53 protein-coding genes and 1 pseudogene (2 of these 54 only partly in view) are annotated in these 57,671 nt (G+C 37.4%); 35 read left to right on the top strand and 19 right to left on the bottom strand.

The genetic code is table 11. The annotated features are described in order from the left end of the window. The 4 genes from AC1PJ9_RS15015 to aroC form a co-directional block, all read left to right on the top strand. Positions 1 to 968, top strand: the 3' portion of a protein-coding gene (locus AC1PJ9_RS15015) for a vWA domain-containing protein (RefSeq protein WP_000498060.1). It extends 220 nt beyond the left edge of the window; 968 of the gene's 1,188 nt are visible here — the last part of the coding sequence; its start codon lies off the left edge, out of view; the stop codon is at positions 966 to 968. Positions 969 to 1,004: 36 nt separating this feature from the next. Beyond that, a complete protein-coding gene (gene trpB / locus AC1PJ9_RS15010; RefSeq protein ID WP_311071202.1) occupies positions 1,005 to 2,210 on the top strand; it encodes a tryptophan synthase subunit beta in 1,206 nt (401 codons plus the stop codon). Between the two features lie 237 nt (positions 2,211 to 2,447). Then, the gene (gene prmB / locus AC1PJ9_RS15005; protein ID WP_311087727.1) at positions 2,448 to 3,452 is read left to right on the top strand and encodes a 50S ribosomal protein L3 N(5)-glutamine methyltransferase; all 1,005 of its coding nucleotides are present in this window, start codon (positions 2,448 to 2,450) and stop codon (positions 3,450 to 3,452) included. Between the two features lie 12 nt (positions 3,453 to 3,464). Then, positions 3,465 to 4,556, top strand: a complete 1,092-nt coding sequence (gene aroC, locus AC1PJ9_RS15000; protein ID WP_311087726.1) for a chorismate synthase — start codon at positions 3,465 to 3,467, stop codon at positions 4,554 to 4,556. A gap of 99 nt (positions 4,557 to 4,655) precedes the next feature. Here aroC and AC1PJ9_RS14995 read toward each other — a convergent pair whose 3' ends face one another. Continuing rightward, positions 4,656 to 5,885, bottom strand: coding sequence for a GGDEF domain-containing protein (locus AC1PJ9_RS14995; RefSeq protein ID WP_004887345.1), 1,230 nt, complete (start codon positions 5,883 to 5,885; stop codon positions 4,656 to 4,658). A 320-nt stretch (positions 5,886 to 6,205) separates the two neighbouring features. Between AC1PJ9_RS14995 and AC1PJ9_RS14990 the strand changes: the two genes are divergently transcribed. Then, a complete protein-coding gene (locus AC1PJ9_RS14990; RefSeq protein WP_311087725.1) occupies positions 6,206 to 6,958 on the top strand; it encodes an iron-containing redox enzyme family protein in 753 nt (250 codons plus the stop codon). Between the two features lie 46 nt (positions 6,959 to 7,004). On the opposite strand, the gene AC1PJ9_RS14985 is transcribed toward AC1PJ9_RS14990, so the two are convergent. Continuing rightward, positions 7,005 to 8,144, bottom strand: a complete 1,140-nt coding sequence (locus AC1PJ9_RS14985; RefSeq protein ID WP_311087724.1) for an AfsR/SARP family transcriptional regulator — start codon at positions 8,142 to 8,144, stop codon at positions 7,005 to 7,007. Between the two features lie 157 nt (positions 8,145 to 8,301). Continuing rightward, positions 8,302 to 9,288, bottom strand: a complete 987-nt coding sequence (lipA, locus tag AC1PJ9_RS14980; RefSeq protein ID WP_311087723.1) for a lipoyl synthase — start codon at positions 9,286 to 9,288, stop codon at positions 8,302 to 8,304. Positions 9,289 to 9,649: 361 nt separating this feature from the next. On the opposite strand from lipA, the gene AC1PJ9_RS14975 reads away from it, so the two are divergent. The 6 genes from AC1PJ9_RS14975 to AC1PJ9_RS14950 are packed head-to-tail and all read left to right on the top strand — an operon-like array spanning position 9,650 to position 16,502. Then, complete coding sequence (locus AC1PJ9_RS14975) at positions 9,650 to 10,612, top strand: thiamine pyrophosphate-dependent dehydrogenase E1 component subunit alpha (protein WP_311087722.1); 963 nt, start codon at positions 9,650 to 9,652, stop codon at positions 10,610 to 10,612. A 13-nt stretch (positions 10,613 to 10,625) separates the two neighbouring features. Then, positions 10,626 to 11,645: an alpha-ketoacid dehydrogenase subunit beta gene (locus tag AC1PJ9_RS14970; protein WP_005047350.1), complete on the top strand. Its 1,020-nt coding sequence runs from the start codon at positions 10,626 to 10,628 to the stop codon at positions 11,643 to 11,645. 1 nt (position 11,646) lies between these two features. Further along, positions 11,647 to 13,188, top strand: a complete 1,542-nt coding sequence (locus AC1PJ9_RS14965) for a 2-oxo acid dehydrogenase subunit E2 (RefSeq protein WP_198078563.1) — start codon at positions 11,647 to 11,649, stop codon at positions 13,186 to 13,188. Between the two features lie 10 nt (positions 13,189 to 13,198). Beyond that, positions 13,199 to 14,602 carry a dihydrolipoyl dehydrogenase gene (gene lpdA / locus AC1PJ9_RS14960; protein ID WP_311087721.1) on the top strand — a complete coding sequence of 468 codons (1,404 nt, stop codon included), beginning with the start codon at positions 13,199 to 13,201 and terminating at the stop codon, positions 14,600 to 14,602. Positions 14,603 to 14,628: 26 nt separating this feature from the next. After that, entirely contained in the window at positions 14,629 to 15,414 is a 786-nt protein-coding gene (locus AC1PJ9_RS14955) for an acetoin reductase (RefSeq protein WP_151683057.1), read from the top strand. Between the two features lie 29 nt (positions 15,415 to 15,443). Beyond that, positions 15,444 to 16,502: a 2,3-butanediol dehydrogenase gene (locus AC1PJ9_RS14950; protein ID WP_311087720.1), complete on the top strand. Its 1,059-nt coding sequence runs from the start codon at positions 15,444 to 15,446 to the stop codon at positions 16,500 to 16,502. Between the two features lie 49 nt (positions 16,503 to 16,551). On the opposite strand, the gene AC1PJ9_RS14945 is transcribed toward AC1PJ9_RS14950, so the two are convergent. Then, positions 16,552 to 17,463 carry a bestrophin family protein gene (locus AC1PJ9_RS14945; RefSeq protein ID WP_005305012.1) on the bottom strand — a complete coding sequence of 304 codons (912 nt, stop codon included), beginning with the start codon at positions 17,461 to 17,463 and terminating at the stop codon, positions 16,552 to 16,554. 69 nt (positions 17,464 to 17,532) lie between these two features. Then, the gene (locus AC1PJ9_RS14940; RefSeq protein ID WP_151827893.1) at positions 17,533 to 18,804 is read right to left on the bottom strand and encodes a sigma-54 interaction domain-containing protein; all 1,272 of its coding nucleotides are present in this window, start codon (positions 18,802 to 18,804) and stop codon (positions 17,533 to 17,535) included. Between the two features lie 191 nt (positions 18,805 to 18,995). Between AC1PJ9_RS14940 and AC1PJ9_RS14935 the strand changes: the two genes are divergently transcribed. From AC1PJ9_RS14935 to AC1PJ9_RS14920, 4 genes are all read left to right on the top strand, one after another. Further along, complete coding sequence (locus AC1PJ9_RS14935) at positions 18,996 to 19,691, top strand: MBL fold metallo-hydrolase (RefSeq protein WP_151768264.1); 696 nt, start codon at positions 18,996 to 18,998, stop codon at positions 19,689 to 19,691. Positions 19,692 to 19,700: 9 nt separating this feature from the next. Continuing rightward, positions 19,701 to 21,356 carry a bifunctional protein tyrosine phosphatase family protein/NAD(P)/FAD-dependent oxidoreductase gene (locus tag AC1PJ9_RS14930; RefSeq protein WP_409070589.1) on the top strand — a complete coding sequence of 552 codons (1,656 nt, stop codon included), beginning with the start codon at positions 19,701 to 19,703 and terminating at the stop codon, positions 21,354 to 21,356. Positions 21,357 to 21,531: 175 nt separating this feature from the next. After that, on the top strand, positions 21,532 to 22,323 hold the full coding sequence (locus AC1PJ9_RS14925) for a sulfite exporter TauE/SafE family protein (protein ID WP_311087719.1): 792 nt from the start codon (positions 21,532 to 21,534) through the stop codon (positions 22,321 to 22,323). Between the two features lie 113 nt (positions 22,324 to 22,436). Then, positions 22,437 to 23,441: a homoserine dehydrogenase gene (locus AC1PJ9_RS14920; protein ID WP_311087718.1), complete on the top strand. Its 1,005-nt coding sequence runs from the start codon at positions 22,437 to 22,439 to the stop codon at positions 23,439 to 23,441. 32 nt (positions 23,442 to 23,473) lie between these two features. Here AC1PJ9_RS14920 and AC1PJ9_RS14915 read toward each other — a convergent pair whose 3' ends face one another. Continuing rightward, positions 23,474 to 24,391, bottom strand: a complete 918-nt coding sequence (locus AC1PJ9_RS14915; protein ID WP_311087717.1) for a DMT family transporter — start codon at positions 24,389 to 24,391, stop codon at positions 23,474 to 23,476. A 166-nt stretch (positions 24,392 to 24,557) separates the two neighbouring features. On the opposite strand from AC1PJ9_RS14915, the gene AC1PJ9_RS14910 reads away from it, so the two are divergent. Continuing rightward, positions 24,558 to 25,412 (top strand): helix-turn-helix domain-containing protein, encoded by an 855-nt coding sequence (locus AC1PJ9_RS14910; RefSeq protein WP_311087716.1) that lies wholly within the window; start codon positions 24,558 to 24,560, stop codon positions 25,410 to 25,412. Positions 25,413 to 25,430: 18 nt separating this feature from the next. Here AC1PJ9_RS14910 and chrA read toward each other — a convergent pair whose 3' ends face one another. Next, a complete protein-coding gene (gene chrA / locus AC1PJ9_RS14905) occupies positions 25,431 to 26,780 on the bottom strand; it encodes a chromate efflux transporter (RefSeq protein ID WP_311087715.1) in 1,350 nt (449 codons plus the stop codon). A gap of 241 nt (positions 26,781 to 27,021) precedes the next feature. On the opposite strand from chrA, the gene AC1PJ9_RS14900 reads away from it, so the two are divergent. The 8 genes from AC1PJ9_RS14900 to AC1PJ9_RS14865 are packed head-to-tail and all read left to right on the top strand — an operon-like array spanning position 27,022 to position 34,233. Then, positions 27,022 to 27,765, top strand: a complete 744-nt coding sequence (locus tag AC1PJ9_RS14900) for a GntR family transcriptional regulator (RefSeq protein WP_023274243.1) — start codon at positions 27,022 to 27,024, stop codon at positions 27,763 to 27,765. Positions 27,766 to 27,793: 28 nt separating this feature from the next. Continuing rightward, positions 27,794 to 29,527 carry a fumarate reductase/succinate dehydrogenase flavoprotein subunit gene (locus AC1PJ9_RS14895; protein ID WP_311087714.1) on the top strand — a complete coding sequence of 578 codons (1,734 nt, stop codon included), beginning with the start codon at positions 27,794 to 27,796 and terminating at the stop codon, positions 29,525 to 29,527. 20 nt (positions 29,528 to 29,547) lie between these two features. Next, entirely contained in the window at positions 29,548 to 29,793 is a 246-nt protein-coding gene (locus tag AC1PJ9_RS14890) for a 4Fe-4S dicluster domain-containing protein (protein ID WP_000864074.1), read from the top strand. 19 nt (positions 29,794 to 29,812) lie between these two features. Next, positions 29,813 to 31,243: an ABC transporter substrate-binding protein gene (locus tag AC1PJ9_RS14885; protein ID WP_311087713.1), complete on the top strand. Its 1,431-nt coding sequence runs from the start codon at positions 29,813 to 29,815 to the stop codon at positions 31,241 to 31,243. 34 nt (positions 31,244 to 31,277) lie between these two features. Continuing rightward, entirely contained in the window at positions 31,278 to 32,132 is an 855-nt protein-coding gene (locus tag AC1PJ9_RS14880) for an ABC transporter permease (protein ID WP_311087712.1), read from the top strand. Position 32,133: 1 nt separating this feature from the next. Continuing rightward, complete coding sequence (locus tag AC1PJ9_RS14875) at positions 32,134 to 32,973, top strand: ABC transporter ATP-binding protein (protein ID WP_311087711.1); 840 nt, start codon at positions 32,134 to 32,136, stop codon at positions 32,971 to 32,973. Beyond that, positions 32,970 to 33,968: a HEAT repeat domain-containing protein gene (locus AC1PJ9_RS14870; RefSeq protein WP_311087710.1), complete on the top strand. Its 999-nt coding sequence runs from the start codon at positions 32,970 to 32,972 to the stop codon at positions 33,966 to 33,968. Before AC1PJ9_RS14875 ends, AC1PJ9_RS14870 begins: the two co-directional genes overlap by 4 nt. Further along, positions 33,952 to 34,233 (top strand): DUF971 domain-containing protein, encoded by a 282-nt coding sequence (locus tag AC1PJ9_RS14865; RefSeq protein ID WP_282496782.1) that lies wholly within the window; start codon positions 33,952 to 33,954, stop codon positions 34,231 to 34,233. The genes AC1PJ9_RS14870 and AC1PJ9_RS14865 overlap by 17 nt, the downstream gene beginning before the upstream one ends. Positions 34,234 to 34,272: 39 nt before the next feature. On the opposite strand, the gene AC1PJ9_RS14860 is transcribed toward AC1PJ9_RS14865, so the two are convergent. Then, positions 34,273 to 35,559 carry an MFS transporter gene (locus AC1PJ9_RS14860; RefSeq protein WP_005305051.1) on the bottom strand — a complete coding sequence of 429 codons (1,287 nt, stop codon included), beginning with the start codon at positions 35,557 to 35,559 and terminating at the stop codon, positions 34,273 to 34,275. Between the two features lie 527 nt (positions 35,560 to 36,086). On the opposite strand from AC1PJ9_RS14860, the gene AC1PJ9_RS14855 reads away from it, so the two are divergent. After that, positions 36,087 to 38,291 (top strand): TonB-dependent siderophore receptor, encoded by a 2,205-nt coding sequence (locus tag AC1PJ9_RS14855; RefSeq protein WP_311087709.1) that lies wholly within the window; start codon positions 36,087 to 36,089, stop codon positions 38,289 to 38,291. 55 nt (positions 38,292 to 38,346) lie between these two features. Here AC1PJ9_RS14855 and AC1PJ9_RS14850 read toward each other — a convergent pair whose 3' ends face one another. Further along, entirely contained in the window at positions 38,347 to 39,765 is a 1,419-nt protein-coding gene (locus AC1PJ9_RS14850) for an aspartate ammonia-lyase (protein ID WP_019459095.1), read from the bottom strand. Between the two features lie 413 nt (positions 39,766 to 40,178). Between AC1PJ9_RS14850 and AC1PJ9_RS14845 the strand changes: the two genes are divergently transcribed. From AC1PJ9_RS14845 to AC1PJ9_RS14830, 4 genes are all read left to right on the top strand, one after another. Beyond that, a complete protein-coding gene (locus tag AC1PJ9_RS14845) occupies positions 40,179 to 40,364 on the top strand; it encodes a hypothetical protein (protein WP_004701766.1) in 186 nt (61 codons plus the stop codon). 87 nt (positions 40,365 to 40,451) lie between these two features. Further along, positions 40,452 to 40,673: a hypothetical protein gene (locus tag AC1PJ9_RS14840; RefSeq protein ID WP_077164232.1), complete on the top strand. Its 222-nt coding sequence runs from the start codon at positions 40,452 to 40,454 to the stop codon at positions 40,671 to 40,673. Positions 40,674 to 41,483: 810 nt separating this feature from the next. Next, positions 41,484 to 42,380 (top strand): LysR substrate-binding domain-containing protein, encoded by an 897-nt coding sequence (locus AC1PJ9_RS14835; RefSeq protein WP_311087708.1) that lies wholly within the window; start codon positions 41,484 to 41,486, stop codon positions 42,378 to 42,380. 237 nt (positions 42,381 to 42,617) lie between these two features. Continuing rightward, positions 42,618 to 43,514, top strand: coding sequence for a LysR family transcriptional regulator (locus tag AC1PJ9_RS14830; RefSeq protein ID WP_004887299.1), 897 nt, complete (start codon positions 42,618 to 42,620; stop codon positions 43,512 to 43,514). A 61-nt stretch (positions 43,515 to 43,575) separates the two neighbouring features. Here the strand turns inward: AC1PJ9_RS14830 and AC1PJ9_RS14825 are convergent, their stop codons facing one another. From AC1PJ9_RS14825 to AC1PJ9_RS14800, 6 genes are all read right to left on the bottom strand, one after another. Then, on the bottom strand, positions 43,576 to 44,748 hold the full coding sequence (locus AC1PJ9_RS14825; RefSeq protein WP_151792971.1) for a thiolase family protein: 1,173 nt from the start codon (positions 44,746 to 44,748) through the stop codon (positions 43,576 to 43,578). Between the two features lie 65 nt (positions 44,749 to 44,813). After that, entirely contained in the window at positions 44,814 to 46,223 is a 1,410-nt protein-coding gene (locus tag AC1PJ9_RS14820; RefSeq protein ID WP_311087707.1) for a short-chain fatty acid transporter, read from the bottom strand. A 115-nt stretch (positions 46,224 to 46,338) separates the two neighbouring features. Continuing rightward, a complete protein-coding gene (locus AC1PJ9_RS14815; RefSeq protein ID WP_311087706.1) occupies positions 46,339 to 46,980 on the bottom strand; it encodes a 3-oxoacid CoA-transferase subunit B in 642 nt (213 codons plus the stop codon). A 1-nt stretch (position 46,981) separates the two neighbouring features. Next, positions 46,982 to 47,686: a CoA transferase subunit A gene (locus tag AC1PJ9_RS14810; protein ID WP_019459101.1), complete on the bottom strand. Its 705-nt coding sequence runs from the start codon at positions 47,684 to 47,686 to the stop codon at positions 46,982 to 46,984. Between the two features lie 244 nt (positions 47,687 to 47,930). Then, entirely contained in the window at positions 47,931 to 48,812 is an 882-nt protein-coding gene (locus AC1PJ9_RS14805; RefSeq protein ID WP_049065395.1) for a LysR family transcriptional regulator, read from the bottom strand. 147 nt (positions 48,813 to 48,959) lie between these two features. Then, on the bottom strand, positions 48,960 to 49,346 hold the full coding sequence (locus tag AC1PJ9_RS14800) for a hypothetical protein (protein WP_311087705.1): 387 nt from the start codon (positions 49,344 to 49,346) through the stop codon (positions 48,960 to 48,962). A gap of 188 nt (positions 49,347 to 49,534) precedes the next feature. On the opposite strand from AC1PJ9_RS14800, the gene AC1PJ9_RS14795 reads away from it, so the two are divergent. Then, positions 49,535 to 50,362 carry an RsiV family protein gene (locus tag AC1PJ9_RS14795; protein WP_311087704.1) on the top strand — a complete coding sequence of 276 codons (828 nt, stop codon included), beginning with the start codon at positions 49,535 to 49,537 and terminating at the stop codon, positions 50,360 to 50,362. Positions 50,363 to 50,458: 96 nt separating this feature from the next. Continuing rightward, positions 50,459 to 50,875 (top strand): hypothetical protein, encoded by a 417-nt coding sequence (locus AC1PJ9_RS14790; protein ID WP_086496229.1) that lies wholly within the window; start codon positions 50,459 to 50,461, stop codon positions 50,873 to 50,875. 290 nt (positions 50,876 to 51,165) lie between these two features. On the opposite strand, the gene AC1PJ9_RS14785 is transcribed toward AC1PJ9_RS14790, so the two are convergent. Continuing rightward, entirely contained in the window at positions 51,166 to 52,329 is a 1,164-nt protein-coding gene (locus AC1PJ9_RS14785) for a multidrug effflux MFS transporter (protein WP_311088059.1), read from the bottom strand. A gap of 78 nt (positions 52,330 to 52,407) precedes the next feature. Here AC1PJ9_RS14785 and AC1PJ9_RS14780 point away from each other — a divergent pair. From AC1PJ9_RS14780 to AC1PJ9_RS14770, 3 genes and pseudogenes are all read left to right on the top strand, one after another. Beyond that, a pseudogene (locus AC1PJ9_RS14780) lies at positions 52,408 to 53,191 on the top strand (AraC family transcriptional regulator). 261 nt (positions 53,192 to 53,452) lie between these two features. Continuing rightward, positions 53,453 to 53,902, top strand: a complete 450-nt coding sequence (locus AC1PJ9_RS14775) for a DUF6097 family protein (RefSeq protein WP_311087703.1) — start codon at positions 53,453 to 53,455, stop codon at positions 53,900 to 53,902. A gap of 275 nt (positions 53,903 to 54,177) precedes the next feature. After that, positions 54,178 to 54,612 (top strand): VOC family protein, encoded by a 435-nt coding sequence (locus AC1PJ9_RS14770; protein WP_311087702.1) that lies wholly within the window; start codon positions 54,178 to 54,180, stop codon positions 54,610 to 54,612. Positions 54,613 to 54,652: 40 nt separating this feature from the next. Here the strand turns inward: AC1PJ9_RS14770 and AC1PJ9_RS14765 are convergent, their stop codons facing one another. Then, complete coding sequence (locus AC1PJ9_RS14765; RefSeq protein ID WP_013197966.1) at positions 54,653 to 54,916, bottom strand: hypothetical protein; 264 nt, start codon at positions 54,914 to 54,916, stop codon at positions 54,653 to 54,655. Positions 54,917 to 55,145: 229 nt separating this feature from the next. Between AC1PJ9_RS14765 and AC1PJ9_RS14760 the strand changes: the two genes are divergently transcribed. Beyond that, a complete protein-coding gene (locus AC1PJ9_RS14760; protein ID WP_311087701.1) occupies positions 55,146 to 55,589 on the top strand; it encodes a BLUF domain-containing protein in 444 nt (147 codons plus the stop codon). 136 nt (positions 55,590 to 55,725) lie between these two features. On the opposite strand, the gene bla is transcribed toward AC1PJ9_RS14760, so the two are convergent. Together bla and AC1PJ9_RS14750 are read right to left on the bottom strand one after the other, a co-directional pair. After that, the gene (gene bla, locus AC1PJ9_RS14755) at positions 55,726 to 56,580 is read right to left on the bottom strand and encodes a putative subclass B3 metallo-beta-lactamase (RefSeq protein ID WP_134261692.1); all 855 of its coding nucleotides are present in this window, start codon (positions 56,578 to 56,580) and stop codon (positions 55,726 to 55,728) included. 679 nt (positions 56,581 to 57,259) lie between these two features. After that, positions 57,260 to 57,671: the end of a phage integrase Arm DNA-binding domain-containing protein gene (locus tag AC1PJ9_RS14750; protein WP_311087700.1), read on the bottom strand. It continues 719 nt past the right edge of the window; only the last 412 of its 1,131 coding nucleotides appear in the window; its start codon lies off the right edge, out of view; the stop codon is at positions 57,260 to 57,262.

Below are 57,671 nucleotides of genomic sequence, written 5' to 3'. Positions count from 1 at the left end.
TTGATGAGTTGCTCAAGCAAGTCCATAAACTTCCAAAAGACTGGTTCGATTTAGAACTTCTCGAAAAGCATTTAACACCAGAGCAAAGAGCTGAACTTCAAAAAGCAGGTTCTTTAGAAGAACTGATGAAAATGCTAGAGGAACGCTTACGCGAGCAGCATAAAAAACACCAAGGTGGTAACCGTATGGTTGGCACAGGTGGAACTTCACCCTTTGGCGCTTTTGGTGACCATCCAGAAGGTGTCAGAATTGGTGGGCCGGGGCGTAAACGTTCGGCAGTTAAAGTCTGGGAACAGCGGAAATACCAAAATCTAGATGACGACCAAGTTCTTGGTACGCGCCAAATGCAAATTGCTTTACGACGGTTACGCAAATTTGCTCGCCAAGGTGCAGCTGAAGAGCTAGATGTTGATGGAACAATTCGGGAAACAGCCAAGCAAGGTATCTTGGATGTTCAAATGGTGCCAGAGCGTCGAAATCGTATCAAAGTACTCATGTTGTTCGATGTGGGCGGTTCGATGGATGCACACATTGCCCAATGTGAAAAGTTATTTAGCGCGGCTAAAACAGAATTTAAAACGCTTGAATACTTTTATTTTCATAACTGTCTTTATGACTATGTTTGGAAAGATAACTACCGAAGAACAGCAACCCGCATGAATACGTGGGACTTGTTCCATACTTATGGACGCGACTATCGTGTAATTGTGGTGGGAGATGCCAGTATGGCACCGTATGAGCTGAAATCGGTAGGTGGCTCGGTTGAATATATGAATGATGAAACAGGTGAGGTTTGGTTACGTCGCCTACGTCAACATTTTGATAAAACAGCATGGTTAAATCCTGAAACAGAAGGGTATTGGCATTACACTCAAACGATTGGTTGGATTAAAGAGATTTTTGAAAACCATATGTACCCAATGACCCTAAAAGGCATTGAGGATCTGACGCGTTACCTTTCTCGATAAACTTGATAACTTTAATAATTTAAAAAGAGGGATGATATGCAACATCAAATTAATGGTATTGCTTTGCCGAATGAACAAGGATTTTTTGGTGAGTATGGAGGTCAATTTATTCCTCCGCATTTAAAAGAAGCAATGGATGAAATTAATGTTGCTTATGAAGAAATTCGCCATACATCAGAATTTCAAAATGAATTATCAGACCTCTTTGCAAATTATGTAGGACGTCCAAGTCCTTTATTTCATGCAAAACGTCTTTCTGAGCAGTTAGGTGGCGCGCAAATTTATTTAAAGCGTGAAGACTTAAATCATACCGGTGCCCATAAAATCAATCACTGTTTAGGTGAGGCTCTACTTGCTAAGTATATGGGCAAAAAGAAAGTCATTGCCGAAACTGGAGCAGGTCAACATGGGGTGGCTTTAGCAACGGCTTGTGCTCTAGTGGGTATTCCATGTGAAATTCATATGGGGCAAGTTGATATTGAAAAAGAACATCCAAACGTGGTCAAAATGAAAATTTTGGGTGCTCATTTAGTTTCAGTCACTCGTGGTACAGCAACCTTAAAAGATGCTGTAGATAGTGCGTTTGAAGAATATTTAAAAGACCCTAAAAACTTTATTTATGCAATTGGTTCTGTGGTTGGTCCTCATCCATTTCCTAAAATGGTTCGAGATTTTCAATCAATTATTGGCAATGAAATTAAAGATCAGACACATCAGCGCTTTGGAAAAAATCCAGATTATGTGGTGGCATGTGTTGGTGGTGGTTCAAATGCGATTGGTGCCTTTACCGCATTTTTAAATGATTCAGATGTAAAACTGGTTGGGGTGGAACCCGCTGGACATGGGTTAGACACCAATATGCACTCAGCAACTCTAACATTAGGTAAACCAAGTCAAATTCATGGTATGGCATGTTACGTGCTTGAAAATGAAGCTGGTGAACCTTTACCGGTACATTCTATTGCTTCAGGATTGGACTATCCTGGTGTTGGTCCTCAGCATAGTTTCTTAAAAGATTTAGGCCGTGTGGAATATAGCACTGCAACTGACCAAGAATGTTTGGATGCTTTTATGACCTTATCTCGTGTAGAAGGAATTGTTCCTGCGCTTGAAAGCTCACACGCTGTGGCATGGGCAATTCGTGAAGCACCAAAACTACCGAAAGAAACCATGATTGTGGTGAATCTGTCGGGTCGTGGTGATAAAGATTCTGACTATGTTGCAGAAAAGCTTAAGCTTTAAGCCAACTAGAGTTGATAAGCGGTCAGTATTTAAAGGCCGCTTTTTTGTTTCAGAGACTACATATTGCGCTACTTATAAAGTTCATTATTTCTTAATTAAAACAAAGTATTCTGATTTTAAGCTGAGATTGTTAGAGATAGGTGTGTAAAACACTGCTTCACAAGGCAAAGCGTTGCGTTGCTTTGTCTCACTCAGTAGAATAGTCACTTTGCAAAATTTGCCTTTGGAGACGCCTAAGTGGAGCGACCGACGATTAGCCCTGAACATTTACAGGAAGCTGCTGAAAATTTATCTACAATTCGAGATTTTATTCGTTTTGGGGTATCAGCATTACGTCAACATGATGCACATTTAGGACAAGGTACTGAAGATTATTTTGCAGAAAGTTCTGCATTAGTTTTACAAACCTTATCTCTTGAATGGTCAGCAGACTCAGAGATTTTAGATGCTAAACTTTTACCAAGTGAAAAAGCAGAATTCTTAAGTTTGTTAGAAAGTCGTATTAATGACCGTATTCCGACTTCTTATTTATTAAATTTAGCTTACTTCTTTAATAAGCCATTTTATGTAGATGAACGTGTACTTATTCCGCGTTCACCAATCGCAGAGTTAATTGAGCAACGTTTTGCACCATATTGTTTAGATGAAAATGGTCAAATGCGTGAAGCACTCAACAACTTACCAGAAAATACCAAGCCTAAGACACCACAACGTATTTTAGACATGTGTACAGGTTCTGGCTGTATTGCGGTAGCTTTAGCTTATGCTTATCCAGATGCTGAAGTAGATGCAACAGACATCTCTAAAGAAGCTTTAGAAGTAGCATCGATTAATGTTGAACATCACAATAAGCAATATCAAGTTGCGTTACTTGAATCTGATTTATTCGCCAAGATTCCAGCTGAAAACCAGTACGATTTAATTGTAAGTAATCCTCCGTACGTTGATGCCGAAGATATGGCTGACTTACCAGAAGAGTTTTTGCATGAGCCTGAACTTGCATTGGCAGCAGGACAAGATGGTTTAGACTTAGTTCGTAAAATGTTAGCTCAAGCGGCAGATTATTTAACAGAAGATGGTTTAATTGTAATTGAAGTCGGTAACTCTGAATGGGCTATGCGTCAGAACTTCAATACTGTTGAGTTTAACTGGCTTACTTTCCAAAAAGGTGGTTCAGGTATTTTTGCTTTGACTGCTGAACAATGTCGCCGTTATAGAAAATTATTTGCAGAACAAGCTTAAGGAGTTGTACGTATGGCAGGGAACACTATTGGACAACTCTTTCGTGTAACCACATGCGGTGAATCGCATGGTGTTGGTTTAATGGCAATTGTTGATGGAGTGCCACCAGGCCTTGCATTAACAGCAGAAGATCTGCAAATAGATTTGGACCGCCGTAAGCCTGGTACATCGAAATTTGCTACCCAGCGTAAAGAACCTGATCAAGTTGAAATCATTTCAGGGATATTTGAGGGTAAAACCACAGGTACACCAATTGGTTTACTCATTCGTAATACTGACCAAAAATCGAAAGATTATGGGAATATTGCGCAAACCTTTAGACCGGGTCACGCGGATTATACTTATACACAAAAGTATGGTTTCCGTGATTATCGTGGTGGTGGCCGTTCAAGTGCTCGTGAAACTGCTATGCGTGTTGCAGCTGGTGCTATTGCGAAGAAATATTTAGCAGAAAAATTTGGTGTCTTGATTCGTGGTCATGTCACTCAAATTGGTAATGAAGTTGCCGAAAAACTGGATTGGAATGAAGTTCCGAATAATCCATTTTTCTGTGGTGATGTAGACGCTGTTTCACGTTTTGAGGCGTTGGTTACTTCTTTACGTGAACAAGGAACAAGCTGCGGCGCAAAGCTAGAAATTTTAGCTGAAAAAGTTCCTGTGGGTTGGGGCGAACCTGTTTTTGACCGTTTAGATGCTGACATTGCTCACGCGATGATGAGTATTAATGCGGTTAAAGGTGTTGAAATCGGTGATGGTTTTGCAGTTGCTGGACAGTTTGGTCATGAAACACGTGATGAATTGACTAGTCAGGGCTTCTTGGCGAATCATGCTGGTGGTATTTTGGGTGGTATCTCAAGTGGTCAAACCATTCGTGTCGCAATTGCACTAAAACCGACTGCAAGTATCACAACTCCGGGTAAAACGATTAATTTAAATCGTGAAGATACTGATGTGTTAACTAAAGGCCGTCATGACCCGTGCGTGGGCGTTCGAGCAACTCCAATTGCTGAAGCAATGTTAGCAATTGTTCTAATGGATCATTTTTTACGTCATCGTGCTCAAAACGCAGATGTTGTTCCACCATTTGCGCCAATTGAACCATAGATACTTGGTTGACGTAAAAAAGCCACATAACTCAAAGTATGTGGCTTTTTTTATTGTTATTGAGCGCAATTTTTTAATTAAATATAGACCCATTAATAATTAAGTTAAATCTACAATTTGTTCTTGATTTACAGCAATTTGATACTGATTACGGCCATTTGTTTTTGCTTGATAGAGTGCATGGTCTGCGCGGCTAACAAAGGCAGAAATTGAATCATTTAAACGTGGAATTGTGGTTGCCACACCCACACTAATGGTTACATATGGTGAAACGCTACTACATGGATGAACAATGGCAATTTTTTTAATTGCGTTCATTAATCTTTCGACTTGAATTTGAGCTTGTTGTGCATTGGTCATAGGGAAGAGAAGTAAAAATTCTTCACCACCATAACGGGCAACTAAATCTCCACTACGAGCAGCAATTGAAGAAATTGCAGTCGCAATATCTTTTAAGCACTGATCGCCTTTAAGATGTCCTAAGGTATCGTTATAGGGTTTAAAGAAGTCGATATCCACCATCATAATAGTAAGTGGTGTTTCATGACGCAGCGCACGGCGCCATTCATTGTCTAGTGTTTCATCGAGATAACGTCGGTTAGCAAGTCCAGTTAAAGCATCTTGCTGTGAAAGTAAAGACAACTGCTGCGCTTGTTGCATGAGTTCAATACGGTTGAGTTCAATCATACAGTTTTGTAAATAGTTTTCTCGGTGCTGACGGTCTGTAGCATAGGCAAGTGTCATTCCTAAGAAACTACTAAACGTATATGTGCGGTTCAAAAAGGTCCAATCTATGTCACCTTTCACATAAGTACTGACTAAAATACCAACCAAACCGCCGACCCATCCTGCAATGATTGCAGTATAAAAGCGCATACCTACCGCACCGTAGATAATCACAATCGCATACATCATTGCTGCATGAAAAAGTACATTATCTTGGCCATTTTCTAAAACGTTAATTAAAATAAAGGTGATAGCGACAGCGGAAGCAGAGCCAATTCCGACATAATAATCAAACCACTGATTTAATTTTTTAATAAACGATAAAATCCATGCAATTAAAACAATTATACCTACCCAAGAATAATAGCTTAACCAGGATAAAACTTGGTCGGTTGGTAAGACTTGGTATATACCAAAGCTTAAAAATAAATATAATATTAAAATAATAGGTGCTCTATAGCGAAACTCATAGGCCGCACCATTTTGATATTGAAAACGATAGATCGTTTCAAGTTGCTTTGGAAACCATACGAAATTTAATCCGCGTGTGGTTAATAAATCTATTTGTTCCTGTCCCAATATATTGGAACCTTGCAACTTCATAATTAATGCTCTCTATATTGGAAGTTGGCATAAAATGCGACTTGTTTTATTAAAGTTCCATCTAAAAATATTGGTTATATATTGTGTGGTTTATTCAAAATAATAATACAGATTTTTTAAAAAAGTAATGATTTTTATAGGCCCTTATTGTGATAAAAATCACGACATTTCAATGATTAGCGTCACAATTATCTAAAGACTCAAAACCTTTGAGAAAAAATTACTAATGGTCGATTAAAGATTGTATCTTTATCATTTTCGGATAGACTTATAGCCGTGAAGTACAGATGATTGCTGTCATATAAATAGGAAAATTAGCAATGACTGCTTTAAATCAATATGGAATGAGTTTAGAAATTACAGCGCATAATGAATGGTCTCAGCGGTTTTGGGATGATCTTTTACCGGTTAAGGAGCGGGTGAGTAAACATCCGTTTTTTACTGAAATGGCCAATGGGGGATTGAGCCTAGAGAGTTTCCGTTATGCTTTACTTAATTTCTATCCACTGGTTGCACATTTCCCGTCATATATGGCTGGTGCGTTAGCTAAGGCGACTGCTTTTGCTGAACCAGGTGTAACAGAAACACGAGATTGGTTAATTCAAAATATTAAAGTCGAAGAACGCCATTTACAGTGGTATCGTGATTGGGCGAAAGGTTTTGGGTTAACTGTAGACCAGCTTGATAGCGTGCGGCCCCCAGCTGCAATGAATGCGGTGAATCACTTTTTATGGAATATGAGTCATCGCGGTAATTTGGCTGAATGTTTAGCTGCGACCAATTTAGCTATTGAATGGGCCACAGGTGACTGGTCTATTCAGGTTTATAAAGGTATTCATGCTTATACAGACCATCCTGATGTCACGATTGATAAGCGTTCTTTAGCTTGGTTACGTGCACATGCTCATTATGATGATTTACATCCTTATGAAGCCATGGAGTTGATTAAACGTTTGTCGAATGACCGACCAGATTGGCAGCAAAAAGCATTTCATGCTGCTGAAGAAGGATTGCGTTATTACGAGCTGGCTTTAGATGATTGCTATAGAATACAGCTTAAAGCTTCTGCTTGATCTCATTTAAAAAGGGAGAATATTGTTAGATATTCTCCCTTTTATTTTATTCAAGTAATTTTAAAAGTTTTGCCCGATAAGGTGTTTCTTCGGGTAATAATTCAAGTAAGCGTTCAACGGCATCCACACGGTCAGGCACACGGCTGACTACACGTAACAGTTGGTCTATATCGTCAATTTGATAAATCACATGACTCAAACGAGCGTCAAAACAATCTCTCCATGCGCATAAAAAAGGACTTTCTGATTTAGCTAAGAAACTTCCTCTATAGAGTGTTAAAGTGGTTGCAGTAAAACCTAGGTTTAATGCCTGCTCAGCCATAAGAAAGTCACATTGAATTTCACAGTTAAGTCTATATGGTCGTGACTCGATCACATCGGGAATCAGGTTTCGAAGCTGTGAAAGCTCGGCTTTTAGTGTAGTGGTACTCACTGGGCGGTCGCCATATAAGGCATAGTGCAGTTCTTCTAGGTTTATACCTTCTGGGCACAAGGCAAGAATACATAAGATTTCGATTTGGCGCTGCGTGAGGGTTAAGCCATGTTGATTATATTGAACTTTAGGTGTGCCTAGCGCCTTAATATATAAAATGTTTTTTTTATGAAGTTGAATGGCTTGTTTTACAATATCGGCACAGCGTTCAACCGCTAAAATTCCAAGTGAATTATGCTTTTGATATTTAGTTGATAAGTTCATAATGCCATAAAACTGGCCTGTACTTGCATCGGTTATAGGGGCTGCATAACATACCCAGTCTCTAACGCTGTTCATCTGGTTTTCATGTGAATAAACACAGCTTGCTGAATGAGTATTAAGTGCAAGACCAATTGCATTTTGACCAACCGCTTGAGTGGACCATTGCCCACCTTCAACAAAGTGGACTTGTTCAGCAGATGAACGCATAGGTGTACTACTCCATGTCCAGAGTAAAGTACCATGAGGGTCAGTCACCCCAATTGCCATATCTGCATCTTCAGCAATGTGCATCAAATTTCTATGACACTCTTGGATTGAACGACCAAATAAGGAATGTTGCCATTCCTGATCAAGATCAAATATAGGAGCCGCATCTAGATCGAGTGACGGCTTTTTTCCTAAACAAGGCGTTTCAGAGATTGTTTCCGGTCTAAAGAAAGACGGAAGGTTGTCTGTAGAAGGCAATAATAATTGTTTTGACATATCCATATCGAAGTTCCTTTATCGTTGAAATGGCGTATCCGTGGCCGCTCAACAGGTTTAGCTTTCTTATTGTGACTATTTCCTCGTTATTTCATTTACCTTAAATAATTTTAAACGGTTTGACTATTATCCTATTGGGTAAGTTTTGTTATTTCGCCTCGCCCTATGACAAAACATCCTCTCTTGAAAATGGCTTTGGTGCAGGTTCACCGAAATATTGCCGATCGGCAAAATAGCTAGAACGGACCATTGGTGCACTCCAGATATTTTTAAAGCCTAAACGCATGCCATGCTGTGTGTATCTTTCAAATTCTTGTAAGTTCACAAACCGGTGAATAGGGGCATGTGATTTAGAGGGCTGTAAATATTGTCCAATAGTTACTAAATCTACATCGTGATCTTTTAAATCGTTGAGTAGAGCAATAACCTCAGCTTCAATTTCTCCTAACCCTACCATTAGGCCGCATTTAGTTTTAATATCTGGACAGTATTTTTTAAAACGTTTTAATAAATTTAACGAATGCTGATAGTCCGAACCGGGGCGCATCGCTTTATATAAACGCGGCACTGTCTCAATATTATGATTAAACACGTCGGGTGGTGATAAGCTTAAAGTCGAAAGAGCTGTCTCTAAACGGCCACGAAAGTCGGGTACCAAAATTTCAATCAAAGTTTCTGGACAGCGTTTTCTGATCTCTTCAATGCACTTTACAAAATGTGCAGCGCCGCCGTCGTGTAGATCATCACGGTCTACAGAGGTAATCACTACATATTTTAAGTTTAAGTTTGCTACTGTTTCGGCCAAATGTTTAGGTTCATCTTCGTCTAGGGGTTTTGGACGACCATGAGCGACATCACAAAAAGGGCAACGTCTGGTGCAGATATCACCCATAATCATAAACGTTGCTGTACCGCCACCAAAGCATTCCGGTAAATTTGGGCATGCCGCTTCTTCGCAAACGCTATGTAATTTTTGCTGGCGTAAAAGGTTTTTTATACGTTTAATTTCTTCAAAATCTTTAATTTTTGCTCTAATCCACTCAGGTTTAGTTGGCAACTCTTCTGTTGGTAAAACCTTAATTGGAATACGGGCGACTTTATCAGCTCCCCGTAATTTAATACCAGTTTCCACTTGTCTTTTAAAATCCATATTAATAATTCCATTTTATTTAAAACTTACTTAAACTCCTGCCTATTTAATTTAAAGACTAATTTAAATTTCCTTAATAAGTCACAATTAATTATAAACACAGGGTGTGGCGAGTATTATAAAATAACAAAGGTTGGTTAAAGGTTTGTTTTGCAAGCTAATGAAAATTATAAAATTTTTTTAAATTTATTTTGAGTTGTTAAGTTTTTGAAATTAATAATTTAATTGGAAATATTTTAAATAAAAACTTTTTAGTCTAATAGATCAATTATTGAATTTGAGTTTAAGTATTTATAGCGAATTAGCATTTTCGCTTGAAACTTGGTTGATTTTTAAAATCAAGATAATAAAGGAAAAGGATATGCAATTAACGGAAGAGCAATTACTCGCAGCATATAAAAGCATGCGTGATATTCGTGAATTTGAAGATCGACTTCACGAAGAAAATACCAATGGTGATATTCCCGGCTTTATTCACTTATATAGTGGTGAAGAGGCTGTAGCAGTCGGTATTTGTGAGAATTTAACAGATAAAGACTATATCACTTCAACCCATCGTGGCCATGGACACTGTATTGCAAAAGGCTGTGATATTCACGGTATGATGCTGGAAATTTTCGGTAAAGATGATGGGCTGTGCCGAGGAAAAGGCGGCTCTATGCATATTGCCGATTTAGACAAAGGCATGCTTGGCGCCAACGGGATTGTGGGTGGTGGACCTCCTTTGGCAATTGGTGCTGCGCTAACAGCTAAAACATTAAAGACAGGCGGTGTGGGGCTTTCTTTTACAGGTGATGGTGGTTCAAATCAGGGCCTTACCTTTGAAGCGATGAACATGGCTGTCGTACTTAAACTTCCTGTGATTTTTGTCTTTGAGAATAATGGGTTTGGTGAGGGTACAGGTCATGACTACGCGGTAGGAAGTAAAGACATTGCAGGGCGTGCGGCAGGTTTTGGTTTGCCAGCAGTTAAAGTCGATGGTACTGATTTCTTTGCTGTATATGAAGCGGCTCAAACTGCCATTGAACGTGCACGCCGTGGTGATGGGCCAAGTGTTATTGAAACGATTACTAACCGTTTTTATGGACATTTTGAAGGTGATCCAGGGCTCATTCGCTCAAAAGAGGAAGTCGATTTCGTTAAAGAAAATAAAGACCCTTTGAAAATTTTCCGAGAAAAAGTTAAAGGCAAAATTGATGAAGCTAAATTAGACGAGATTGATGCAGTGTCTAAGGCAAACGTTGATGATGCAGTTGCTAAAGCTCGTGCTGCGGCATATCCAAAACCAGAACAACTCCTTACCGACGTCTATGTCTCTTACTAAAGGAATAGTAAAGATGCCAAATAAAAGTTTTCGTAATGCAATTAAAGAAGCCATTGAATCAGAAATGCGCCGTGACCCAACTGTTTTTGTTGTTGGGGAAGATGTGCGCGGTGGACATGGCGGTAAAAATACCGAAGATAACCAGCTTGAAGGTTTCGGTGGTGTGCTGGGTGTAACTAAAGGTTTGTGGACAGAATTTGGTTCGGAACGTGTCATTGATACGCCAATCACCGAATCTGCAATTATTGGTATGGCGGCTGGTGCTGCTGCAACTGGTTTACGCCCTGTTGCCGATCTAATGTTTATGGATTTTTATGGCGTGTGTCATGACATGCTCTATAACCAAGCCGCTAAATTCCGTTACATGTTTGGTGGAAAAGCAAAAGCGCCAATGGTGGTGCGAGGTATGATTGGTGCAGGTTTTTCTGCAGCAGCTCAGCACTCTCAGTCACCCTATAACGTATTTGCCGCGGTTCCAGGCTTAAAAGTTGTAGTTCCATCAAGTCCATACGACGTGAAAGGACTTTTAATTCAAGCAATTCGAGATGACGATCCTGTCGTGTTCTGTGAGCACAAAATGCTCTATGACATTAAAGGAGATGTTCCTGATGAAGCCTATACCATTCCTTTTGGGGTAGCAAATTACACCCGTGAAGGTACAGACGTGACCATTATTGCTTTAGGTTTGATGGTACACCGCGCTAATGAAGTAGCAGATAAGCTAGCAAAAGATGGTATTTCGGTTGAAGTTGTAGACCCTCGAACAATTTCTCCTCTTGATGAAGAAGGAATTTTAGAGTCTGTGGCATCAACTGGGCGTGTTGTGATTGTGGATGAGTCAGCGGCACGCTGTGGTTTCGGTCATGATGTTGCTGCATTGGTTGCACAGAAAGGTTTCCATTATTTAAAAGCACCTGTTGAACTCGTAACGCCACCACATACACCTGTTCCATTCTCACCAGTTTTAGAAAAAGAATGGATTCCAAGTGTAGAGCGTATTGAGCAAGCTGTGCGAAAAACATTGGAGGCTTAGGATGAGCGAAATTAAAACGCTGGAGATCCCGAAATGGGGATTATCCATGGAAGAAGGCACGATTGCTCAATGGTTGATTAAAGAAGGCGATAGCTTTAATAAGGGCGATGAAATTTGTGAAATTGAAACCACGAAAATCGTCAATGTATTAGAAGCACCTTTTGCGGGAACACTGCGTAAAATCTTAGCAAAAGACGGTGATACTTTACCTGTAGGCGGTCTTATTGCTGTGTGTGCTGAAAGTCAAGTTTCTGATGCAGAAATTGAGAAGTTTATTGCATCATTAGGTGGTTCAGCAGCTAAAGCACCTGAAACATCTTCAGAACAAAGTAAATCGGAAACATCTGCACCTGCTGTTGTTGAAAAAGCGGAACAACCAAAGACTGTCGCAACAAGTACTTCAGCTCCTGTAAAATCAGCTAAAGATGACTATGCTGTACCAGAGTCATTACAAGGCTATCAAACATCTAATGAGCTTTTTGCAACTCCACATGCCTTGAAACTTGCTGAAAAACATAATGTTAATTTGGCAAAAGTGACGGGTTCTGGTCGTGAAGGGCGTATTAGTGTTCAAGACATCCAAAAGGCTGTGCAAGCTGCTGGAGGTCAGTGGCCTGATGTTAAGCAGCAAACCCAGGCTAAAGTAGTTAAATCTACGGCTGATGATAGTCGAGTTTCCGCGACACCTGTAGCACGCCGTTTAGCAAAACAATGGGGTATTAATCTCAATGATTGCCGTGTTTCAGGTACCAGAGGCCGCGTTTGCAAAGAAGATGTTGAAGCGGTTTACAACCGTAATAACCCAACGGTGGGAAGTGAACAGTCTACTCAGTGTGTTGTTGCTCAACCACAATCGACAATCATCACAGTCGCGATGAATGGTATGCGTAAAGCGATTGCCTCACGCTTGCAAGCGGCAAAACGTAATGCGCCACATTTCCGTCTTGTAGTCGATCTAAACGTGGAAGCACTTCAAAATTTACGTAAGCAGATTAATGAAAGTGTTCCACAGGTGAAACTTTCTATTAATGACATGCTCATTAAAGCAGCAGCTGCTGCACTGATTAAAGTACCTGAGGTAAACGTTCAATTTGATGAGGCGACTCAATCAATTTTACAGTTCTCTCAAGCAGATATTTCGGTGGCCGTAGCGATTCCAAACGGTTTAATCACACCAATCGTGAAAGCCGCTAATCAGAAGTCTTTAGCACAGATTTCCGATGACATGCGTGATTTGGCAACGCGTGCCAAGACTGGCAAGTTACAACCTGATGAATTTCAGGGAGGCAGCTTTAGCATTTCAAATTTAGGAATGCTAGGCGTTAAACAGTTCGATGCCATCATTAACCCGCCACAAGGTGCAATTATGGCATTGGGTGCTTCAGAACCACGTGCTGTCGTTGAAAATGGAAATGTTGTGGTTCGTGAGATTGTCACAGCAACATTGTCATGTGATCACCGAGTCATTGACGGTGCTGTAGGTGCAAAGTTCTTGGCCAGCTTTAAGCAGTTTGTTGAAAACCCAGCTTTAATTTTGGTGTAGGAGAACCCGCATGTCAGAAGCTCAATTTGATTTAATTGTGATTGGCGCGGGACCGGGCGGATATGTGGCTGCAATTCGTGCAGCCCAGCTCGGGTTAAAAACCGCAATTGTAGAAGAGCAGCATTTGGGCGGAATATGCCTGAATTGGGGCTGTATTCCAACCAAAGCTCTATTGGCTGGCGCAGAGTTGGCAACTCAATTTAAAAATGCAGCACAGTTTGGTTTTCAGGTATCTCAACTCGATTTTGATATTCAAAAGCTTGTGCAACATAGCCGACAAGTTTCAGCACAGTTGGTACAGGGCATTGATTACTTGCTGAAAAAGAATCAAGTGACTGTGTTTAATGGTCGTGCTCAACTTACAGCTAAAGAAAAACTTGAAGTGACCGATGCTCAAGGTAAAAGTCAGGCTTTGAGCGCCCCACATATTATTTTGGCAACCGGTGCTAAAGCCCGACATATTCCTCAACTTCCTGTCGATGGAACGTATGTCTGGAGCTACAAAGAAGCACTGGTTCCAGAGCAGTTACCGAAAAGTTTACTGGTTGTAGGTTCAGGTGCAATTGGTAGTGAGTTTGCTAGCCTTTATCAAGACTTGGGTTGTCAGGTCACGCTTATTGATTTAGCCAAGCAAATTTTACCGACTGAAGATGCGGAAGTAGCTCAATTTGTTAGAAAGCAATTTGAACAAAAAGGAATGAAAGTCTTAACCGATGCTGTCGTTCAAAGTATTCAAATTGAAAATGGGCAAGTTCACTGTGTGATTGAAACAGCAAATGACGTTCAAACGATTGTTTTTGACCGTATCCTTTCGGCAATTGGTGTACAGCCTAATACCACGGGGTTAGGACTAAAACGTTTAGGTGTAGAACTCAATCCACAAGGTTTTGTGGCAATTGATGACTATTGTAAAACCAATGTAGCAGGGCTTTATGCCATTGGGGATGTTGCTGGAGCACCATGTCTTGCGCATAAAGCAAGCCATGAAGCCATGATATGTGTCGAGAAAATTGCTGGTGTAGCTAATGTGCATTCACTCGATCGTAGCCAGATTCCGGGTTGTATTTTTACGCATCCACAAGTGGCGAGTATTGGTTTAACGGAAAATGCAGCAAAAGCTCAGAATCTACCTATACGAATTGGCAAGTTTTCTTTAACTGCAAATGGTAAAGCTTTAGCAATTGGAGATGCGTCAGGTTTCGTTAAAACGGTGATACATGCAGAGACGGGTGAATTACTTGGTGCACATATGGTCGGCCATGAAGTGACTGAACATATTCAAGGCTTTGCGATTGCCAAATACCTAGAAGCAACTGATGAAAGCTTAGCTCAAGTGATTTTTCCGCATCCAACCTTATCAGAAGCTATGCATGAATCCATTCTAGCTTCAATGCAACGAGCGATTCATATGTAGAAATTCTGCATTTACAGGAGTTGAACATGGTTAAGGGATTAAAAAATAAAGTCGTTTTAGTGACGGGGGCAGCTCAAGGCATTGGCCGTGGGATTGCCCTGCGCTTGGCGCAAGAAGGGGCACATATTGCATTAGTGGATATGAAACAAGATCGACTGAACGATGTGCAGCAGGAAATTCAGGCTTTAGGTGTAAATGCGAGCACATTTATTGCTGACGTAAGTGACCGAGAGCAAGTGTATGCCGCTATAAATCATGCTGAGCAGACACTTGGCGGGTTTGATGTCATGATTAATAATGCTGGAATTGCACAGGTTCAGGCGATTGCGGATATCACACCTGATGAATTTCAAAAAATAGTCGATATCAATATTGGTGGCGTACTGTGGGGTATTCAGGCGGCTGCTGCAAAATTTAAGCAACGCCAACATAAAGGTAAAATCATTAATGCCTGTTCAATTGCAGGCCATGATGGTTTTGCTTTACTCGGTATTTACTCGGCAACCAAATTTGCAGTACGGGCACTTACGCAAGCTGCGGCAAAAGAATATGCCAGTCATGGTATTACGGTAAATGGATATTGCCCCGGAATTGTCGGAACAGACATGTGGGTTGAAATTGATAAACGTTTTGCTGAAATTACTGGTGCTACTATAGGTGAAACTTATAAAAAGTATGTAGAAGGCATTGCTTTAGGTAGAGCCCAAACACCAGATGATGTGGCTGCATTAGTTGCTTTTCTGGCAAGTGAAGATTCAGACTATATTACGGGTCAATCCATTTTAACGGACGGTGGAATAGTCTATCGCTAAAACAACATCCTGATTTGAGGGAGATAATAATGAAAGCAGCGCGTTTTTATGACAGAGGCGATATTCGTATTGAAGATATCCCTGAACCAGAAGTCAGTCCCGGCACTGTAGGCATTAAGGTAGCTTGGTGTGGAATATGTGGTACAGATTTGCACGAATTTATGGAAGGGCCAATTTTTATTCCACCATGTGGACATCCACATCCTATTTCAGGTGAATCTGCACCGATTACCATGGGCCATGAGTTTTCAGGTGTTGTCTATGCTGTAGGTGACGGTGTTGATGACATTGAAATTGGTCAGCATGTGGTGGTAGAGCCTTATATTGTGGCCGATGATGTACCGACTGGACCGGGCGATAATTATCATCTTTCCAAAAATATGAACTTTATTGGTTTAGGCGGTCGTGGCGGTGGTTTGTCGGAGAAAATTGCGGTTAAACGCCGTTGGGTGCATCCAATTTCCAATAAAATTCCATTAGATCAAGCGGCCTTAATTGAACCCTTATCCGTTGGTCATCATGCTTTTGTACGTAGTGGCGCTAAAGCAGGTGATATTGCTCTGGTTGGTGGTGCGGGCCCAATTGGTTTATTGCTTTCGGCAATTTTAAAAGCAAAAGGGCTTAAGGTCATCATTACAGAACTAAGTGCCAAACGTAAAGAAAAAGCCAAAGAGTCGGGAGTCGCAGATTATATTTTAGACCCGTCAGAAGTTGATGTTGTTTCTGCGGTCATGAAAATTACTAATGGTAATGGCGTTGATGTCGCGTTTGAATGTAGTAGCGTTAACAAGGTGTTAGATACCTTGGTTGCAGCAGTAAAACCGACAGGCGTTATTGTTATTGTTTCGATTTGGAGTCACCCAGCATCAATTAATGTGCACAGTGTGGTAATGAAAGAGCTTGATGTACGAGGTACAATTGCCTATGTAAATGACCATCAGGAGACGATCAAACTGGTTGAAGAAGGTAAAATAAATCTGGAACCTTTTATTACGCAGCGTATTCAACTTGATGATTTGATTTCACAAGGTTTTGAAACCTTAATTCATAACAATGAGTCAGCCGTTAAGATTATCGTACATCCATAAATAGACACTTAAACCTATAAAAAAAGAGCGAATCATCGCTCTTTTTTTATTAAAGTAAGTTGTTGTTTTGAGCTTCAATAATAGGGGGTAATGGTTGTCCTAAAGAGCTTAAAGACTCCCGTTCAATTAAACGTACAATTGAATCGAGCGGTAAATCATTTTCTTGCAAACCAAAAGGTTCTTCAATTTGAGCACTTAAGGCATCTAAACCTAAAAACATATAAGCGATTAAGCCCACAATAAGCGGTGTCCAAATACCTAAAGCAGCTTCAAGGCTAAACGGTAAGATGAAACAAAAACAATAAACAGCACGATGTAAAAGTACTGAATATGAGTAGGGTAAAGGTGTTCCAGCAATCCGGTCACAACCTGCTTGGATATTGCCTAGCTCAATAATATGTCGATTTAAGGTACTATAGATAATGTCACTGATTTCGCCATCTTTTAGTATTTTAACTAAATCTTTTTGAATATTTTCGAGTACAAATTGCGGTGCATTAATATGCTCATTTAAATAGTTAAGTGAAGAGTTATTTAAATAAGCATGTTCAAGAAATTTTGTGGGTTCGACTGTTTGTTGACGTAAACGATCACGCAATAAATTACTAAAAATTAAGACCTGATGGATTAAATGTTCACGTTGTTCATTAGATAAAACATGGCTATCTCTAACGATATGTCTGGCATTGGCAATTAAAGCACCCCAAAGTTTGCGGCCTTCCCACCATCGGTCATAACACGCATTATTTCGAAAACCCGTACAAATCGAAAGAATCACACCAAATATTGTAAATCCGATCGCGGGTACGGTAGGGATTTGAATCCAATGATAATAAGAGAGCCAGACCACACAGGCTGAAATAAGTACAACAAAACTCAGTGCTGGCAAGACCTTCGGTAAAATTGTTCCTTTCCAAGCAAATAAAAGTTTAAATACATTGCTTTTATCACGAACAATCATATAAAGCCTTTGAACTAATGAACCTAACCAAGTGTAATATGATACGCCTTAGACGAGTTAAATACCTAACTAAAGCTTATGCTTTTGTCTATAGCGCCAAAGGGTAGTACGGCTAATACCAAAAATATTCGCGACCATATTCAGGTTATGGTTATATTTTTCTAAAGCAGCTTGTACATTTTCTGGACTAAGCTCTGTATTTGTCTCGGGTAATTTAACGTAATCCTCTGCATTTAATAGCTCATTTGGTAAGTCCTCAACTTCAATTTCATCCTTACCATTTGCCATGGTTAAAGCATAAAGCAGGGTGTTTTTAAGTTCACGAACATTCCCAGGCCAGTCATAATTCAATAAAATTTGCATGGCTTTTTGATTGACATGACGAGGCATTGTGTCGAGTTGAGTTGAGCTTTCTTTTAAAATCTGGTCGACAATCAGTGGAATATCGACTTTCCGCTCTCTGAGTGGTGGTATAAAAATTGGAATGACACGCAAACGGTAGAGTAAATCATGACGGAAACGCCCAGCCTTAGCCTCTTCGCGTAAAGCTTTATGTGTTGCGGTAATAATTCGGACATTGGCTTGAATCGGTTTTTCACCACCTACAGGCGTAAATTCACCTGTTTCTAACACCCGTAATAATTTAGCTTGCAGTTCTAAAGGAATCTCGGCAATTTCATCTAGGAAAAGAGTTCCGCTTGCGGCACGTTCAAACACACCTTTATGGTCACGAATTGCTCCTGTAAAAGCACCTTTCACATGCCCAAAGAGTTCACTTTCTAAAATATTAGAATTTAAAGCTGCACAGTTAATCGCTACAAAAATCTTATTTTTACGTTGGCTATAATCATGAATTGCTTTTGCTACCAATTCTTTACCACTGCCAGATTCACCTCGGACAAGCACTGGAAACTCAGTAATTGCCACTCTTTGAATGATTGAAAACATACGGGTCATTTCAGGCGAACAGCTATTAAAAACTTTAGCCAAGTCTTGTAATTGTTCTGTTAGCTCTACTTGATCAGCAATATCATTCTCTATGCTAACGGGCTGTAGAATATGCAATTTCCCGATAATGCGATGCTCTGCAATGTAAATATCATTTTCCTGATAGATGAATCGCTTTCTCATTTTAGGAGTATTGATCTCAAGATATTGATTGTGATGGTCTTGAGTAAGCGCTGCTATGCTCTCTACAGAAATATCGTCTGTATTAAATTTATAGTGAATTGCTTGAGTCGTTGTGTCCGCTAAAAACAGACTCGCATTTGGGAATAAAGCTTTTAATTGCTCAAATAAAATAAAAAAATCTTGTTCTGACTCAAAATTTAACTTTGCCATTTCATATGTTTCACAATCGTTTCATTGAAACATACTTGAGTTTCAAAGGAACATCAAGCTGAGTTTATTTTCTAACTTTAATTTTAAAAATTATTATAAATATTTGATTTTTATATTTATTATTTAATTTTAAATAATTGGCACCTTATTTGCAAAATATAGGAAAGAAATAAATTATTGGGGTATAAATCATGTTCTTTAAGCAGTTTTTTGAGCAGGAAAGTTCGACTTATACATACATGCTTGGGTGTGAAGAAACACGAGAGGCTGTTTTAATTGACCCAGTCGCATCAGATATAGAGATTTATGCAAAAGAATTAGAGCAGCATCAATTTACGCTCATCTATACCTTAGATACCCATGTTCATGCAGACCATATTACCGCTGCAAATTTACTTCGAGAACGTTTCCATTGCAAATCGGTTTTACACCGTAATTCAGATGTAAATTGCGGAGATATTTTAATTACAGATGGTTGCATGCTTAAAGTCGGCAATCTCAGTATTGAAGCACGCTATACACCAGGTCATACCAATGCTTGTACGAGTTATTTGGTTGAAAACATGGTTTTCACTGGTGATGCATTATTAATTGATGGATGCGGTCGAACTGACTTCCAGCAAGGTAATGCAGGGACACTTTTTGACAGTATTCATAAGCAACTTTTCAGCCTACCTGACGAGACTATTGTGTATCCGGGACACGATTATAAGGGTCGTTTGTCTTCAACGATTGGTTATGAACGTTTAAAAAATTCACGTTTAGGTCAGAATCGCTCACGAGAAGATTTTATTAAATTGATGAATAATTTAAATCTGCCATATCCAAAACAAATCGATAAAGCACTACCTGCCAATCAGGCCTGTGGTTCAACTTCACAATCATAAGGTGGCGATATGGAACTTAAACGAGTTAATCAAGAATTTTATGTTGCTGACCAGATTACTGCCGACGATATCGCAAAAATTGCAGATCAGGGAGTAAAAACACTGATATGTAACCGTCCAGATGGAGAAGGTGCAGACCAACCCAATGTGATTGAAATTGAAGAAGCAGCTCAGCGACATGGCCTAAAGGTAATTTATCAACCTGTTAGCAGTGGCAAAATTACCGACCAACAAGTTACCGAGTTTAAGCAGCTTTATAAGAATGCCCAAAAACCTGTTTTAGCGTATTGCCGTTCTGGTATGCGTGCCATCAGTTTATGGGCTTTAGCAGAAGTTGCTCCGAAAGATGCGGCTTTATTAGTCGAAGCAGGGAACAAACTTGGTTTTAACTTGAAAGGGTTAGTGCCACGTATTTTAAAACGTGATCATGAACCAGCGACAATTCCTTGTTATAGCGTTGTGATTGTTGGTGCTGGAGCAGCTGGAATTTCTGTTGCGTCTAGTCTTTTATGTCGTGAACCTAACATTGATATTGTCATTATTGATCCAGCAGACACCCATTATTATCAACCGGGTTGGACCATGGTCGGTGGTGGTATTTTTAAACCTAAAGTAACTGCACGCTCAATGGCAAGTGTAATTCCTGCAAAAGTAAAATGGATGAAAGCAGCAGTTGCCGGATTCGACCCTGAGCATAATCAGATTATTTTGGAAGGATGCCAACCCATTCAATATAAAGCTTTGGTCGTCTGTCCCGGTTTAAAACTGAATTGGCATGGAATTGAAGGTTTAGTCGAAACCTTAGGAAAAAATGGGGTGACGTCTAACTATCGTTATGACTTGGCGCCGTATACATGGGAATTAGTGCAACAGCTAAACGGTGGAAAGGCAATCTTTACTCAGCCGCCTATGCCGATTAAATGTGCCGGTGCCCCTCAAAAAGCGATGTACCTTTCAGCTGACTACTGGTTAAAGCAAGGCAAACTTAAAGATATCTCTATTCATTTTTATAACACTGGCGCTGTTTTATTTGGTGTGAAGGAATATGTTCCTGCACTAATGCAATATGTCGAAAAATATGGCTCTGAACTTCATTTTAACCATCAACTTGTCAAAGTAGATGGACCTGCAAAAAAAGCATGGTTTAAGGTAGTGAATGATGAAAATGCAGCATTGGTCGAGACTGATTTCGATATGTTGCATGTTGTTCCACCACAACAAGCCCCAGACTTTATTCGTGCAAGCACTCTTACTGATGAAGCAGGCTGGGTAAGTGTTAATCCTCAAACCCTACAACACACACAGCATGCCAATATTTTTGCTTTAGGCGATGTGATGAATGCACCTAATGCCAAAACTGCTGCTGCCGCACGTGCACAAGCTCCGATCGTTGCTGTAAATGTTCTAGCACAACTGAACGGTGAGCAAAACTTTTGTGAATACAACGGCTATGGCTCATGTCCACTTACAGTAGAGCGTGGAAAAATCGTTCTGGCTGAATTTGGTTACGGCGGTAAGCTTCTTCCAAGTTTTCCAAAATGGGTGATTGATGGGCAAAAACCATCTCGTTTGGCATGGCTGCTTAAAGAGCAGATTTTACCTCCGATTTACTGGCAAGGCATGCTCAAAGGCCGCGAGTGGATGGTCAAACCTGAGCGAGGATAAGTAAAGCAACGCTTTACCCGAGCGCAAGGCGAAAGCTGTGCTTGAGCGGAAGAGGATAAGTAAAGCAACGCTTTGTCCTGAGAAGCGGCTAAAGCTTCGCAAGAAGATGAGATCTATTCACTCATTAAACAGCAGTCTACTGCAAATGATGTATATGCAATTTTAGGCTTTTGATATGTTATTACTTGTCGTTGAAGGCATTGTGATTGGTTTTTTACTTGGTCTTACAGGAGCTGGTGGCGGTATTCTTGCTGTACCCGCGCTTATGACAAGTCAAGGCTGGACAGTGGCTCAAGCTGCACCGATTGGGTTATTAGCAGTTGCGTTATCTACACTCATTGGAACTATTGAAGGCTTATTTAAAAAGATTGTTCGTTATCGTGCTGCTATTTGGATTGCCTTAATTGGTGCTCCTATGGCACATATCGGCATTTTAATAGCCAATGCGATTTCACCTGTCTGGCTCATGTTAATGTTTAGCTTGGTCATGTTTACAGTAGGTTATCGACTTATTAGTAACCGAGTATCAGACTTTCATAATCCGCCGTGTCAGGTCAACCCAAGTACGGGACGTTTTATCTGGAATTTTAAAACGGGAAGCGTTCTTGCCAGTATCGGAATTATTGCTGGGCTTTTAACTGGCATGCTAGGGGTTGGTGGCGGCTTTGTAATTGTGCCAGCGCTTAGAAAAGTCACAAATTTGGACATGCATAGCATTGTCGCAACTTCACTTATGATTATTTTTCTCATCAGTGGAATGAGTATTGTGATGCATATTGCAGAGGGTTTTCACTATCCAGTAGGCATTACCAGTGCGTTTGCTCTTGCATGTGTAGCAGGCATGCTATTAGGTCGTCGAGCTATTCGTTTTATTCCCTCTGCAATTGTGCAAAAAGTCTTTGCTTTAATGGTTTTTGCTGTCGCAATTTATATGGTTATTAAGATTGTTAATCTAACAAATATCTGAGCGATATAGTATTTTAACTTATCTATATAAATATAAAGTTTCCAGAGATGATGCATTGAAATTGTCTATGGAAACTTTTTGATTTAAATCATATAAATTTTTGAGAAAGCGATATGAAGCGAGTTAACGTAGCAATTTGTGGTTTTGGACGGATTGGGCAACAAATTGCAGAGCTTCTTTTAAATCGATCGACATACTATAAACAAAAATATCAAATTGATGCCCGTTTAGTGGGTGTCTGTAACTCATCATCAGGTTTAATTGATCAAGAAGGTTTACAAGCTGCAAAGTGGTTAGATAAAACACAATATCAAGCAGGCTTAACTGAGCAAAAGTTTTTAGAACAGGTTCAGGCGGATGTCATGATTGAGACAGGCCCAAGTGACTATATGACAGGTGGAAAGGGCCTATTTTATTTAAATTATGCTTTAACACATAGCATGAATGCGATTGCAGTATCTAAAGGTGCGTTAGTCGTAGAAGGCAAAAAATTAATTAACTTGGCACATCAACACAAGAAAAAACTATTTTTTAGCGGTGCGACGGCTGCAGCCTTACCAACTGTTGATTTGTTTGAATATAACTTAGCTGGCTGCCAAATTTTAGAAATAGAAGGTGTGTTTACAGGCACCACGAATTTTATTTTGAATAATATGTTGCAACATGAATGTGCATTTGCAGAATCTCTTGAAAAAGCTCAAGCAAAAGGTATTGCGGAGCCTGACAGTTCTTTCGATGTAGATGGATGGGATACCGCTGCAAAAATTACCATACTGGCAAATACTGTTTTTGGGGCTGATGTAAAAATTCAAGATATTCCAAGACAAGGAATCAGTCACGTTACGGCTGAACATATTCGTGGTTGGAAAAAAGAAAATGTAATTCCTCGTCTGGTCGGTTTTATTCATATTGAAAATCAGCAAATTCAAACAGGTGTTGAATTAAGATTAGTTCCAGCAAATCATCCTTTTGCTCATCTGCAAGGTTCTAATAAATGCATTCGGGTGTTAACTCAAGAAATGGGTGAATTTGTAGTTAGTGGAGGAGCATCTGCCCCTTTAGCTACGGCAGCTGCGGCTTTAAAAGATTTTGAGCTGATGCTAAAAACGAGCTGTTAGAGATAAATTATGATTTATAAAAAAGCAGGCTATTAAGCCTGCTTCTCACAATTTTTTTGACTATTAAATAACTTCTTTCCAATTTCAAATTTACTAAACATTAAGTAGTTACCAAGTAAGATTAGTAAAATTCCAAATACAGCATTTAAAGTCCACTCATATCCCTCAAAGAAAGTAGAAACTGTTAGAGCAACTAAAGGGAAGAGTAATGTGCTATAGGCTGCTTTGGCTGCACCAATTCGCCCAACCAAGGAAAAATAAGCCGAGAACCCAATAACCGTACCAAATACAGCCAAGTAAAGTACCGAACTTAAAAATGGGAAATTCATTGGAGGCATTAGATTTTGGTCTGTAAATAAAGCTAGACTTAACATTACCAATGCACCATAAGTCATGGCATAACAATTTGTTGAAAAGATATTTAGGCCACGTTTTTGGTGTCTAACACTAATCATATTCCCTAAAGAAAAACCGTAAGTGCCTATTGCACATAAGCCAATACCCATTAATAACTGAGCATTAAATTGGCTATTAATGAGGTCATGCCAAAATAGTAAAACAATACCACCTAGGCCTAAAAGTGCAGCTGGAGCAAAGTTTGGGGAAGGTTTTTGCTTAAAAAAGATAAGCGCATTAATGGCATTAAAGAAAACAGCCATCGAAAAAATAACGGACTCTAAACCGCTATTTACATATTTAACGGCGGTATAAAAACAAATAAAGTTTAGGCCGAAAACACAAAGGCCTTGCAGCATACAAAACAAGTGATCTTTTAAAGCAATTCGCTGTAATTTTCCTGAAAATAGTAAAACAACCCAAAGTAATAAGGCTGAAATGGCAAAACGCCATAAAATCGCGACAACGGGTGTTGCATAATGGCTTTGAACGGCAATTCCAATCCATGTTGTTCCCCAAATCAACACCACCGCAACATAGAGTAAAATATTCATAAGTTCATCCTCGATTACCAAACTTAAGTATCTAGGAATGCTTCATTTTTCACGTATATATTCTTGTGTTGTACATGTAAGATCTTGCGTTTTTTATATGACTGAACTAGCTGAATTTTGCTGAATATGGTTAACTTAAGCTCAATGATATTCATTTTAATTTTGCATGGCCTATCAAACTTTAGAACAGCTACAGCAATCTAAAGCCAAGCTTCACGAAACTGTGGTGCTTGATGAAAATATGCAACTTGCATTTTGGTCTAATGAACAAGATCGGGTAAGTGTCTGTAGCGATCACCATACTTTAAGTCTTTATATTCAAGATGGCTATGAAAGCTATCAAAAAACACCTGCTGGATGGAAAAATGGCGGTGGGCCGGGTCGTTTTTGTTTGTTGCCTGAACATCAGGAGTCGACTTGGGATATACGAGGTGGGCTTAAATTTGTTCACTTGTACTATACCGACCAAAATTTACGTGATGTTGCCGAAAAAATATGGGACAAAGAGCCGAATCAAATTCAACTAAACGAAGTTGCATTTAGTGATGATGAACGAATTCGAGCACTTTATCAGTTCTTCTTACTAGATTGTGATTGGCAAGATTCTTCAAACCATTTACAAATGAGTACAACAGCAAGTTTATTGTTGAATCACTTAATTCGAAGATACAGTAGTGTTCAATGGCAACAGCCTGCCATTAAAGGCGGACTGGCACCTCATAAACTCAAATATATTCAAGAATGGATTGAAGATCATCTAGATCAGGCACTCACTTTGTCAGACTTGGCAAATGTTGTGAACTTAAGCGAATACCATTTTGCTCATATGTTTAAACAGTCCATGAATATGGCGCCTCACCAATATGTCATGCAAAGACGTTTAACTAAGGCAAAAGGGCTAGTTCAGTCATCGCAGCTTTCTTTGCAAGATATTGCCCTAGTTTGTGGGTTTAGTTCAGCAAGCCATTTAAGTCATCGTTTTAAACAGTTTTATGGCATGAGTCCTTCAAAGTTACGTTAAAGAACTCATGACTAATTTCTATAAAAGATAAATACCTAAACCAATTAGTGCTGATGCAAAAATGACATACAGTACATTAATGTTAAAGCGGAATAAGGCAATAAATGCAGCCACTGTAATGAGGGCCGCGATAGTGTCAAAGTGACCAGAAAAACCGTGCGGCCATAGCACGTGATAACTAAAAAATAATGCTAGATTTAAAATGACACCGACTACAGCCGCGGTAATCGCAGTGAGTGGTGCCGTAAATTTAATTTCATTGTGTGTAGATTCAATAATGGGCGCACCCGCAAAAATAAAGACAAATGAGAAAAGGAAAGTAAACCAAGTCACAATGACTGCACCGAATGCTCCAGCAAAAAATAGATGCTCGGGCCCAAGTAATGAATGATTAACACCTCCTAAAAAACCAACAAAGGCAACAACCATAATCAGTGGGCCTGGTGTAGTTTCCCCAAGTGCCAATCCATCAATCATTTGCGTAGGTGAAAGCCATCCAAAATGATTTACAGCGCCTTGATAGACATAAGGTAAAACTGCATATGCACCCCCAAAAGTGAGTAATGCAGCTTTAGTAAAAAACCAAGCCATTTGAGTATAAGAATGATGCCACCCAAAATATGCGCCCAACGCTAAAATTGGCAATAACCATAAAACAATTGCCACAAAAATAAGTTTAGCTAACCGCGACCAATGGAATTTAGCATGCTCTGGGGGCGGTGTATCATCATCAATAAATGCTGGGCCATAATCCTTTTGACTGGCTTTATGTCCAGCCGCTGAGGAAAATAGTTCCGGATATTTTTTACTTGTTAAATAGCCAGCAATACCAGCTGATAAAACGATAAGTGGGAAAGGAAGCTTTAAGACAAAAATGGCAAAAAACGCTGCAATTGCGACGACCCATAAAAACTTATTTTTAAGCGAACGACTACCTATACGGTACGTTGCATGGAAAACAATTGCAGTGACGGCAGGCTTTATCCCGTAAAAAACACCTGCAATAACAGGCACATCTCCAAATTTTATATAGACCCAAGACAGCCCAATTAAAATAAATAAAGACGGTAGTACAAATAGAATGCCTGCGACTAGTCCTCCAGCAGTTCTGTGCATGAGCCAACCAATGTAGGTTGCTAATTGCTGTGCTTCAGGGCCGGGTAACAACATGCAGTAGTTCAGGGCATGCAAAAATCTTTTTTCAGATATCCAGCGCTTTTGTTCAACGAGTTCCTGATGCATTACAGCGATTTGTCCAGCTGGCCCCCCAAAGCTAATAAAGCCTAACTTGAGCCAAAATAAAAAGGCTTGCCAGAAGGTGACCTTTCCCGCTGAATCATCAGGGGTATTTTGTTGTTTTTGTTGCATATTATCCCCTAAAAAATAATAGTAATTTTTACGTTTATGGCATAACGGAGTATGTTTTATAGCATAACAAATACAAATGTATTTTTTATGATAATAATTCAAATTTTATAGATAACCATTCATTAATTTATTGATCTTCATTGAAATTATTTTTTTAACTAAAGTTATCGCTTTAAATTATTTCCAAAGCTGAAACATTTTAAACATTATTTGCTCAAGTTGTTATAACAGGTTGTAAGCCGTGAGCCAGCTACCCCACGATCCCAAAAATCACAAGCCTCTTTATGATCAGTTAAGGGAACTCATCCTTAACAAAATTGTAAATGGTGAATATGCCGTACTGAGCCAAATTCCATCTGAAAACGAGTTTGCTGAACAATTTGGTGTAAGTCGAATTACAGTTCGCCAAGCGCTCAACCAATTACAGTTGGAAGGCTATATTTTTAAGGTGCCAGGTAAAGGGACCTTTGTAAGCAAGCCAAAAACGTTCCAGAACATCTCAAGTTTGCAAGGTTTTGCAGAAGCAATGTCATCTGCTGGTCACGAAATTTTAAACCGTGTCATCTCGGCCGAGCTTAAGCAGATCCCGATGCACGTTGTGCCCAAATTAAAGTTACCTGTTAAAGCCAATGTGTATGAAATTCAACGTGTCCGTTTACTCAACCGTCAGCCAGTGTCGTATGAGTTGACTTATTTGCCTGAACATATTGGTTTGAAGCTTAAAGAGAAAGCGATTGATTTACGTACAACCGATATTTTCAAGGCATTAGAACAAGAGTGCGATATTCCTTTGGGACATGCGGATTTAAGCATTGATGCCACGGTAGCGGATGAAGAATTAGCGGCTTTGTTGCAAGTCGAAATCGGAACTCCGGTATTACGGGTCGAACGTTTGACTCATGATGCAAATGGTCAACCGATTGACTATGAATATCTCTATTTCTCGGGCGATACCTTCCAGTACCGTTTACGTATTCATCGTTAATAACTCAAATAAAAATAAGGAATATTCAATGGAAACGAAATATCTTGAGTTCGATATTGTGGTGATTGGTGGTGGAACTGCTGGCCCAATGGCTGCGATTAAAGCAAAACAAGAAAACCCCAATTTAAAAGTCTTGCTCATTGAAAAAGCGAATGTAAAGCGCAGTGGGGCGATTTCAATGGGAATGGACGGGCTGAATAATGCTGTCATTCCGGGCTATGCAACACCTGAGCAATACACCAAAGAAATTACGATTGCCAACGATGGGGTAGTTAACCAAACCACTGTATATGCATATGCAAAGCATAGTTTCAAAACTATTCAACAACTCGATCAATGGGGCATTAAGTTCGAAAAAGATGAGACAGGCGAATTTGCAGTAAAAAAAGTACATCACATGGGTGCATATGTTTTACCAATGCCCGAAGGTCATGATGTTAAAAAAGTTTTATATCGTCAGTTAAAGCGTGCTCAAGTCAAAATTAATAATCGCATTGTCACCACAAAGCTTTTAAAAAATGAGCAAGGTGCAATCAATGGTGTAGTCGGTTTTGATTGTCGTAGTGGCGATTTCTATGTCATTAAAACGAAAGCTGCCATTTTATGTTGTGGTGCCGCAGGGCGTTTAGGTTTGCCAGCTTCCGGCTATTTAATGGGCACTTATGAAAACCCAACCAATGCAGGTGACGGCTATGCAATGGCATACCATGCAGGTGCTGAGCTTGCTAACTTAGAATGCTTCCAAATTAATCCTCTAATTAAAGACTATAACGGTCCAGCTTGTGCCTATGTGACAGGACCTTTAGGAGGTTATACGGCCAATAGTAAAGGTGAACGTTTCATTGAATGTGACTACTGGAGTGGTCAAATGATGTGGGAGTTTTACCAAGAACTGGAAAGTGGTAATGGTCCTGTTTATTTAAAAGTAGATCATTTGGCTGAAGAAACAATTCAAACCATCGAAGAAATCTTGCATACCAATGAGCGCCCAAGCCGTGGACGTTTTCATGAGGGCCGAGGAACCAATTACCGTCAAGATATGGTGGAAATGCATATTTCAGAAATTGGTTTTTGTAGTGGACACAGTGCTTCTGGCGTATGGGTCAATGAAAAAGCTGAGACTTCGGTTAAGGGATTATATAGCGCTGGCGATATGGCGGCTGTACCTCATAACTATATGCTTGGTGCATTTACCTACGGGTGGTTTGCAGGTGTAAATGCCGCCCAATACGTGAATGTAGTTGAAGATAGTGAATTAAACCAAAGCGAAATAGAAGCAGAAAAAGCTCGAATATTTGCGCCACTGAATTGCTCAGAAGGTTTACCTCCAGAGCAAGTGGAATATAAGCTGCGCCGTTTTGTAAATGACTATTTGCAGCCCCCTAAAACTCGCCAAAAAATGGAAATTGGGCTCAAGCGTTTTGAAGAAATCAAACAAGATATTAAGCGAATTTCTGCAAGAAACCCACATGAGCTGATGCGTGCTGCTGAAGTTTCTTTTATTCGAGACTGTGCTGAAATGGCAGCAAGAGCTTCACTGTTTAGAGAAGAAAGCCGCTGGGGACTGTACCACTATAGAGCAGATTTCCCTCAAAAAAATAACTCGGATTGGTTCTTTCACGCGCATTTGAAAAAAGATGAACACGGCAACATGGTCAGTTTCAAAAAGCCAATCGAGCCTTATGTGGTTCCGATTAATCAAGATGAAGCTTTGTCGTATGACCGTTTACGCATTCAAAAAGATGTTGCTCTAGCAGACTAAATAAATCAGGAATTCAAATCATGGCTTTTATTTTTAAAGAAGTACAGCACCGTACTGTGGCACCCGTCATTATCGATGAAGATAAATGTATTGCTGATAAAGGATGCACTGTCTGTGTAGATGTTTGTCCAATGGACTTATTAGCAATCGATCCAACAACCCAAAAAGCTTATATGCAATTTGATGAATGTTGGTATTGCATGCCTTGTGAAAAAGACTGCCCAACAGATGCAGTCAAAGTAAATATCCCATACCTACTCAAATAATTAATTTGGAATACTCAACATGAGAAAAAATAAATTGATCAATAAAAAACTATTACTCAGTAGCTTAATTGGTGCCATTGTACTTGGCACTTTGGGGTGCAGTAGTAAAACAGAAACTGTTCGTGTAGCGATTGGCACACAAGACACGACTATTAACTGCGCAACAGGTGGGTTGCTCATTCGTGAGTTGAATTTATTACCAAAATATTTGCCTAAAGATGGTAAATACAAACACGTTAAATATGACATTCAATGGAAAAACTTTACCTCTGGTGCACCACTTACCAGTGAGATGGTGGCTGGGCGTTTAGATTTGGGAGCAATGGCCGACTTTCCTGCGGTTAATAATTTAGCGGCATTTAAAAAGGCTGGAAAAGAAAGCATATTTTTAGCGCCATTGTCAGGCAGTGTTAATGGTAGCGGTAATGCGATTGTTGTTCCAATTGACTCAAAAGTGACCTCACTGAAAGAACTAAAAGGACAAACCATTTCCGTACCTTTTGCCTCAACTGCTCATGGACTGTTGCTACGAGCGATTCAAGCTGAAGGCTGGCAACTTGATAAAGATATTAAAGTGATTGCTCAGGCGCCAGAGGTGGCAGGGCCTGCGTTAAAAAGTCATAAGATTGCTGCGCATGCTGACTTCGTACCATTTGGAGAGTTATTTGCTTACCAAGGTTTTGCTAAAAAAATCTATGATGGTTCACAAGCAAAATCACCAACATTTCATGGTTCACTTGCCAGCAAGGATTATGCACAGCAGCATCCAGAAGTTATAAAAGCTTATTTACAAGCAACTATTGAAGCAAATCGCCTGATTCGGGAACAACCAGAAAAATATAGTGAACTTATTGCTGAAAAAACAGGTATTCCTGCCGAAGTTGTTTATCTATTTCATGGCCCTTTAGGTCTGCAAACTCGTGACTTAACGTGGAAACCTGAATATCGAAAAGCGACTCAAATTGCGATAGATACCTTAAAAGTTTTAGGCAAAAACGACGGTACGCTTGTTGTAAATAAATTTATTGATGATCAATACATTAAGGATGCATTTCAGGCATCTGGGCTTAATTACAGCCAGCAACTGGCCGACTATGCAAAATCACCTTTGGTTGCCAATGACGCATTAACGGGCCAACCCATCAAGACATTTGAACGGGTGACTCAAATTTGGGTAAAGGGTGAAGAAAAAGTTCGTAGCTACGAAACGCCTGAGCATGCTTTTTCTGATTTAAAGAAAATACAAGCCGATGGAAAAACGGTGCGTGTGGTTTATAGCCAAGATCATCAGTCCGACATTAAGTTACTTGCCAATTTGGCATGGTATGCCACAGACAAAACAGGACAAATTCAGGCTTTTTTATTAAAAGATGATGCTGAAAAATGGGCTAAACAACAGGGCGGAAAAGTATATGACTTTAAAGCTATTCAGCTTGTAACTCAGAGCTGATGTGTTGTCTTACCTAATGATCAGGAGGTGACAAATGAGTAGTTTAGTCCAAACAAAACCTAAAAACCAAAGTACATTTTTGACTAAATTTTTCCAACAATTGAGGTTATATCCGGCGCATTTAAAAAACTATGCCATTGCTTTTACATCTATAGCTTTTTGGATAGTAATTTGGCAAGGACTTGCTCAGTTTAAAATAAATTTAGGCATTGTGAACTTTAGCAATGTCCCTACACCTTTAGATGTCATTCATGCGCTATGGGCTTTCTTTCAACTCAGCACTGCATTTGAACACGTTGAATCTAGTATCTTTCGCGTAGTGGTTGGTTTTGTGCTAGCAGCTTTAATTGGTGTAGGTATTGGTTTGTTAGCAGGACGTTATCAAAAACTGGCTGCCTTTCTAATGCCACCATTAGAAGTATTACGTCCAATACCAGCAGTTGCATGGATTCCTTTAGCAATTCTGATTTTTCCATCCTCAGAAGCGTCTATGATTTTTATTACGTTTATTGGGGCTTTATTTCCAATTTTATTAAACACCGTACATGGTGTTGGTGCAGTTGACCCAAGGCTCGTTGCATCTGCAAAAAGTTTAGGTGCTTCTGATCTTGCCATTATTCATGAAGTCATTATTCCGGGGGCATTACCGAATATTATTACTGGTTTATCCATTGGAATGGGTACTTGCTGGTTCTGTTTAGTGACTGCCGAAATGATTTCTGGACAACACGGAATTGGATATTTCACATGGGAATCTTTCACCTTGCAAAACTATAGCAATATTGTGGTTGGCATGGTGTTGATCGGAGCCTTGGGTATGTTTAGCAGTACATTGGTACGTGTGATTGGAAACCGATTTACCCCATGGTATCAACTAAGGAAATCATAAAATGTCAATTACACAAGGCCATGTGCGTATTCAAAATCTATCGCTACATTTAGGGCAAGCTAAAAATCGTTTTCAGGCACTAGATCGGGTTAATTTCGAAATACAACCGGGCGAGTTTATATGCTTACTTGGCCCATCTGGTTGCGGTAAATCTACATTATTAGGTGCTTTGGCAGGGCACTTACCGATTAGTTCTGGGACTTTAACGGTCGATAATGAATCTATACTTGAACCGCATCCAGACAGAGGTTTGGTGTTCCAGCAACATACCTTATTTCCATGGAAAAGCGTGCTTGAAAATATTGCCTTTGGTTTAAAAATGAAAGGAATCGCCAAACAAAAGCGTATTGAACAAGCTCAGAAAATGATTGATCTGGTCGGGCTTAAAGATTTTGAATATAAATTTCCAGCTGAACTTTCTGGTGGCATGCAGCAACGGGTTGAAATTGCGAGAGTACTGATTAATCAACCTCGCATTTTATTAATGGATGAACCTTTTGGTGCGTTAGATGCTCAAACTCGTTTAAAAATGCAAATGCTATTACTCGAAATTTGGCAAGAAATTCAAACGTCGGTTTTATTTATTACCCACGATATTGATGAGGCACTTTTTTTAGCCGATCGAGTCTTGATTATGAGCCATCGACCAGGGCGAATTATTGAAGAAATTCCGCTTAAGTTTGAACGTCCAAGAGACGTTGAGCTTGTAACAAGTAGTGAATTTACAGCCATTAAAAAACATTGCATCCAGACTTTAAAAGAAGCCACTCAACAAGAAGAGTTAAGCCGTTTAAATCCATTAGGGCTTGGAAAGAAATCACAAATTAAGGAATACGAATGAGTTTTTATTATCAAGCTTTAGATGACCTCGATAAATATAATCAGGAATTTCTTGCACAGCTTAATCACGCAGATGAAAAGATTCGCTTTGTTACTTTAATGAATATTGGCGATGAAGAAAATCCGGATTTACTTCCTTGGTTGCATGCAGCACTACAACACGACTCTTCAGCTTTAGTTCGTGAAGAGGCAGCAAAAAAGTTAGAAAGTTGGGAAGATCCAACCAGTTTGCAAGTATTGGCTCAAGCCTTATTTGATGCAGATCTGAATGTGAAACAAGCTGCCAGCCAAAGCTTAAGTGAAGTGAAAAATGCGGCATCAGCTCAAATACTGGCCCCTTATTTAAAGCATACGGATACTTTTGCTCTTGGTGCAATTTTACGTGCTTTAAAACCTTTACGACCACAGCAATTATTCACAGACATATCTGCTTTGGTAAATCATGAAGATGCTCTTGTGCGCCGTGAGGCAGTCAGTGCATTAAGTTGGTTACAGCAAGACCAAGCGATTACGATATTGGCAAAAACAGCTGAAACAGATGTAGATGATGAGGTTCGCCGCATTGCAACAGGTGGTTTGGCTTATAGCCAGAATATATCAGCTGAGGTTATCCAAGCACTTCAATATTCTTTGACTTCGGAAAGTTGGCAACTAAGAGTTGAAGCTGCACTTACGATTGGGAAATTACATATCGTTCAGCTCGAAACTCCCTTAATTCATGCTTTATCTGACTTATATTGGCAAGTACGTATTGCCGCAGTTCGAAGCTTAGGGTTACTCAAGTCGCGTCTAGCAGTTAGTCATCTATTTGATAACTTTAATCATGAAATTAGCAATTTACGTAAAGAGGTCGCTTTAGCACTCGGTGAAATTGGCACATCAGAAGCTCAGAATCTATTAGAACAACATCAAAATGACTCCGACCCAGAAGTACGAAAAGCGATTCGTATTGGATTAAATCAAATTGGTGAGGTGAAATATGCAAGCCAGACCTGATATTCGTGTTGATACTACAAATAAACGGGTTCACTTTATATGGACTGATGATTTAAGTGTATCTCTGAGCTATCAAAATTTAAGAGAAATTTGCCCATGTGGCTTTTGCCGAGCGAAGCGAATTAAGCAAATTAAAATTGAAGAACAAAATGTTGAAGTAACAGCTATGTTCGATCAAGGTTACGGTGCCCAAATTTGTTTTAACGATGGGCATGATAAAGGGATTTTTCCGTGGGCTTTTTTAAAAGAATTTGCTAAGTGCTAAAAAATGCCTTCTGCTTGGGACAGAAGGCATTTCATTTATTTAATGATCATGTTCTAAATAATCTGGTTTTTTCGGAAGCGCAAGGCTACACAAGAAACAGATAATCAGCATGACAATGACATAAATAAAGAAGGTATTTTCAATTCCAGCAGCTTTGAATTGCAAAGCAACCGAAGGTGCAGAACCACCAAAAATAGCATTACCTACCGCATATGAAAATCCTACCCCGAGTGCACGTACGTGAGGTGGGAACATCTCAGCTTTTACTAAACCACTAATAGATGTATAGAAACTCAAAATCATCATCATAAAAATCAGTAGCAAGGTAATAATGATTGGCGAATCTATATAATTAGGCATGCCAATTGCCATCACTGGATAGATAAAAATCGCAGATAATAAGCTAAATGCCAGCATTGAAGAACGTCGGCCAATACGGTCCGAAATTGCACCAAATACAGGTTGAGCACACATATAGACAAATAGTGCGAAGGTCATGATATAACCAACGGTTTTTCCGTCCATACCTAAATTAGTTAAATAGGTTTTTGAATAAACAGTTTCTACATAAAACGTTAATGAACCAGCAGAAGTGTAGCCGACTACTAATAAAAAGGTTTTCCAATGCTTTTTAAAGAGCTCTCTTAAGCTACCAGACTCTTTGCGTTCACTATCTTGATGTGAAAGTGTTTCTTCTAAACGACTCCGTGCAAGTAAAGATAGAATGGCCGCAATACCACCAATAATGAACGGAATACGCCAACCGCCATCAAGTAATTGTTGTTCACTTAAAAACGTTAATAAGATTACGCCAAGTAGGCTGGCAAGTAACTGGCCACCAGAAAGGGTGACATATTGGAAAGAGGAATAAAAACCACGTTGACCCTTTAAACCTAATTCACTCATGTATGTTGCGACTGCACCATATTCACCACCCACCGATAGACCTTGAAGTAAGCGTACTACCAGTAAAAGGAAAGGGGCAAATAAGCCAACTTGTTCATAAGTGGGTAGGGCTGCAAATAGAAAAGAGCTCAAAGCCATTAAGCAAATTGAGACAATCATTGATTTTTTTCGACCGTGTCGGTCTGCAATGCGTCCAAATATCCAGCTACCAATAGGACGCATAAAAAAGCTTGCTGCAAATACACCCCAAACATAAATCGATTTGGTCGTACTATCCATATCTGGTGCAGTTAGAGCCTGAGTAAAATAAGCAGCAAATACTGCATAGATATAAAAGTCGAACCATTCGACCAAATTACCTGAAGCTGCGCCTACAATCCCTCGTATTCTGCTGCTCTTTTCTTCCTTAGTATATGTCATAGATATTCCGTCAGTTAGCAGAAAAAATAGAAATTTTCAGATGTACTGAACAGGAAATAGAATGAATCTTTAAATATCACTCAATCCTGAGTACTTTCTTAGAATTCCTCTCCATTTATTTTTTATAATTTTAAACTTCCATTCTAGTGATTCTATGATCTTTTGTTCGATTTAAAGATATTTTTACCGATTATCGAACAATTCCTTAATTTAGTGAGTTGATCAATCCACCATAAACTTTATTTAAAATCAAACATCTAATTTATTAAGCCTATTGATTATTGTATTCCTCCTTGGTCTACACCTATTTCTGAGCTTAGTTTTATTTTGACTATTTTGTAATACTTAAAAAGTTATAACCTCAATTTCAATCAAAATAAAAGCAATTTATATAATGATGAGTTTATAAAAGTTAGTTCAAATTCACTTAATCGAAAAAATACAGAATATGTTGTTTCTCAATATATGTGGCTGTATTCTTGCGTGGCTGAAAATAGGGTAGACAACCATTTTTAGCCCTATAAATTATGCTCGCTATGGCAGGTAACTATTCAATGGAAAGACGTTCGTTAAATCTTCACTTCATGACATGCTCTAAAACGGCATTGGCTTCATCTATTGCACTCATAACATCTGTCGTCTATGCAAATGAAGCGGAGGTTTCACAGCTCCCAACCATTACCGTGAACGCTACACAAAATAGTGATGCACTATACACATCAAAAAAAGTGAGTTTATCTGGTTTTCAAACTGATGATGTAAAGAAAGTTCCTGCATCTATTACAACTATTACTTCTGAGCGCCTAGCAGATCAACACGCAAAAACACTGACTGATGTTATTAAAAATGATTCATCTTTAGGGGATGGCTACGCTGCTATTGGCTACTATCCAAACTTTGTAGCACGTGGTTTTGCTCTCGATTTAGGCTCTAGTTATCTCATTAACGGCCACAACATACGTGGTGAGCAAAATGTTGCTTTAGAAAATAAAGAACAAGTTGAAATCTTAAAAGGTATTTCTGCAATTCAATCTGGAATGTCGACACCAGGTGGTGTTGTTAGCTATGTCACCAAAAGACCTGCCGATGTTAAAAACATTACTGTAGATGCAAATTCGGAAGGCGGCTATACACTGGCAACAGATGTTGGCGGCTTTGTTAATGATAGTTTTGGTTATCGAATCAATTTAGCGCATGAAAGCATCCATCCAAATGTTGATCACGCAAATGGTAAACGAGAGTTTGGTTCAGTTGCTTTAGACTGGAAAATTAATGAGCGTTCTAAATTATTGTTTGATATTGAAGCTCAGCATCAAAGTCAGCGTTCAGTACCAGGTTATCAACTGCTTGATGGGCAAGAAGTACCAACAAATGTAGATCAAGACCGTTTATTGGGTTACCAGTCTTGGAGTAAACCTGTTGTAAATAACAGTGTAAATGCAAGTTTGAAATATCAATATGCATTTAATGATCAATGGAATGCTAGCTTAAGTGCATCACAAAGCCGTGTTGTGATTGATGATTACAGCGCTTTTCCATGGGCTTGTTATAGCGACGGAGTTTGCCAAAATAATACTTTTGATAAAGATGGTAATTACGGTATTTACGATTTTCGTAGTCCAGACGATACACGTATTACCAACCAGTTTTCTGCTGGGTTAAATGGACAATTCAATACTGGCAATATTCAGCATCAAATCGCTTTTGAAATACAACATACTTATAAAACATTGAAGCGTTACAACTCTAACTCAATGGAGCTTGCCCCTATAGGATTAGGTAATATCTATGAAGAAACAAAGGATTATGAGCCAGCTCAGATTGACTTAAGAAATTACTATAAAGCTTTAGAAAGCGATCAGACTGCTTTTACTGTATCTGACCGAGTTCAATTTAATGATCAGTGGTCAACTTTATTGGGTGGGAAACTTATTCATCTTGATGAGCAAGCTTATAATTCAGATGGGCAACAAAGCCGTGATACGGATTTAAACAAATTCTTGCCACAATTAGCGCTCATGTATAGCCCAACTGCTACGACTAATCTATATGCTTCATATGCCAAAGGTTTGTCAGATGGTGGTGAAGCACCATGGTTTGCTAATAATGCTCTAGAAGTTTTATCACCTAAAAATTCTGAACAATATGAACTTGGTGTTAAGCAACAAATACGCAACTTCTTATTAACAGCAGCTATTTTTGATTTAAAACAAGACAATCAATATAGCAAAGTAAATGCAGATGGAACTTTCGATTTTGTTGACCAAGGTGAACAACACAACCAAGGTATTGAGTTAGGTTTAACTGGTGCCTTAACCGATACAGTTGACGTAAGCTCTGGCATTACCTATACCAAATCTCGTCTTGTTGATATTGATACTGACAGCTACAAAGGCCATCAGACTCAAAATGTGCCGAAAATTCGCGCAACTGCACAGTTATCTTATAAAGTACCTTCTGTTGAAGGATTACGATTACTGAGTGGTATGCAATACAGCAGCAGTAAATATGCAAATAAAGAGGCAACGGCAAAAGTAGGTGGGTACAGTGTCTTTAATATTGGTGCTGCCTATAAAACAAATTTTGCTGGGCATGACACGACCTTCAGATTCAATATTGATAACTTATTTAATAAGAAGTATTGGCGTGATGTGGGGGCATTTATGGGGGATGACTATCTATTCTTGGGTAATCCACGTACAGCCCAGTTCTCTACAACTTTCAGTTTTTAAAATATAGAACAAATAAAAAAGGAGCTTATAAAAGCTCCTTTTTTATTTTCAGGAATTAAGCCGACATTTTTGGTTTAACCATATTATTAATCGACAAGATATCATCAAGCACTTGAGTTGATAATAAACCTTCTTTTTGAACTAAAGCCAATACGCTTTGTCCAGTTTCGTTCGCAGTTTTAGCAATTCGAGTTGTAGTTTCATAACCTAGGTATGGGTTGAGTGCAGTCACAATACCAATTGAGTTTTCAACTAAAGCTTTACAGTGTTCAGGATTCGCTGTAATTGTATCAATACACTTGCTTTGGAACATTGCCATTGCTCTACCAAGTAAGTCCATAGACTCAAATAGTTTGAATGCAATAAGTGGTTCCATTGCATTTAACTGTAGTTGACCTGCTTCAGCAGCTAAAGTTACAGCCAAATCGTTTGCAATAATTTGGAAGCAAGCAAGGTTCATAGCTTCAGGAATAACAGGGTTTACTTTACCCGGCATGATCGAGCTACCCGGTTGACGAGCTTCTAAGTTAATTTCATTAATACCAGTACGTGGACCACTTGAAAGTAAACGCAAGTCATTGGCAATTTTTGAAAGTTTAGTAGCAGTACGTTTTAATAAACCAGATAAAAGAACAAAGTCACCCATATCTGAAGTTGCTTCAATTAAATCTGGAGCTGACTTAATTTTCTTATCAGAGATTTTTGCAAGTGCCTGAATAGCCAGTTCACGGTAATTATATTCAGTCGTAATTCCCGTACCAATTGCTGTACCACCAAGGTTCATATAAGCTAAAACATTTGGAATAAGCGTATTAATTTGCTCAAGATCTTTCTGCAAGGTAACTGCAAATGCACCAAACTCTTGACCTAAAGTCATAGGTACAGCGTCTTGTAATTGAGTACGGCCCATTTTTAAAATGTGCGCAAACTCTTGAGATTTGTTAAGAAAACTTAAAATTAAATTGTTAAAAGGAAGATTTAACTCATCTAAGCTTAATAACAGACCTAAACGGATTGCAGTAGGGTATACGTCATTTGTTGACTGCGACATATTAATGTCGTTATTTGGATGCAAGTATTGATATTGCCCTTTAGAATGGCCCATATATTCCAAAGCAACATTTGCTAATACTTCATTTGCATTCATATTAGTTGAAGTACCAGCACCGCCTTGCATCATGTCGATTGGGAACTGGTCATGGAAATTACCACGAATAAGCTGATTACAGCTGTATTCAATTGCTTCGAATTTAGTTTGATCTAGGTTTTTAAGATTATAGTTTGCTTCAGCACAAGCTAGTTTAACCATAGCTAATGCTTTAATTAAATTAGGGAAATTTCCAACTTTGCTATTTGTTAAGTTGAAATTTTCTAAAGCACGTAATGTTTGAACTCCGTAATAATGGTCATTGTTGATTTCTCGATGACCAATAAGATCCTTCTCAATACGGGTAGTAATATCAGCGTTCATCATTAAACTTCGATTCATTAAAGATGATTCATCTTAGAATTCGAAATGCTTCACTTCTAATGCATTTATTAAAGCAATTATGCATTTTTTGCATATCGAAAAATGAGTTAAGCAAAAATGAATAGTTAAAAATTGAATAGATCAATAGACTGCATTTTTATTAATATTTAATTATTTCAAATAATTATATTCATAGTTAATGTGCAGAATTGTAAAAATGATTACGTCAATTGAGTGTTTTAAATATGGTTAGGCCATAATTTTATTTTTTAAAAACAGTAAATTTAATTGAAATTTCATGTGAATATTAATTTTAAAGAATAAATAATGAGCTTTGTTTAATAAATTTTAATAAAATTGTGATGCATTTCACATAAAAATACATATAATACAGAAAATTTTGATTTATTAAGTTTATGTTAAAAGTAACTGCTGGATTATTAATATTGGGAAGTTTTGCTTGCTATCTTCTTTGGGGCACTGAAGAAAAAGCTGAAACCAAAAGTTCACACATGCTTAAAGAGGCTGAGCAATCAATAAAAAATGCTGAGCTATCCATTCAAAAAGCAAAGCAAAATATTCCAACTGCATCGTATCGATGAGTTATAGCTTGAGATTGTTGTCTATTAAATAATCTCTTGATTCAAAATTATTGAGATGTAAGCGCTGTAAGAGACAAATGCATGAGAATGAAGTTTATTGCATATGACCCTAATTCTGGTGAAAAATTAAGCTTAAAAGAGCATGTTCATCACATGGATAAATATACAACTTATGTTTTTTTTAGCGATGAAAAAGACAATATGGTATTTAATCCACAAAAAAAACAAATATTTGAAATTAGTCAATATACTGCAAATATGATGGTTGAAATTTCAAGAAAATTATACTACTTAATTGGAGAGTATTAGTTTGCTTTGAATATCTCCTTAGTCCATAAAGTCATTATTGTGAATGATGACTTTATAAGTTAAAAATAAGCAAATCGATACTTTAGTATAATAGTCGGAATTGAATTTTCACCTTATACTCCTTATAAATATTGTATGAAATACAATTAATTATTATCACTACATAGAACTTGAAAATAAGTTGTAGTAATTATTCATTAAATTTATTTTTACTTTATAAGCTATTGTAAGAGTAAATAAAACATTCTTATTTCTTGGTGAAATAAAAATGGAAAAAGTTGTTTAATCAGATTTTATGATTGCTCTTAAAGTTGAATGGTGTACTAATTTAATAGCATCAAAATTTAGTCAATAACTTAACAATAGGTTATTGAAACAGTTCATAGTCCGCATTCTTCCCCAAGGTGCGGACTTTTTTTATCCAAATTTTACTTCATTCCTGAAGCTATATTTTTTATAAAAAATGATTAAATAAAAGCCTATAGTTATTTCTAAAACTTATTTAGTTGAACTGAATTATTTATTTTTCTAATGTTCTTTTGTTCATTGATTTCAATAATTTTTTTTATTAGATCGTACTTATGTTCATCTCTTAACGTGTTAAAACAAAACCTATTATTTTCTTATTTTCTTTTCTATGTCAGAATTATTAAATACTTCATTTTCATAGTTTGGCTTTGTCCATTCTCTTCTCGCATTTTTGCAGGTACTCCCTATGTTTTACCATTTTTATTCATCACTACATTTATTCATGCTATTTCCCAAAAATATCAATTAAGAAAATTATAAATCTAAAAGGGAATAGATAAGATGAATTTAGAAGTGCGTTGGGTAGAGGATCTCCTCACATTAGAACGTGAACGCTCAATTTCTAAAGCAGCAGAGAAAAGGTTCATTAGCCAATCTGCCTTTACTCGAAGAATTCAGCAAATTGAAGAAATGATTGGCGCGGAAGTCATCATTAGAAACAACAAGAACAATATCGAATTTACCGACATTGGACGAATTTTGTTAGTCATGTCTAAAAACATTGAAAAGCAGGTAGAGGAGACCGCAAAACTCATCAAAAATATTAAAAATGAAACTGAATCTACCATTCGTTTCTGTGTTGTTCATTCATTAGCTTCAGGTTTTTTAACAACATTTTTAAAGAAATTTCCTACTCTTATTCGTGATTTAAAAATTGAAATTGTCGCAACGAATAGTGGAGAAGGCCTGTCTTTGCTAAAAGAAGGTGCCTGTGATTTCATGATTTGCTATGCAGATAAAAGCAATATTAGAAAAGTTGGCGATGATATTTTAAGTGGTATTAAAATTGCTGAAACAGTTATTGTTCCTGTTTCTGCTACTGAGCCTGACCATAGTCCTAAACATACAATACAGAGTAATTTTGCTTTGCTTGCCTATAGCAAACACGCTTACTTAAGAAAACTGGTAGACCAACTGATAGAAGGTAAACTTGTTTATAAAACGTTATATGAAACGGACAATGCCACTAACTTAAAAGAACTGGTTTTGCAGGGTTTAGGGGTTGCATGGATTCCAAAAATTAACGTTGAAGAAGATCTTGCAGCTGGAAAATTGGTTATTTTAGATCAGCAAGAATATTGCCTTGCCCAAGATATTTATATCTTCAAAAATAATTTGAGTGATAATAAATCGGTACAACAAATATGGAGTGGTTTTAAAGCCCAGCAAGAACAATAATGCATACTCATTCGCAAGATGAAGTACACGATATTTATATATAAATTAATCAAATAAGTAGATTATGCTTGGGTCTTTACGATGAAAGGCATTATAAAGCATTGCCCCTCGTCTAAGTTCTTTGCTAATTTAGAGTAAATTTCAATAAGTCGAAAGTAGGATATAGAAATCTTTCTATTATTTATGCCTGCTTTTGAACTTATTTCACTGGATTATTGAGTCCAAGCGGAGACAATTTTGTTTGATCTAGACAGTAGATTATTAAATATTTTTTATCATATTTATCGGTTCAAAAGTGTTTCAATGGCTGCAGATGCTATTGGTTTAACACAGCCGAGTGTAAGTAACGGTCTAAACAAAATTCGCCAACATTTTAATGATCCTTTGTTTATTCGAGTTGGAAATGAAATGATTCCGACCGAACTTGCAAAGCAGATTTTCCCTCTTATTAGTGAAGTTATTGATAAAGTTGAAAGTATTAATAACTTTAATGTGAACTTTGATCCGTTAACGTCAGATCAACTGTTTACCATTGCAATGACTGATGTATCACATTTGGTTTTATTGCCACAGTTAACCAACTATTTAAAAGAAAAAGCACCTCTCATTCGTTTAAATATTAGACCAATTACGCCAGAAACCAGCTATCAAATGGCAAATGGTGAAATTGATTTGGCGATAGGTTTCTTGCCCCAATTAGAAGAAGGTTTTTATCAACAGAAGTTTTTCCGTCAACACTATGTCGTGATTAGCTCAAAAAGCCATCCTCGTTTAGACCCGAATAATTTTACTTTAGAAGATTATATGCGTGAATATCATATCGATATTGATGCAGGTATTGGGCATTATCACATTAAAAATGAGCTGCAAAATAAAGGGTTGGATCGAAATATTTTGATTCGATTACCAAGTTATCTAGGTGTAGGTTTAGTTGTTCAGGAAACAGATGCGATTGCCACTGTTCCATATTATTTAAGCCAAGTTTTATTGGTTAGAGAGAACTTACAGATTTTACCGGCACCGCTTGATTTTCCAACTTATGACGTTAAGCAACATTGGCATATGTCTTGTCACCATAAGAGTAGCCATAAATGGTTCCGTCAAACTTGCTATGAGCTATTTAAAACAGCTTAAGAATTTTATTTATAAAAAAGAAGATGTAAGGAAAGTCCTTACATCTTCTTTTATTTTTTAATTAGATTTCAATTGCAACAGCAGTTGCTTCACCGCCACCAATACATAGGGCAGCAACACCTTTCTTTTTACCTAAGCGTTTTAATGCATAAATGAGAGAGAGGATAATTCTTGAACCCGTAGCGCCAATTGGATGGCCTAAAGCACAAGCGCCACCATGTACGTTCACTTTAGCTTCATCAATACCTAGCTCATGAATTGGTGCCATTGCTACCATTGCAAAAGCTTCATTAATTTCCCAAGCATCTACTTCATCAACTGACCAGCCAGCACGCTCAAGCACTTTTTGAATCGCACTAATTGGAGCAATTGTAAATTCGCTTGGATGCTGTGAGTGAGTAGAAGTTGCAACAATTTTCGCCAAAGTATTTAAACCATGGCTTTGAGCATATTCTTCAGTAGTAAGTACTAATGCAGCAGCACCATCAGAAATTGAGCTTGAGTTTGCAGCTGTAATTGTACCGTCCTTACTAAAAGCGGGACGTAGGGTCGGAATTTTCTCAAGATTTGCTTTTAATGGTTGCTCATCTTGATCAACAACTTCCACACCTTTACGTGTTTTTACTTCAACAGGAACAATCTCTTCTTTGAAATAACCTTCCGTAATCGCAGTTTGCGCTTTTTTAAGTGAAGAAATCGCAAAGTTATCCATTTGCTCACGGGTAAAGCCTTTGGTGTTTGCCATGTCCTGAGCAAAAGAACCCATTAAACGACCTGTTTCAGCATCTTCAAGGCCATCTAAAAACATATGGTCCTTAATTTCACCGTGGCCCATACGATAACCACCGCGAGCTTTCGGCAGAATATACGGTGCATTGGTCATAGATTCCATGCCGCCAGCCACAATGATATTAGCACTGCCTGCTTTTAAAGTATCTGATGCCATTAATACAGCTTTCATAGCAGAGCCGCAAAGTTTATTAATGGTGACAGCTCCGACATGATCAGGTACACCAGCTTTACGCATCGCTTGACGAGCTGGACCTTGGCCAATACCTGCACTGAGTACACAACCAAAAATAACTTCATCTACTTGTTCAGGTTTAACACCTGCACGTTGGATCGATTCACGGATGACAGCAGCGCCAAGTTCTGGCGCAGTTAGAGAAGATAAACTACCCTGAAAACCACCCATTGCAGTACGGCTACCTGAAACTATAACAATTGAACTCATCTTAATATCTCTTATTGGTGTTTTTGCTAAATTTGCCTTTAGCCTAAACCAAAGGCGCCACTAAATTAAAAAGTTGGAGGGGTGTAACTGAGGGTTCTACCAAAGAACCACAGCAAGAATAAAACTAATGGAAAATGCACAACGAGCTGAGTGACTGTAAAACCAATCACATCTTTCGCTTTTAATTTTAAAATGCCTAACATTGGAAGCATAAAAAATGGATTGATTAAGTTTGGTAAAGCTTCGGCTGCATTATAAATTTGTACAGACCAGCCCAAATGAACCTTTAAATCATTTGCTGCTTGCATAACATATGGGGCTTCAATAATCCATTTTCCACCACCTGACGGTACAAAGAATCCAAGTACCGCAGAGTAAACTCCCATCACAATCGCAAAGGTTTCTTTTGATGCGATTGAAACGAAAAACTCGGCAACATAATGAGACAGCGATAAATCCTGACTGTTTAAAGCTTGCGTCATAATAAATGCAATACTTCCATACAGAGGGAACTGAATTAAGATTCCTGATACGGCTGGAACTGCCTTTGCAACAGCATTTAAGAAGTTTCGAGGCGTGCCATGCAACGCTAGACCAAGCATTAAAAAAACAAAGTTGTATGTGTTTAAACTTGAAATAGCAATGATTGGATTGCTTTTTGAAAATTCAAAAAACATCCAGATTAAGCCTAATGCGACCACAATAATTGTTAAGATAGGTGAGTTTTCTAACCAATCGCCTGGGCGTGTTGATTTTTCCTCATGTGGCTTGTCTTCTTCAAACTGCACATCAAAACTATCAATCGTTTTAACACTATTGCCTTTTGGAGCTGAAAAATATGCAATCGCGATTGAAACAATCACCAAAATAATGGTCATCGCAATTGATTGCCAAAGGAAAATCGTTTCAGTAAATGGAATAACACCAGTTAGGTTGTAAATTGACTCAGGTAAGCTACTTTTATTTGCCTGAAGCTGTGCTGCTGAAGAACTGATTCCTAGTGCCCAAGTCGCCCCCATACCAATGATTGCTGCCGCAGCCGCTGCGCGGTAATCCATATTCAGCTCTTTACGTTTAGCTAATGCAATCACTAAAAGCGCTGTAAGGATTGTACTAACAGCCCAATTGACCAGTGAAATTAATAAGCTGACAGTTGCTACCAAAACAATGGCACCGCGACCAGAGCTTGGAATACGTGCCATTTTTTGGATGAGGTATTTGACGGGCTTAGATACAGAAACGACATAACCTACAATAATGAGCATGGTCATTTGTAGGGTAAAGGGAATAAGACTCCAGAAACCATTACCAAATGAAGTGGCCACATCGTGAATTGGGGCGCCAATACTCAAAGCGGCAATAGACACAATAATGACGCCAAGTAATGCAAAAATATATGAATCAGGAAACCATTTTTCAGACCAATCACTAATCCGAAGAGCAAATTTTTCAAAAATTCCTTGCTGTTTTTCCATAGCTGAAAAATCCTTCTCATTCTTATTTATAAACAGCACATCCGGTGCTTAAAAGTGCTAAGACTCAAGCTCACTTTCTAACTTGAGTCCTGTACAGCTAACTAAATCTTAGAATTTACGCGACTAAGGTTTTATAAAACTCGACACCTGTAGTAGCTTGAATTTGTTCAAGCGTGACATCTTTAGCAAGTTCAATAAGCTCTACGCCTTGTGGAGTAATATCCATTACACCTAAGTCAGTAATGACTCGATGAACCACGCCTTTACCTGTTAAAGGTAAACTACAGTTTTTTACGATTTTTGGCGTACCATCTTTTGCACAATGTTCCATAAGCACTACAACTTTTTGGACACCAACAACCAAGTCCATTGCGCCGCCCATACCTTTAACTTTCTTACCTGGAATCATCCAGTTGGCTAAGTCTCCATTTTCAGAAACCTCCATTGCCCCTAAAATTGCAATGTTGACATGACCACCACGGATCATGGCAAAAGATTCAGAGCTTGAGAAAAATGCAGCACCAGCGCGAGCAGTAACCGTTTGTTTACCAGCGTTAATTAAATCTGCATCGACAGTTTCTTCTGTTGGGAACTCACCAATACCTAATAGACCATTTTCAGATTGAAGCCAAACATTAATATTTTCTGGAATATAGTTAGCAACTAGAGTAGGTAAGCCAATACCTAAATTGACATAAAAACCGTCTTTAAGTTCTTTTGCAGCACGTTGTGCCATTTCGTTACGTGACCAAGCCATTTTATACTGCCTCCGTGCTTAAAGTTTTATGCTCAATACGTTTTTCAGGTGATGCATTCAGTACAATGCGGTTTACATAGATACCCGGCAAATGGATTTCATCCGGATCCAATTCACCAATTTCAACAACCTGTTCAACTTCTGCGATAGTAATTTTTCCAGCCATCGCACATTCAGGGTTAAAATTTTGAGCAGTTTTACGGAATACTAAATTACCTGCTTTATCTGCCTTATATGCTTTCACAAGAGCAACATCAGCTGTTAAAGATTCTTCTAGAATGTAGTTCTTGCCATGAAAAGTACGTTCTTCTTTACCTTCAGCAATAAGAGTACCTACGCCAGTTTGAGTATAAAATGCAGGAATCCCAGCACCGCCAGCACGTAACTTTTCAGCTAAAGTGCCTTGTGGTGTAAGCTCCACATCAAGTTCACCATTTAAATATTGGCGTTCAAACTCTTTGTTTTCACCAACATAAGAAGAAATCATTTTTTTGATTTGTTTGGTTTTAAGCAAAATACCTAAACCAAAATCATCTACACCTGCATTATTTGAAATACAAGTTAGACCAGTTACACCACTTTGCTTAACTGCAACAATTAGTTTTTCAGGAATTCCGCATAAACCAAAACCGCCTACAGCGAGTGTTTGATTATCTGCAATAACATCTTTCAGTGCTGCCTCTGCATTGGCATAAACTTTATTCATTCTGTTGTTTTCCTATATCCCTTAGTAATTTAGTTTTAGCATCACATTTTGCGTTATAGAAGTTAATTTTTTTAAAGGATTAATAAGTATAATCAATGAATGGTATCAAATTTATCACAAAAGATCAGTTTTACACTGAGCAAAAAATATTTATTAATTATCATAATTAACTGAAAATTATAATAATTAATAAATTTATCTTAAACGTGTGCTTAATTCATCTTAAAAGACAGTCTTTAATTTTTTAAAATTTATATTGAATCAAAGCCTCGATAAATTGAGTAGAAATATTTGAAATCTCGAAGTTCTTCTTATAAACAATTCCCACAGTCTTATGAATAGCTTCATCCTTTAACTCAATCAACACGTTATGTTCTTTATCAATGTGTTTTGCGAAATGTCTAGGAATTGCACTTACTCCAATACCATAAGCCACAAAACTTGAGAGTGATGAAATTTGATGACATTCAACTTTTAAATCGAGCGTTATGTTATTCCGCAAACAGTTTTGCTCAACTAAATAACGAACAATTGAAGGTTTCTGTAAGGTCACGAATGGATTTGAACAAAGCTCATGCCATGTAATAGAAGATGATTGAGCAAGTGGATGAGTCTTTGGCAATAGAGCCAAGAAATCTTCTTCAAATAGGGGCTTAAATTCTAAGCCTTCTGTGAGATCTGGTTCAAAACAAATACCAAGCTCAAAAATACCATCTTGTACTTTTTCTATAATGGTCTCATTTGGAATATCGTGAATTGAAAAATTAAGATTTGGGTGAACAGCTAAAAATTGGTGAATTACTTCAGGTAAAATTGCATGAGTCACAAAAGGCATAGATGCAATACTTAAAGTTCCCCGATTAAGTTTAAAGCGTTGTTTAACATCATTTTCCATCTCATCCCAATTGGCGAGTAATTTTTTAGCATACGGAATGAGGGATTTGCCTTCTTGGGTAAGCTCAACACGGCGAGTATTACGGTTAAAGAGTTTGCCGCCTAATTCTTCTTCTAAGCTTTTGATGGTGAGGCTTAAAGCAGATTGGCTTAGATGTAGCTCTAAAGAAGCATTGGCATAGTTGAGAGTACGTGCAAGAGCTAAAAAAGCTTTTAATTGTTTAAGCGTCATTTCTTACCTTTAGATTACTCAACTTACCTTGAAGGGTAATTTATACGAAAATTTGCCTAGTATGATGTTTTTTGACAAAAAATTAAGAAAAAGAATGATCAAATTCTTACTTAATATAGAACAAGCAATAGCTATTAAAAATACTAGCTACTTTAGTAAGTCGTTCCAGCAAAATTCATCCTTATTATTTGCAAAATATATGAACATGCCAATTAGGTGAAAGAATAAATAACCCATCCAAATTTTTTGAGGGGCAACTTTCAAACCCTCTAATAATATATTTATAGAATAGATAGTGATCATAAACGTGAAAAAGATAATATAGGTCGTACTTACTATCAATTTATGTTTTGGTGCTAATTGAGCAATTTTATATCCGATCAAAATTTGCATCCCCCAATTTATAATGAGTGTAATTATAGTCAAAAGTAATTTTGGTGTATTTAAGCTTTCTAAGAAAACCTGTTCGATTAGAAAAATAGTTTGCCACAGTACAAACATACCAAGAGGATACAAGACAAATTTAAGCCACATAGTTTTTCATTTTCTTATAAATATTTATCTGGGTATTCTATTGAATTATAAAAATAAAATAAATACTACTATGCAAAAAAATATATCTACATATAAAGTCGCCCTTAATTCAATTAAAATATTTGTGAAGTTTAAATTCTTTAGAACTTAATTTAAAAGATAAATGAAATTGTGCAAAGGTAAAATTGATGAATAAAAATGTTCTTGGCTTAGTGTTGATACCATTTATATTTAGTGGTTGCGTCAAAAAAGCAGAAGAAAAAACTACAGATAAAGTAGAAAATACAGCAATCACAAACGTGAAAGAACTGCCTCCAAAAGAAGAGAATGCTATTCCTGCCATGATAGCGCGCAATTTTGTTGTGAAGTTTGAACAGCCCAAAATTTGTGGGCATAATCCAGATGTAGAGGGGATTGTATGTACTTCTAAAGAAGCTATTGCACTTAAAAGTAATATTAATTGGATTGATGAAATAATTGATAAAGAAATCCGAAAGGATTATGCAGATGCTTTTACCCCTCCATCAGAAAAGCAAAAGCAATTAAATCAAACCCAAGCTGAAGGTCTTAATAATTGGTCAGATAGTGTAGTTTATCGCTTTAATGGACAGTTTGGTCAATATGTGCAAATTTCAAAAGTTAGCTCGGAATATTCTGGTGGAGCACATGGCATATCCACTTTTGAAGATTATGTTTTTGATTTAAAAAGTAAAGAACGGATTAGATTAAAAGATATTGTAGTCACTGGAAAAATGAATGCACTTAAAGACGAATTATGGAAACAATACGAATATTGGTGTCAAGAAAAAGATATGGAACCCTATATTAGTAAAGAAGACTTTAAAGTAAGTGAAAATTTCTATATTAACCAATCAGGTGGGATTACATTTGATTTTCAGATTTACGAGTTAGCTCCATATGTCTTAGGTCCCGTGAGTTTAGAGCTACATGATACAGACCAATTGATAAAAACTGAGTTTTTACCACCAAGGCCTGCTTTAAAAACTGAAGTGTAGAGTTCATAATAGTTTGTAAATTGATTAAACCACCTTCGGGTGGTTTTTTAATGCATGAGATGTTAAATTCCACCTCTAACAATATTGGGTAATATCATGAAAAAGATATTTTTTTTAGGATTAGTTTTAAGCTTAACTGGGTGTTCAACAGCTCCAGTTGTTTCAAATATTGCAAAATCAGTACCTAATGAAAGAATTTACAATCAAAAGTATTTAAAGAAACAGACCCCTGAACAAGCAAAAGTTACTTTTTTAAGAGATAAAGGTTTTTTAGGCTCTGGTTGTACTCATGATATTTATGTTAATAATGAAAAGGTATTTTCAATTCGCTCAAATGAAATCGCTACAATTTATCTTGAGCCTAAATATTATATTTTTAGATTAGAAACAGGTGCAGGAATGTGCCCGAATATTGCAACTTCTCAAGAAACGGAAGTCAAACCTGGAGCGGAGATCGAATATCGAATCTTACTTCCATCTGACTTTAACTTAAGACTAACTCGAATGAAGTAAGAGATTAAAAATTTCTACACCAATGAGTTGATTAAAATTAATGTTCATTAAGTTTTGATTAAACCCACTCATTGTTAAGTGGGTTTTTTCTTAATTGAACTAAGAATTATTAATTGCTTTAAAATTATTCTTTATGCAATTGAAGCCGTTCTTAGAAGCATTACCCTTAATATAAGAAATTTTAGATCCATATTTTTCATTTAGCTAAACTTACCAATGGTAGAAATAATAAACCTCTGAAGTAAATTGAAAATATGATTTATCTTACAACAGTTAAAACTTATAGTTAGCTAGTTATATTGGTCATACTTTAGTCTTGTTTTAAGAATTAAGGCTACCGATGCACAGACTGTAAGAACAAGGCCTAACTGTTGTACTAGCCCAGCAAGTCCAAGCATACAACCCAACAGTAAATAATACGTTAAGCCGAATAACGCACCAGCTTTTCCTGCTTGTTCTCGATAATGACGCAGTGCCTGACTAAGTATGTTTGGGATGGCAATACCATAGGCTAGAACGACGCCAGCCATCGGAATCAAGATCCATACGGTTGTTTGTAATATCCAAGCAATCATGCTTGATAACATTGTGATGTAACAAGCATGTCTTACCAATATTTCTGGTTCTATATTTGAGGCAAGTAGCTTTCGATTTAGTAAACTACCCATAAGAGAAGAGATTGCTAATAATAATCCTGTCCAGCCAAATTTTTCTGAACTCCAGCCAAGTTGTTTAAAAAGAAATGGGGCAAGGCTGTAATAACTGAAAATCATTGTATTAAACAAGGCAATTAGCATGGCATTTTGCCAAAGCGAATTATCAAGGAACATACGGGCAGCTAATGTTCGTATGCGAGTGTGAGTTATTGGGTGAGACTGAGTTTCAGGAAGAAAAGCAGCACTTAGTATTAACAAGAGTATGGCAAGTAAAAACAAGGCAATAAATACGCCTATATAACCCCAATGACTTACTAACCATCCTCCACTTATTAGACCAAAAACCGGGCTTATAGCTAGTGCGGCTCCCATAAGGGAAAATACACTTGCTAGTTTTGTCGATTCATAACTGTCCCGAAGCATGGTTTGTACTACAACAGACCCAGCGGCAGCGCCAAAAGCTGAAATCATACGTGCGAATAACAAAAATTTGAAATTTACTGTTGTAATAGCTAATAGTGTCCCAGCCCCATAACAGATAAGTCCTAACATCATGGCAGAGCGGCGACCAATTTGATCACTTAACCATCCCCATAACCCTACACCTATAGCAAAAGCGATGAAATAAACTGAAAGCGTCTGAGCTGCTTGTTTACTATTAACTGCAAATGAGTGGGAAATGTAAGGTAGTGCAGGGCTGTATATAGTTTCAACTAGTTGAGGGAACATTATCAGAAGTGTTAAAAGCCACAAGGGTGGACGATGTATGGCATTCATAAAATGTCTTAATAAATGAATATTAAAGGTTATTATTCTTGAAAGATAAAAGTCTGATTATCATAATAAGGACTGAATATATTAATTATTGGACAGATTTTGAAAATTGCATCAGATAGTATTTTTGATCCAGATATTTTCGCTGATCCAGTGATTGGTATTGCATCAGATATAGGAAAACATGATTCTGGTAAGCATTGTCATCTTCGTCATCAGTTACTTTTTTCGGCTGCTGGTAGTATCACAATAGAAATAGATAAAATGACTTTTTTACTTCCACCACGACGTGCTGCATGGATTCCTGCAGGCATAACTCATCGAGCGATCATGCGTGGTGTAATGGCTTACCGCTCACTGTATTTTTTACCAACATCAAATTTATCTCAGTTGCCAGTACAGATTGTTGAAGTCAATCCATTATTTTTTGAAGTAATTGAAAGAATGGCATTTTGGCCATGGGGAATGCAGGCTGAACAACAAGCAAGTTTAATTACTGTTTTGTGAAGAGATATGTGCTGCACGAAGTGAAAATTGGCAATTAATGTATCCATCAGATGCTCGTCTAGAATCTTGGTTAGAGCACGTCCGTATGGGAGAACTACCTCCACGTTTAGGTCAGCTGGCTCAGCTAGTAGGTGCTTGCGAACGTACTATTAGCCGAATATTCATTCGTGATACAGGAATGAATTATCAGAACTGGAGACAACAATGGAGATTATTAAGAGCAATAGAAATGCTATCTGAAGGTATACAAATAAGTGAGGTGGCGCAACAACTGGAGTTTATCAGTGATAGTGCATTTATCGTTTTTTTCCGTCAACATACAGGTACTACTCCAGTCCGTTATCTACAGAATATTTTTAGCGAAAGCTTGTATAAATAAAATTTTCTCTATCGGTAATATTAGAGTTAATCTAAAAACAATTACTAAAATGACTCTCTTTTACTTCTCTAATTTAATACAAGTTCTTCATAAAAATTGATCTTATTAAAATTACTGGAAACAGGAAAGTGTTTAGAAAATTTAAAGTACCTTCTGGATTTTTTATTCAAGTTAATTTATTACTTTTATGTTAAAAAGCCGTTTCTCATATAGAATTTCTACTAAAATCCCTATTTTTTACTGATTGCATTATGGTTATTTATGGGAAATTTAAGAATTTTAGGTGAATCTCTGGAAAATGCGGAAATATTAAAAGACATTCAATATCATATTAAAGATAGGAGATTACCTATCTCTTTAAAAGATGATTTAAACAAACAAGTTATTGAGATTGAAAAATATTTTGGTGAGGATGACTTTGAGAAACTGGAAGTTAAGAAAAAGAAAATTAACATCTGGACAGGAATTCTTGCAGTTCCTATCTTAATTTATTGTATTGCCTTGTTTTTAAGTCGATATGTACATAATTTTGGAATTAATATTGATGTAGATATGATGAATCATATGTTATTTGAAAATATATTGAAGTACATATGGGCTATTATTCTTTATGCTGCAGTATTTTTTGGATTAATTTTTTACTTTTATTTAATGAATAATCAAAGCAAAAAATTAATTGAAAAGAATGTTGAGAAGCTTCTGAGTAAATAAATTTTAGAACATTTAAGCCTCGCATTGGCGAGGTTTTTTTTGTCGGCATATTTAAACATTCTCTGGCAATTTTTTCTAAAATTTCTTCTAAAAGAAATAGTAATGATCATTTTTAAAAATCAGAAAATAAATTATGTATGATTGACGTGATGATAGTGATAAGAGGATCCTTAAAATATTTAGGCATAAATTAGCAAGAAAATAATTAATGTTTAAAAAATGAATTATTTCAAGTATAAAAGAATCTATTACTTTATAAAAATGAGTTATTAAAAATGTCTCCTATCAAAGTACTTTTTGTTGCTGGATTTGGACCAATTACAAGAGTTAATGAAGAGAGTAAAGCACTCTATCAAGACACATTAAACCTTCCAATAAAAGCGATGGAAGGTAATGAATCTTATATGAGTACAGAAGATGGCGAGCTGGGCGGTGTAAAACACTTTGCATTGTGGCCATTACATCAAGCAGCAGAGTCCTGCTTTGGTCGAAAAGAATGGTCCGAGGAGTTTACTGTTCCTCAAAGTTGGATTGAGTTTGAAGTTGAGGATATTAATCAAGCTTCAGCTCATATGATTTCTAAAGGATATCAACTACTGGTAAATAATCGTTTAGAACCATGGGGGCAGTCAGTTACTCGCTTTTTAAGTCCTGAAGGAGTACTTACAGGGTTAACAGTTACGCCATGGCTACGTACCGCAAATGAATAAATTAGTAATTTTATCTAAAACATAATAGAAAAATGTTTACTCAGGAATACCGTAGTTTGGTTTTCTTTGTCAGAATCTTGATAATCTTAAAGACCTGATTATTCAGTCTTATTTTTTGATGAACGGTGGCATTGTCAAGTTGATCCCATAGTTCAAATGGGAAAAACTCTGAACTATGATCAAATACCCATAACCATTGGTAACTATGAGTCAGTGTATTACTATCAAAACGAACATCTTGAACTTTGACAATCTTAAATTGTTTATGATGTTCGTCTTGAAGAGTGATTTCATGGTTCTCCATTAGACATCCACAAATTAAAGACAGTTTTAATTTTACTAAAATTAAAAGTATCTGTTTAGTTGATTAAGTTGGCATTCATTTACAAAAGATTTCTGCTTGTTAAAGTTTGTCATTTTCAAAATGTTAATAATCTTTACTTTTGAAATACAAGGTTTTAAGTAGGTTGCATTGTAAGGATAGTATGTAAGTGTCAGAATGCACCATTGACATTTACCTTCGAGTTATCGCTATGAGTTTAATAGGCTTTATGTATGCAAGTAAAACCAATAGTGAACATAGTCAAATAAAACAAGATTTAATTGATATTCTTACAGAAGCTGTCAAATTTAATTCTAAAAATGACATTACTGGTGTGCTTTACTATGGTAATGGGTACTTCTTACAATACTTAGAAGGAGAGAAAGAACAAGTTGAGGCGCTGTTCTATAAATCAATTTTGAAAGATTCGAGGCATCAAAACTGCGAGATCATCTTTTTGGAACCATCTGAACAACGGTTATTTAAACATTGGAGTATGAAATTTGCTCCTATCAATACAAAAATAAAAGATTTCTTTTTTCATCATCATATTGATGAATTTAATCCATATTTGCTTAACACTACATCAATTCCATCTTTTATTGAATTACTTGTAGATCAACCCAATTTGAAAGCGGATCAATATCAAGTTTAACCAATATTATAATTTTTGATTAGATATAACTTGAACAGGAAAATAGTAAAGGGCGATTATATTACAGCTTCTAAAAAAGCCCTGCATGATCAGGGCTTTTAAATTTTTATCAAATATAAATATGACAACTTAATGTTTATGGATGACTACTAACTAGTGATTTTTCAAACGCCATTTCCGCATCTTTTACAATACTAGAAAGTTTTTCTGGTTGAATAAATGCATTGGTTTGTCCAGCATCTTTACGCGCCTTATTGCCCAAGACATCTGCAACTTCTGGATGGCTAGTAAGCACAATATCTGCCTTCATATTTTTCAAACGCTCAAAACTCTTACGATAATCTGCAACAATATTTGGATACTGATGATTATTTTGTAAAACATTACCAGCTACAGAGAGACTGCAAGGGAAAACAACAGTTAGGTTCTTACCGTTAGATTTAATTTCAGTTGACCAAGTTGTACAACCCGGAGTATGGCCCGGGGTAAGAGTAGCTTTAAGTTTTAATTTCCCTAGTTTAACTACTTCTCCATCGTGAATGACTTTATCAACTTTAACTGGAGTAAAAGGAATAGTTTGGAAGGTGTTTTCACCTATAGGTTTTCCTATTTCTAAAGCCTTAACATCCTGCTGCATTGCAATTAATTTAGCACCAGTATCTTGTTTAATGCGTGCAAGTGCACCTACATGGTCCCAATGAGCATGGCTCGTAACCATAATTTTTACATCTGATAACTTAAAACCTAATTGTTTAATGTTCTGCTCTATTTGCTCTGTATTTTCTGGAAGGCCCGTATCTATCAATAGGGCTTGGTGACCAGAAGCTAACAAATAAGCTGCAAGACCATGAGTACCTACATAGTATATATTTTCAGTAATTTGAAATGGCTGAGTATTTTGAGTCCAGTCATCGGGTAACTTTAATGGTGCAGCTGAGGTAGATAAAGAAGTCAACAATATACTTCCTATAAACAACATCTTTTTCTTCATCTTTATTGGACTCGTAGGTTGATCGCAGTAATTAAAGTTTTATATTTTAACGCCTTTGCCATGATTAGACCCTAATCTATTGATGAAAAATCTAATTATTCGCATAAAAAATTTCTGCTTAATTGTTAATGTAAAGGATGGAATGTATTTAGTAATGAGAAGTTAACCTCCTTAATATTCATTAAGTTAATTTAATGATGTAATTAAACTAATTTAAAAAATATATTATTTAATTATCTTTATTAAATAATATAGAGATATTAATTTAATTTACTCAATAATTAATAAGTTTTATTAAAAAATAATGGTTTCTAAAATAGTTGTATTTTACCACTCAATCAATGTAAATTACTGTAATTTATTGCTATTTTAAAAATTAAATAAATTAGATTGTTTTTAAATATTTTAGTGATATTTTATTTTTAAGCTCATTTACCTATTACCACTCATAGATACTGTGATTTTTATCATTTTAGGTTTGGGATAACCTAAATATCTTTTGGTAATTTTATTGAACCTAGTATTTATTCTTTAGGGAGAAGTTATATCTAGCATTTATTTTAAGCCCATTGATTTTAATACATTTTATTATATTTTTTATTTTAATTATTATAGAACTTTTCGAACATATAGAATTATTAGAAAACAATAACTTAAGAAAGGGTTTTGCAACCCAATCTTATGTCACTTCGGCAAATGGTAATTTAATACCTACATCTACATCATTCCATATAATTTCATGTCCAGCTTCATAATGTTCAGTCATTTTTTTACTCGTATGTCCAGCTAATGCCTGAGCAGATTTACCCGCTTTTTTATGCAAGAAAATAGCGAGTGCTCTAATTTCGTGGAAGGTCGGTAATTGTCTACCTGTTAAATTTGGATATGCATTTGACTTCTTAACTGCTTTTAAAAAGCTAGATGATAAATACTGATTATCAACTTGGGTCCAATGTTCTTTTTCATATTTTCTCTTTTTACCCTCTTTCACAGGAACCCGGTGAATAATGAAGGGACTATCAATTTTATCCTTACAGCGATTTAAAACTTGCTGCAGTTCATTATCAATTTTAATCCTCACATAACCGGCA

This window comes from Acinetobacter sp. 70_2, from assembly GCF_056736115.1.
This window is presented reverse-complemented; position numbering and strand designations above follow the sequence as displayed.

Coding starts and splice junctions, on each gene's coding strand:
- trpB (WP_311071202.1), top strand. CDS start 1,005: ATGCAACATCAAATTAATGGTATTGCTTTGCCGAATGAACAAGGATTT.
- aroC (WP_311087726.1), top strand. CDS start 3,465: ATGGCAGGGAACACTATTGGACAACTCTTTCGTGTAACCACATGCGGT.
- AC1PJ9_RS14995 (WP_004887345.1), bottom strand. CDS start 5,885: ATGAAGTTGCAAGGTTCCAATATATTGGGACAGGAACAAATAGATTTA.
- AC1PJ9_RS14990 (WP_311087725.1), top strand. CDS start 6,206: ATGACTGCTTTAAATCAATATGGAATGAGTTTAGAAATTACAGCGCAT.
- AC1PJ9_RS14985 (WP_311087724.1), bottom strand. CDS start 8,144: ATGGATATGTCAAAACAATTATTATTGCCTTCTACAGACAACCTTCCG.
- lipA (WP_311087723.1), bottom strand. CDS start 9,288: ATGGATTTTAAAAGACAAGTGGAAACTGGTATTAAATTACGGGGAGCT.
- AC1PJ9_RS14975 (WP_311087722.1), top strand. CDS start 9,650: ATGCAATTAACGGAAGAGCAATTACTCGCAGCATATAAAAGCATGCGT.
- AC1PJ9_RS14970 (WP_005047350.1), top strand. CDS start 10,626: ATGCCAAATAAAAGTTTTCGTAATGCAATTAAAGAAGCCATTGAATCA.
- AC1PJ9_RS14965 (WP_198078563.1), top strand. CDS start 11,647: ATGAGCGAAATTAAAACGCTGGAGATCCCGAAATGGGGATTATCCATG.
- lpdA (WP_311087721.1), top strand. CDS start 13,199: ATGTCAGAAGCTCAATTTGATTTAATTGTGATTGGCGCGGGACCGGGC.
- AC1PJ9_RS14955 (WP_151683057.1), top strand. CDS start 14,629: ATGGTTAAGGGATTAAAAAATAAAGTCGTTTTAGTGACGGGGGCAGCT.
- AC1PJ9_RS14950 (WP_311087720.1), top strand. CDS start 15,444: ATGAAAGCAGCGCGTTTTTATGACAGAGGCGATATTCGTATTGAAGAT.
- AC1PJ9_RS14945 (WP_005305012.1), bottom strand. CDS start 17,463: ATGATTGTTCGTGATAAAAGCAATGTATTTAAACTTTTATTTGCTTGG.
- AC1PJ9_RS14940 (WP_151827893.1), bottom strand. CDS start 18,804: ATGGCAAAGTTAAATTTTGAGTCAGAACAAGATTTTTTTATTTTATTT.
- AC1PJ9_RS14935 (WP_151768264.1), top strand. CDS start 18,996: ATGTTCTTTAAGCAGTTTTTTGAGCAGGAAAGTTCGACTTATACATAC.
- AC1PJ9_RS14930 (WP_409070589.1), top strand. CDS start 19,701: ATGGAACTTAAACGAGTTAATCAAGAATTTTATGTTGCTGACCAGATT.
- AC1PJ9_RS14925 (WP_311087719.1), top strand. CDS start 21,532: ATGTTATTACTTGTCGTTGAAGGCATTGTGATTGGTTTTTTACTTGGT.
- AC1PJ9_RS14920 (WP_311087718.1), top strand. CDS start 22,437: ATGAAGCGAGTTAACGTAGCAATTTGTGGTTTTGGACGGATTGGGCAA.
- AC1PJ9_RS14915 (WP_311087717.1), bottom strand. CDS start 24,391: ATGAATATTTTACTCTATGTTGCGGTGGTGTTGATTTGGGGAACAACA.
- AC1PJ9_RS14910 (WP_311087716.1), top strand. CDS start 24,558: ATGGCCTATCAAACTTTAGAACAGCTACAGCAATCTAAAGCCAAGCTT.
- chrA (WP_311087715.1), bottom strand. CDS start 26,780: ATGCAACAAAAACAACAAAATACCCCTGATGATTCAGCGGGAAAGGTC.
- AC1PJ9_RS14895 (WP_311087714.1), top strand. CDS start 27,794: ATGGAAACGAAATATCTTGAGTTCGATATTGTGGTGATTGGTGGTGGA.
- AC1PJ9_RS14890 (WP_000864074.1), top strand. CDS start 29,548: ATGGCTTTTATTTTTAAAGAAGTACAGCACCGTACTGTGGCACCCGTC.
- AC1PJ9_RS14885 (WP_311087713.1), top strand. CDS start 29,813: ATGAGAAAAAATAAATTGATCAATAAAAAACTATTACTCAGTAGCTTA.
- AC1PJ9_RS14880 (WP_311087712.1), top strand. CDS start 31,278: ATGAGTAGTTTAGTCCAAACAAAACCTAAAAACCAAAGTACATTTTTG.
- AC1PJ9_RS14875 (WP_311087711.1), top strand. CDS start 32,134: ATGTCAATTACACAAGGCCATGTGCGTATTCAAAATCTATCGCTACAT.
- AC1PJ9_RS14870 (WP_311087710.1), top strand. CDS start 32,970: ATGAGTTTTTATTATCAAGCTTTAGATGACCTCGATAAATATAATCAG.
- AC1PJ9_RS14865 (WP_282496782.1), top strand. CDS start 33,952: ATGCAAGCCAGACCTGATATTCGTGTTGATACTACAAATAAACGGGTT.
- AC1PJ9_RS14860 (WP_005305051.1), bottom strand. CDS start 35,559: ATGACATATACTAAGGAAGAAAAGAGCAGCAGAATACGAGGGATTGTA.
- AC1PJ9_RS14855 (WP_311087709.1), top strand. CDS start 36,087: ATGCTCGCTATGGCAGGTAACTATTCAATGGAAAGACGTTCGTTAAAT.
- AC1PJ9_RS14850 (WP_019459095.1), bottom strand. CDS start 39,765: ATGATGAACGCTGATATTACTACCCGTATTGAGAAGGATCTTATTGGT.
- AC1PJ9_RS14845 (WP_004701766.1), top strand. CDS start 40,179: ATGTTAAAAGTAACTGCTGGATTATTAATATTGGGAAGTTTTGCTTGC.
- AC1PJ9_RS14840 (WP_077164232.1), top strand. CDS start 40,452: ATGAAGTTTATTGCATATGACCCTAATTCTGGTGAAAAATTAAGCTTA.
- AC1PJ9_RS14835 (WP_311087708.1), top strand. CDS start 41,484: ATGAATTTAGAAGTGCGTTGGGTAGAGGATCTCCTCACATTAGAACGT.
- AC1PJ9_RS14825 (WP_151792971.1), bottom strand. CDS start 44,748: ATGAGTTCAATTGTTATAGTTTCAGGTAGCCGTACTGCAATGGGTGGT.
- AC1PJ9_RS14820 (WP_311087707.1), bottom strand. CDS start 46,223: ATGGAAAAACAGCAAGGAATTTTTGAAAAATTTGCTCTTCGGATTAGT.
- AC1PJ9_RS14815 (WP_311087706.1), bottom strand. CDS start 46,980: ATGGCTTGGTCACGTAACGAAATGGCACAACGTGCTGCAAAAGAACTT.
- AC1PJ9_RS14810 (WP_019459101.1), bottom strand. CDS start 47,686: ATGAATAAAGTTTATGCCAATGCAGAGGCAGCACTGAAAGATGTTATT.
- AC1PJ9_RS14805 (WP_049065395.1), bottom strand. CDS start 48,812: ATGACGCTTAAACAATTAAAAGCTTTTTTAGCTCTTGCACGTACTCTC.
- AC1PJ9_RS14800 (WP_311087705.1), bottom strand. CDS start 49,346: ATGTGGCTTAAATTTGTCTTGTATCCTCTTGGTATGTTTGTACTGTGG.
- AC1PJ9_RS14795 (WP_311087704.1), top strand. CDS start 49,535: ATGAATAAAAATGTTCTTGGCTTAGTGTTGATACCATTTATATTTAGT.
- AC1PJ9_RS14790 (WP_086496229.1), top strand. CDS start 50,459: ATGAAAAAGATATTTTTTTTAGGATTAGTTTTAAGCTTAACTGGGTGT.
- AC1PJ9_RS14775 (WP_311087703.1), top strand. CDS start 53,453: ATGGGAAATTTAAGAATTTTAGGTGAATCTCTGGAAAATGCGGAAATA.
- AC1PJ9_RS14770 (WP_311087702.1), top strand. CDS start 54,178: ATGTCTCCTATCAAAGTACTTTTTGTTGCTGGATTTGGACCAATTACA.
- AC1PJ9_RS14765 (WP_013197966.1), bottom strand. CDS start 54,916: ATGGAGAACCATGAAATCACTCTTCAAGACGAACATCATAAACAATTT.
- AC1PJ9_RS14760 (WP_311087701.1), top strand. CDS start 55,146: ATGAGTTTAATAGGCTTTATGTATGCAAGTAAAACCAATAGTGAACAT.
- bla (WP_134261692.1), bottom strand. CDS start 56,580: ATGAAGAAAAAGATGTTGTTTATAGGAAGTATATTGTTGACTTCTTTA.